59 protein-coding genes and 4 pseudogenes (2 of these 63 only partly in view) are annotated in these 54,634 nt (G+C 68.7%); 46 read left to right on the forward strand and 17 right to left on the reverse strand.

The genetic code is table 11. The features are described 5' to 3' along the window. Nucleotides 1-221, reverse strand: the 5' end (the start) of a protein-coding gene (locus Q9G87_RS50095; protein WP_305923753.1) for a GlxA family transcriptional regulator. 739 nt of this gene lie to the left of the window's left edge; the window shows 221 of its 960 coding nt (coding positions 1-221); the start codon lies at nt 219-221; its stop codon lies beyond the left edge, outside the window. An 87-nt stretch (nt 222-308) separates the two neighbouring features. On the opposite strand from Q9G87_RS50095, the pseudogene Q9G87_RS50100 reads away from it, so the two are divergent. From Q9G87_RS50100 to Q9G87_RS50160, 13 genes and pseudogenes are all read left to right on the forward strand, one after another. Then, nucleotides 309-1,250: pseudogene (locus Q9G87_RS50100) on the forward strand (NADP-dependent oxidoreductase); the annotation flags it as partial. Between the two features lie 27 nt (nt 1,251-1,277). Next, a pseudogene (locus tag Q9G87_RS50105) lies at nt 1,278-2,036 on the forward strand (nuclear transport factor 2 family protein); the annotation flags it as partial. Nucleotides 2,037-2,498: 462 nt separating this feature from the next. Beyond that, nucleotides 2,499-3,680, forward strand: a complete 1,182-nt coding sequence (locus tag Q9G87_RS50110; RefSeq protein WP_138710596.1) for an ABC transporter substrate-binding protein — start codon at nt 2,499-2,501, stop codon at nt 3,678-3,680. A gap of 1 nt (nt 3,681) precedes the next feature. After that, a complete protein-coding gene (locus Q9G87_RS50115; protein WP_305923754.1) occupies nt 3,682-4,539 on the forward strand; it encodes a branched-chain amino acid ABC transporter permease in 858 nt (285 codons plus the stop codon). Beyond that, nucleotides 4,526-6,292, forward strand: a complete 1,767-nt coding sequence (locus Q9G87_RS50120) for a branched-chain amino acid ABC transporter ATP-binding protein/permease (protein WP_305923755.1) — start codon at nt 4,526-4,528, stop codon at nt 6,290-6,292. Before Q9G87_RS50115 ends, Q9G87_RS50120 begins: the two co-directional genes overlap by 14 nt. Beyond that, on the forward strand, nt 6,289-7,032 hold the full coding sequence (locus Q9G87_RS50125) for an ABC transporter ATP-binding protein (RefSeq protein WP_138710599.1): 744 nt from the start codon (nt 6,289-6,291) through the stop codon (nt 7,030-7,032). The genes Q9G87_RS50120 and Q9G87_RS50125 overlap by 4 nt, the downstream gene beginning before the upstream one ends. Beyond that, nucleotides 7,029-7,841 (forward strand): SDR family NAD(P)-dependent oxidoreductase, encoded by an 813-nt coding sequence (locus tag Q9G87_RS50130; protein ID WP_305923756.1) that lies wholly within the window; start codon nt 7,029-7,031, stop codon nt 7,839-7,841. The genes Q9G87_RS50125 and Q9G87_RS50130 overlap by 4 nt, the downstream gene beginning before the upstream one ends. A gap of 29 nt (nt 7,842-7,870) precedes the next feature. Then, nucleotides 7,871-9,610, forward strand: a complete 1,740-nt coding sequence (locus tag Q9G87_RS50135; protein WP_305923757.1) for a PEP-utilizing enzyme — start codon at nt 7,871-7,873, stop codon at nt 9,608-9,610. After that, the gene (locus Q9G87_RS50140) at nt 9,607-10,656 is read left to right on the forward strand and encodes a PEP/pyruvate-binding domain-containing protein (protein WP_305923758.1); all 1,050 of its coding nucleotides are present in this window, start codon (nt 9,607-9,609) and stop codon (nt 10,654-10,656) included. The genes Q9G87_RS50135 and Q9G87_RS50140 overlap by 4 nt, the downstream gene beginning before the upstream one ends. After that, nucleotides 10,653-12,092, forward strand: a complete 1,440-nt coding sequence (locus Q9G87_RS50145) for an aldehyde dehydrogenase family protein (protein WP_305923759.1) — start codon at nt 10,653-10,655, stop codon at nt 12,090-12,092. The genes Q9G87_RS50140 and Q9G87_RS50145 overlap by 4 nt, the downstream gene beginning before the upstream one ends. After that, nucleotides 12,093-12,887: an HAD-IIA family hydrolase gene (locus tag Q9G87_RS50150; protein ID WP_305923760.1), complete on the forward strand. Its 795-nt coding sequence runs from the start codon at nt 12,093-12,095 to the stop codon at nt 12,885-12,887. Further along, nucleotides 12,884-13,537, forward strand: a complete 654-nt coding sequence (locus Q9G87_RS50155) for a helix-turn-helix domain-containing protein (RefSeq protein ID WP_305923761.1) — start codon at nt 12,884-12,886, stop codon at nt 13,535-13,537. Before Q9G87_RS50150 ends, Q9G87_RS50155 begins: the two co-directional genes overlap by 4 nt. Next, nucleotides 13,506-15,095: an alpha/beta hydrolase domain-containing protein gene (locus tag Q9G87_RS50160; RefSeq protein ID WP_305923762.1), complete on the forward strand. Its 1,590-nt coding sequence runs from the start codon at nt 13,506-13,508 to the stop codon at nt 15,093-15,095. Before Q9G87_RS50155 ends, Q9G87_RS50160 begins: the two co-directional genes overlap by 32 nt. Before the next feature lie 97 nt (nt 15,096-15,192). Here Q9G87_RS50160 and Q9G87_RS50165 read toward each other — a convergent pair whose 3' ends face one another. Beyond that, nucleotides 15,193-15,822 carry a CocE/NonD family hydrolase gene (locus tag Q9G87_RS50165; protein ID WP_305923763.1) on the reverse strand — a complete coding sequence of 210 codons (630 nt, stop codon included), beginning with the start codon at nt 15,820-15,822 and terminating at the stop codon, nt 15,193-15,195. 32 nt (nt 15,823-15,854) lie between these two features. After that, a complete protein-coding gene (locus tag Q9G87_RS50170; RefSeq protein ID WP_305923764.1) occupies nt 15,855-16,607 on the reverse strand; it encodes a CocE/NonD family hydrolase in 753 nt (250 codons plus the stop codon). Between the two features lie 118 nt (nt 16,608-16,725). Here Q9G87_RS50170 and Q9G87_RS50175 point away from each other — a divergent pair, with 118 nt between their 5' ends. The 5 genes from Q9G87_RS50175 to Q9G87_RS50195 all read left to right on the forward strand — a co-directional run bounded on the left by Q9G87_RS50175 (nt 16,726) and on the right by Q9G87_RS50195 (nt 20,766). Then, the gene (locus Q9G87_RS50175) at nt 16,726-17,541 is read left to right on the forward strand and encodes a helix-turn-helix domain-containing protein (RefSeq protein WP_305923765.1); all 816 of its coding nucleotides are present in this window, start codon (nt 16,726-16,728) and stop codon (nt 17,539-17,541) included. Between the two features lie 104 nt (nt 17,542-17,645). Continuing rightward, nucleotides 17,646-18,257 (forward strand): helix-turn-helix domain-containing protein, encoded by a 612-nt coding sequence (locus Q9G87_RS50180; RefSeq protein WP_305923766.1) that lies wholly within the window; start codon nt 17,646-17,648, stop codon nt 18,255-18,257. A 149-nt stretch (nt 18,258-18,406) separates the two neighbouring features. Further along, the gene (locus Q9G87_RS50185; protein WP_305923767.1) at nt 18,407-18,940 is read left to right on the forward strand and encodes a 2,4'-dihydroxyacetophenone dioxygenase family protein; all 534 of its coding nucleotides are present in this window, start codon (nt 18,407-18,409) and stop codon (nt 18,938-18,940) included. A 13-nt stretch (nt 18,941-18,953) separates the two neighbouring features. Then, nucleotides 18,954-20,036, forward strand: coding sequence for a 2,3-butanediol dehydrogenase (locus tag Q9G87_RS50190; protein WP_305923768.1), 1,083 nt, complete (start codon nt 18,954-18,956; stop codon nt 20,034-20,036). Then, complete coding sequence (locus Q9G87_RS50195) at nt 20,020-20,766, forward strand: SDR family NAD(P)-dependent oxidoreductase (RefSeq protein WP_305923769.1); 747 nt, start codon at nt 20,020-20,022, stop codon at nt 20,764-20,766. The genes Q9G87_RS50190 and Q9G87_RS50195 overlap by 17 nt, the downstream gene beginning before the upstream one ends. A 20-nt stretch (nt 20,767-20,786) precedes the next feature. Here the strand turns inward: Q9G87_RS50195 and Q9G87_RS50200 are convergent, their stop codons facing one another. Beyond that, complete coding sequence (locus tag Q9G87_RS50200; RefSeq protein WP_305923770.1) at nt 20,787-21,323, reverse strand: MarR family winged helix-turn-helix transcriptional regulator; 537 nt, start codon at nt 21,321-21,323, stop codon at nt 20,787-20,789. Between the two features lie 104 nt (nt 21,324-21,427). On the opposite strand from Q9G87_RS50200, the gene Q9G87_RS50205 reads away from it, so the two are divergent. From Q9G87_RS50205 to Q9G87_RS50220, 4 genes and pseudogenes are all read left to right on the forward strand, one after another. Beyond that, nucleotides 21,428-22,390 (forward strand): MBL fold metallo-hydrolase, encoded by a 963-nt coding sequence (locus Q9G87_RS50205; protein WP_305923771.1) that lies wholly within the window; start codon nt 21,428-21,430, stop codon nt 22,388-22,390. Beyond that, nucleotides 22,390-24,042, forward strand: a complete 1,653-nt coding sequence (locus Q9G87_RS50210) for an FAD-dependent monooxygenase (RefSeq protein WP_305923772.1) — start codon at nt 22,390-22,392, stop codon at nt 24,040-24,042. The genes Q9G87_RS50205 and Q9G87_RS50210 overlap by 1 nt, the downstream gene beginning before the upstream one ends. Beyond that, nucleotides 24,017-24,256 (forward strand): annotated as a pseudogene (locus tag Q9G87_RS50215) (homogentisate 1,2-dioxygenase); the annotation flags it as partial. The gene Q9G87_RS50210 and the pseudogene Q9G87_RS50215, both read left to right, overlap by 26 nt. A gap of 121 nt (nt 24,257-24,377) precedes the next feature. Further along, nucleotides 24,378-24,653, forward strand: a complete 276-nt coding sequence (locus Q9G87_RS50220) for a hypothetical protein (protein WP_371825960.1) — start codon at nt 24,378-24,380, stop codon at nt 24,651-24,653. Here Q9G87_RS50220 and Q9G87_RS50225 read toward each other — a convergent pair. Beyond that, nucleotides 24,558-24,878 carry a hypothetical protein gene (locus Q9G87_RS50225; protein WP_305923773.1) on the reverse strand — a complete coding sequence of 107 codons (321 nt, stop codon included), beginning with the start codon at nt 24,876-24,878 and terminating at the stop codon, nt 24,558-24,560. The two genes, Q9G87_RS50220 and Q9G87_RS50225, sit on opposite strands and share 96 nt — an antisense overlap. Nucleotides 24,879-25,011: 133 nt before the next feature. Here Q9G87_RS50225 and Q9G87_RS50230 point away from each other — a divergent pair, with 133 nt between their 5' ends. After that, nucleotides 25,012-25,806 carry a hypothetical protein gene (locus tag Q9G87_RS50230; RefSeq protein ID WP_305923774.1) on the forward strand — a complete coding sequence of 265 codons (795 nt, stop codon included), beginning with the start codon at nt 25,012-25,014 and terminating at the stop codon, nt 25,804-25,806. A gap of 122 nt (nt 25,807-25,928) precedes the next feature. On the opposite strand, the gene Q9G87_RS50235 is transcribed toward Q9G87_RS50230, so the two are convergent. Continuing rightward, nucleotides 25,929-26,243, reverse strand: coding sequence for an NAD(P)H-binding protein (locus tag Q9G87_RS50235; protein WP_371825955.1), 315 nt, complete (start codon nt 26,241-26,243; stop codon nt 25,929-25,931). Between the two features lie 450 nt (nt 26,244-26,693). Between Q9G87_RS50235 and Q9G87_RS50240 the strand changes: the two genes are divergently transcribed. Further along, complete coding sequence (locus Q9G87_RS50240) at nt 26,694-27,575, forward strand: helix-turn-helix transcriptional regulator (RefSeq protein WP_305923835.1); 882 nt, start codon at nt 26,694-26,696, stop codon at nt 27,573-27,575. A 160-nt stretch (nt 27,576-27,735) separates the two neighbouring features. Here the strand turns inward: Q9G87_RS50240 and Q9G87_RS50245 are convergent, their stop codons facing one another. Then, nucleotides 27,736-27,888, reverse strand: a complete 153-nt coding sequence (locus tag Q9G87_RS50245) for a hypothetical protein (RefSeq protein ID WP_305923775.1) — start codon at nt 27,886-27,888, stop codon at nt 27,736-27,738. A 98-nt stretch (nt 27,889-27,986) separates the two neighbouring features. Here Q9G87_RS50245 and Q9G87_RS50250 point away from each other — a divergent pair. The 5 genes and pseudogenes from Q9G87_RS50250 to Q9G87_RS50270 all read left to right on the forward strand — a co-directional run bounded on the left by Q9G87_RS50250 (nt 27,987) and on the right by Q9G87_RS50270 (nt 31,709). Then, a pseudogene (locus Q9G87_RS50250) lies at nt 27,987-29,017 on the forward strand (zinc-binding dehydrogenase). A 19-nt stretch (nt 29,018-29,036) separates the two neighbouring features. Next, entirely contained in the window at nt 29,037-29,414 is a 378-nt protein-coding gene (locus tag Q9G87_RS50255) for a DUF2255 family protein (protein WP_305923776.1), read from the forward strand. 2 nt (nt 29,415-29,416) lie between these two features. Next, nucleotides 29,417-30,394 (forward strand): aldo/keto reductase, encoded by a 978-nt coding sequence (locus Q9G87_RS50260; RefSeq protein ID WP_305923777.1) that lies wholly within the window; start codon nt 29,417-29,419, stop codon nt 30,392-30,394. 6 nt (nt 30,395-30,400) lie between these two features. Next, entirely contained in the window at nt 30,401-30,676 is a 276-nt protein-coding gene (locus Q9G87_RS50265; RefSeq protein WP_371825956.1) for an aldo/keto reductase, read from the forward strand. Between the two features lie 46 nt (nt 30,677-30,722). After that, a complete protein-coding gene (locus Q9G87_RS50270) occupies nt 30,723-31,709 on the forward strand; it encodes an aldo/keto reductase (protein ID WP_305923779.1) in 987 nt (328 codons plus the stop codon). 222 nt (nt 31,710-31,931) lie between these two features. Here the strand turns inward: Q9G87_RS50270 and Q9G87_RS50275 are convergent, their stop codons facing one another. Next, nucleotides 31,932-32,087, reverse strand: a complete 156-nt coding sequence (locus tag Q9G87_RS50275; RefSeq protein ID WP_305923780.1) for a hypothetical protein — start codon at nt 32,085-32,087, stop codon at nt 31,932-31,934. Nucleotides 32,088-32,395: 308 nt separating this feature from the next. Here Q9G87_RS50275 and Q9G87_RS50280 point away from each other — a divergent pair, with 308 nt between their 5' ends. From Q9G87_RS50280 to Q9G87_RS50300, 5 genes are all read left to right on the forward strand, one after another. Further along, on the forward strand, nt 32,396-32,848 hold the full coding sequence (locus Q9G87_RS50280; RefSeq protein ID WP_305923781.1) for an Lrp/AsnC family transcriptional regulator: 453 nt from the start codon (nt 32,396-32,398) through the stop codon (nt 32,846-32,848). Between the two features lie 305 nt (nt 32,849-33,153). Next, a complete protein-coding gene (locus Q9G87_RS50285; RefSeq protein ID WP_305923782.1) occupies nt 33,154-34,467 on the forward strand; it encodes an MFS transporter in 1,314 nt (437 codons plus the stop codon). Nucleotides 34,468-34,498: 31 nt separating this feature from the next. Next, nucleotides 34,499-35,674 carry a pyridoxal phosphate-dependent aminotransferase gene (locus Q9G87_RS50290; protein ID WP_305923783.1) on the forward strand — a complete coding sequence of 392 codons (1,176 nt, stop codon included), beginning with the start codon at nt 34,499-34,501 and terminating at the stop codon, nt 35,672-35,674. Nucleotides 35,675-35,910: 236 nt separating this feature from the next. After that, on the forward strand, nt 35,911-36,330 hold the full coding sequence (locus Q9G87_RS50295) for a PhzF family phenazine biosynthesis protein (RefSeq protein WP_305923784.1): 420 nt from the start codon (nt 35,911-35,913) through the stop codon (nt 36,328-36,330). 480 nt (nt 36,331-36,810) lie between these two features. Next, entirely contained in the window at nt 36,811-37,347 is a 537-nt protein-coding gene (locus Q9G87_RS50300) for a glycoside hydrolase family protein (protein WP_305923785.1), read from the forward strand. A 609-nt stretch (nt 37,348-37,956) separates the two neighbouring features. Here Q9G87_RS50300 and Q9G87_RS50305 read toward each other — a convergent pair. Further along, entirely contained in the window at nt 37,957-38,979 is a 1,023-nt protein-coding gene (locus Q9G87_RS50305; protein WP_305923786.1) for a LacI family DNA-binding transcriptional regulator, read from the reverse strand. Between the two features lie 170 nt (nt 38,980-39,149). Here Q9G87_RS50305 and Q9G87_RS50310 point away from each other — a divergent pair, with 170 nt between their 5' ends. The 11 genes from Q9G87_RS50310 to Q9G87_RS50360 all read left to right on the forward strand — a co-directional run bounded on the left by Q9G87_RS50310 (nt 39,150) and on the right by Q9G87_RS50360 (nt 47,055). Beyond that, a complete protein-coding gene (locus Q9G87_RS50310; RefSeq protein ID WP_305923787.1) occupies nt 39,150-40,343 on the forward strand; it encodes a Gfo/Idh/MocA family protein in 1,194 nt (397 codons plus the stop codon). Then, the gene (locus Q9G87_RS50315; RefSeq protein ID WP_305923788.1) at nt 40,340-41,332 is read left to right on the forward strand and encodes a sugar phosphate isomerase/epimerase family protein; all 993 of its coding nucleotides are present in this window, start codon (nt 40,340-40,342) and stop codon (nt 41,330-41,332) included. Before Q9G87_RS50310 ends, Q9G87_RS50315 begins: the two co-directional genes overlap by 4 nt. Nucleotides 41,333-41,557: 225 nt before the next feature. After that, the gene (locus tag Q9G87_RS50320) at nt 41,558-42,634 is read left to right on the forward strand and encodes a substrate-binding domain-containing protein (RefSeq protein ID WP_305923789.1); all 1,077 of its coding nucleotides are present in this window, start codon (nt 41,558-41,560) and stop codon (nt 42,632-42,634) included. 76 nt (nt 42,635-42,710) lie between these two features. After that, the gene (locus Q9G87_RS50325) at nt 42,711-43,763 is read left to right on the forward strand and encodes an ABC transporter permease (RefSeq protein WP_305923790.1); all 1,053 of its coding nucleotides are present in this window, start codon (nt 42,711-42,713) and stop codon (nt 43,761-43,763) included. A gap of 3 nt (nt 43,764-43,766) precedes the next feature. Next, nucleotides 43,767-44,558 carry an ATP-binding cassette domain-containing protein gene (locus Q9G87_RS50330; protein WP_305923791.1) on the forward strand — a complete coding sequence of 264 codons (792 nt, stop codon included), beginning with the start codon at nt 43,767-43,769 and terminating at the stop codon, nt 44,556-44,558. After that, nucleotides 44,555-45,421 (forward strand): sugar phosphate isomerase/epimerase family protein, encoded by an 867-nt coding sequence (locus tag Q9G87_RS50335; RefSeq protein ID WP_305923792.1) that lies wholly within the window; start codon nt 44,555-44,557, stop codon nt 45,419-45,421. The genes Q9G87_RS50330 and Q9G87_RS50335 overlap by 4 nt, the downstream gene beginning before the upstream one ends. A gap of 5 nt (nt 45,422-45,426) precedes the next feature. Further along, nucleotides 45,427-45,849 (forward strand): Cgl0159 family (beta/alpha)8-fold protein, encoded by a 423-nt coding sequence (locus tag Q9G87_RS50340; RefSeq protein ID WP_305923793.1) that lies wholly within the window; start codon nt 45,427-45,429, stop codon nt 45,847-45,849. Next, complete coding sequence (locus tag Q9G87_RS50345; RefSeq protein WP_305923794.1) at nt 45,809-46,078, forward strand: Cgl0159 family (beta/alpha)8-fold protein; 270 nt, start codon at nt 45,809-45,811, stop codon at nt 46,076-46,078. The genes Q9G87_RS50340 and Q9G87_RS50345 overlap by 41 nt, the downstream gene beginning before the upstream one ends. 56 nt (nt 46,079-46,134) lie before the next feature. Beyond that, nucleotides 46,135-46,293 (forward strand): hypothetical protein, encoded by a 159-nt coding sequence (locus tag Q9G87_RS50350; protein WP_305923795.1) that lies wholly within the window; start codon nt 46,135-46,137, stop codon nt 46,291-46,293. Between the two features lie 14 nt (nt 46,294-46,307). Further along, complete coding sequence (locus Q9G87_RS50355; RefSeq protein WP_305923796.1) at nt 46,308-46,451, forward strand: hypothetical protein; 144 nt, start codon at nt 46,308-46,310, stop codon at nt 46,449-46,451. 151 nt (nt 46,452-46,602) lie between these two features. Beyond that, nucleotides 46,603-47,055, forward strand: a complete 453-nt coding sequence (locus Q9G87_RS50360; RefSeq protein ID WP_371825954.1) for a TSUP family transporter — start codon at nt 46,603-46,605, stop codon at nt 47,053-47,055. A 267-nt stretch (nt 47,056-47,322) separates the two neighbouring features. Here the strand turns inward: Q9G87_RS50360 and Q9G87_RS50365 are convergent, their stop codons facing one another. The 5 genes from Q9G87_RS50365 to Q9G87_RS50385 all read right to left on the reverse strand — a co-directional run bounded on the left by Q9G87_RS50365 (nt 47,323) and on the right by Q9G87_RS50385 (nt 51,371). Further along, nucleotides 47,323-47,835, reverse strand: a complete 513-nt coding sequence (locus tag Q9G87_RS50365; RefSeq protein ID WP_305923798.1) for an isochorismatase family protein — start codon at nt 47,833-47,835, stop codon at nt 47,323-47,325. A gap of 322 nt (nt 47,836-48,157) precedes the next feature. After that, a complete protein-coding gene (locus tag Q9G87_RS50370; protein ID WP_305923799.1) occupies nt 48,158-49,027 on the reverse strand; it encodes a LysR family transcriptional regulator in 870 nt (289 codons plus the stop codon). After that, nucleotides 49,024-49,719, reverse strand: coding sequence for a CTP synthase C-terminal region-related (seleno)protein (locus Q9G87_RS50375; RefSeq protein WP_305923800.1), 696 nt, complete (start codon nt 49,717-49,719; stop codon nt 49,024-49,026). The genes Q9G87_RS50370 and Q9G87_RS50375 overlap by 4 nt, the downstream gene beginning before the upstream one ends. A gap of 714 nt (nt 49,720-50,433) precedes the next feature. Then, nucleotides 50,434-50,721 carry a DUF6204 family protein gene (locus tag Q9G87_RS50380; RefSeq protein ID WP_305923801.1) on the reverse strand — a complete coding sequence of 96 codons (288 nt, stop codon included), beginning with the start codon at nt 50,719-50,721 and terminating at the stop codon, nt 50,434-50,436. 11 nt (nt 50,722-50,732) lie between these two features. Then, nucleotides 50,733-51,371 (reverse strand): TetR/AcrR family transcriptional regulator, encoded by a 639-nt coding sequence (locus Q9G87_RS50385; protein ID WP_305923802.1) that lies wholly within the window; start codon nt 51,369-51,371, stop codon nt 50,733-50,735. Nucleotides 51,372-51,445: 74 nt separating this feature from the next. Between Q9G87_RS50385 and Q9G87_RS50390 the strand changes: the two genes are divergently transcribed. Beyond that, on the forward strand, nt 51,446-51,973 hold the full coding sequence (locus Q9G87_RS50390; protein ID WP_305923803.1) for a DinB family protein: 528 nt from the start codon (nt 51,446-51,448) through the stop codon (nt 51,971-51,973). 248 nt (nt 51,974-52,221) lie between these two features. Here the strand turns inward: Q9G87_RS50390 and Q9G87_RS50395 are convergent, their stop codons facing one another. The 3 genes in view from Q9G87_RS50395 to Q9G87_RS50405 are tightly spaced (at most 8 nt apart) and all read right to left on the reverse strand, a layout consistent with a single transcriptional unit that may run on beyond the window. After that, complete coding sequence (locus tag Q9G87_RS50395; RefSeq protein WP_305923804.1) at nt 52,222-53,196, reverse strand: hypothetical protein; 975 nt, start codon at nt 53,194-53,196, stop codon at nt 52,222-52,224. Between the two features lie 8 nt (nt 53,197-53,204). Beyond that, nucleotides 53,205-53,963, reverse strand: coding sequence for an ABC transporter permease (locus Q9G87_RS50400; protein WP_305923805.1), 759 nt, complete (start codon nt 53,961-53,963; stop codon nt 53,205-53,207). Continuing rightward, nucleotides 53,960-54,634 carry the 3' portion of an ATP-binding cassette domain-containing protein gene (locus Q9G87_RS50405; RefSeq protein ID WP_305923806.1) on the reverse strand. The gene runs 252 nt beyond the window's last position, so 675 of the gene's 927 nt are visible here — the last part of the coding sequence; its start codon lies beyond the right edge, outside the window; the stop codon is at nt 53,960-53,962. Before Q9G87_RS50405 ends, Q9G87_RS50400 begins: the two co-directional genes overlap by 4 nt.

The following is a 54,634-nucleotide window of genomic DNA, read 5'->3' on the forward strand; positions in this document are numbered from 1 at the left end:
AAGGGCGGGATGATGACGGTGTCGGCGGTACGCAAAACCTCCGGGCCGTGGTCGACGGTGATCGAGAAGTCCGCGTTGGTGCGGACTGGGCGGCCGTCGGCGGTGCAGGTCAGGACTTCGTAGCGGCCGTCGGCGGTGCCGAAGACCCGCCTGGGGATGCCCAGGTCGAAGGGGTACACGCCGTTCGGGGCGAGAACGACGACGCGGTGCACCTGTGCCATGGCAGGATCCCGTCGAAAGTTGGCGACCATGCCATTGTAGCGGGCCGTGACGGCGGACAGGCTGGACCCATGACGAACACCGAGACCATGCGAGCCATCAGCCAGGACACCTACGGAACCCCCGACGTGCTGCAGGAGACCCTGCTACCCAAACCGGCGCCAGGGGTGAGTGAAATCCTTGTAGCCGTCCACGCGGCCGGGGTCAATCCGACCGACTGGTGGAACCGGGCCCAGTCCATGACCGTCGCCCAGATGCCGCTGGTGCTCGGCTGGGACGTCTCCGGCGTCGTCGAGGCCGTCGGCATGGGCGTCACCCTGTTCAAGCCCGGTGACGAAGTCTTCGGGATGCTGCCCTATCCGGGCGGGGTGGGTGCGCACGCCGAGTACGTGACCGCACCGGCCCGCGTCTTCACGCACAAGCCCGCCGGTATCGACCACGTCCAGGCCGGTGCGCTGCCGCTGGCCGCGCTCACCGCCTACCAGGCGCTGGTCGACACCGCCGGCGTCCGGGCCGGGCAGCGGGTCCTGATTCATGCGGCGGCCGGCGGCGTGGGTCACCTCGCTGTGCAGATCGCCAAGTCCCGCGGCGCGTACGTGATCGGCACCGCCAGCGCCGCCAAGCACGACTTCCTGCGGTCGGTGGGCGCCGACGAGGTGATCGACTACCACAGCGTCGATTTCGCCCAGGTGCTCAGCGACATCGACGTGGTCCTCGACCCGATCTCGCTCGACTCCGCCGCCCGGGCCCGCTCCGTGGCCGTGCTGCGCCCGGGTGGCACCCTCGTCTCGATCCTTCCGGTACCCATCGACCCCGCCGAACTAGCGGCGATCGCCGAGCGAGGCATCCGCTACGAGTCGCTGCTGGTCGAGGCTGACCACGGAGGTATGCGGGCCATCGCCGCCCTCGTCGAGACCGGGGCGCTGCGTGCGCACATCGAGGCCACGTTCCCGCTCGCTGAGGCGGCGAAGGCGCACGCGCTCGGCGAGACCGGCCGCACCACCGGCAAGATCGTGCTGACCGTACGAGACGGCGGCCAGGCGCAACTTGCCCAGCAACTCCTGCAGGACCTGTTCACCCGCGGCGACACTGCCATTGTCGACCGGCTCCTGCGGCCCGACTACATCCAGCACAACCCCCTGGCGCCCGACGGCCCCGACGCCCTCAAATACTTCGTCGCCACGACGCGGCAGCAGTTCCCGCAGGTCGCCTTCGAGCCTCGACGGGTCATCTCCGACGGCGACCTGGTGCTGCTGCACTCCCGCAACGTACTCGTGCCGGGCACCCCGGGTATGGCCGTGTTCGACCTCTTCCGTTTCCAGGACGGGAGGATCGCCGAGCACTGGGACGTCCTGCAGGAAGTGCCCGCCACCACCGCCAGCGGCAATGACATGTTCGCCACGCTCAGCGAGCCGCGGAGCGAGGCGCCGGGGCAGCGGTGGCTCACCGCGTACCACAAGAAGCTGGTCAGTGCGTTCGTCGACGAGTTGCTGGTCCGCAAGGACCTGGCCGCCATCGACACCTATGTTGACACCGAGTACCACGAGCACAACCCGAACATCCCCGACGGCGCGGCCGGTCTGAAGGCCGGGCTGGGCTTCTACTTCGAGCAGTTCCCGCAGCTGAGCGTGACACCGAAACGGGTCATCGCGCAGGGTGACCTGGTCGCCGTGCACAGCCACTACATCGACACACCCGGCGACCGCGGCCGGGCGGTCATCGACCTCTTCCGGGTACGCGACGGGAAGATCGTCGAGCACTGGAACGCCGAACAGGACGTACCCGAGACCGCCGCCAACGACAACACGATGTTCTGACACCGGCCAGGGCCGCCGCGAATCGCGTACGGCGTCCTTACGCCTCTTGGGCACATGATCTACATCCGCCGCTTTGTCGCGTCGACGTGGTCGCCCGTCGCGACCACCTGATCTACGGGGAAAGCGACGCCGTCCTTCCATCAGCACGCCCGTGTCGTGCACCGGCAAACCCTTGCGCTCAGCGGGCGCACATTGCAGTATGATCGTAAGTCAACGAGATCATGCACCGGCGATGACTGCGGCCCAAGCCCCTGGCGACGGGTCTCGTGGTGCACGCGCCCAGGCGGGCACCAGCCTTCCTCCTCCCGTGAATCTGATGCTGCCGGAGACCGTCGCTACTTCGACCTGGACCTCAACTGTTCGGCCATTATGAAGTGTCATGAAAGTTTCTCTTGCATGTCGTGAAGGTTGCGCCCTACCTTGTGACTCAGGCCACAGCCGGCCTTGAAGGAAGGGAAACCCATGATCAGTCCTAGGCCCGCGGCGGCAGCAGTGGTTTCCGGCCTCCTGCTGATCGCGATCCCCGGCTGCAGCGATAAGACGGAAAGCTCCAGCACCGCGCCGATCAAGGTCGGGGCCATCAGCTCCATCTCCGGTCCCGTCGTCTTCCCGGAGGCGTCGCAGGCGGTCAAAGCCGTCTTCGACAAGGTCAACGCGGAGGGCGGCATCGGCGGCCGCAAGCTCGAGTACCTGGTCGAGGACGACAAGGTCGACCCGCAGCAGGCCCAGCAGGCGGCCCGCAAGCTCGTCGACTCCGAGCAAGTTGTGGCGATGGTCGGCTCGTCCAGCGCACTGGAGTGCAGCGTCAACGGAGCGCTGTACAAGCAGAAGAAGATCCTCTCGGTGCAGGGCACCGGGGTGGACCCGGCCTGCTTCAGCTCCAGCAACATCTCACCGGTCAACACCGGTCCATTTCAGGGCATCACGGTGTCGCTGCAGTTCGCGTCCGAGACACTGAAGCGGGACAAAGTCTGCGCCGTACTGGTCGACTACGCCGGCTGGGGTGATGCCTACGCCGCCGCGATCGGGCAGTGGGAGAAGTCGACCGGCAAGAAGTTGGCACTGCTTGATGCCACGTACAAGCCCGGCCCGGAAGATCCCACGCCGTTCGTGTTGAAGGTCCGCCAGGCTGGTTGCCAGGCCGTCGTGTTCGACGGGGTGGATGTCGCGGGCGTGGCCTGGATGCAGGCGGTCCAGGCGCAGAAGGTGACCGGCATCGATTGGGTCTTTCTCACCTCGAACTACACCGACAAGGTGGCAAAGACGCTCGGCCCCGTCGGCGAGGGACTGTACGCGAACTCGGAGTTCGAGCCCTACGGCGGATCCGCGCCCGCACTGGCCGACTGGAAGCAGACCATGACGGCGGCCAAGATACCGCTGAACTCGTTCGCTCAGGGCGGGTACCTCTCCGCGACCTACTTCGTCCAGGCACTGAAAAGCATTCAAGGTGAGATCAACCGCGAGTCGGTGACCGCGGCGCTGCAGGGGCTGACCTCGGTGTCCAACCCCTTGGTCGGCACACCGTACTCGTTCGCCCCGGCCGAGAAACACAACTCGAACCGGGCCAGCAAGTTCGTCCAGCTCAAGGGCGGCACGTGGGTCACGGTCACGCCGGAGTGGATTACCCTGCCGGCCGGGTCCTGACATGTTGCAGGCATCGGTCGCGGGCCTGCTCGCCGGGGGCGCCTACGCGATGGTGGGCGTCTGCGTCGTCTTGCTGTTCCAGATGACCGGTGTGCTCAACGTGGCGCAGGCGGCCATCGGGGCCTTCGGCACCATGGTCATGCTCCAGTTGCTGGAGCGCGGGTGGGGGTTCGGCGTGGCGTTGCCGGTGGGCGTGCTCACTGCGGCAGCGCTTGCGGCCATGCTCGGCTGGGCGATCGCGCGTTTCTACGCCGACAGCTCGGCGCAGGTGCGCACGATTGTCACCGTGGCGGTACTCGTGGGCCTGCTCGCCGTCGGCTTCCGGCTGTTCGGCAACGATCCGCGCACCGTTCCCTCACTGGTGCCCGGTGCTGGGTTCCGGCTCGCCGACGTCGTGGTTTCGGGGAACGCGTTGATCGCCCTCGTGCTGGCGGCGGCCATCGCGGTGGGTGCCGGCCTGCTGCTCAATCGCTCGCGGCTCGGCGTGCGGTTGCGGGCAATCAGCGAACGACCGGTGACCGCCGAGATGCTCGGCGTGCCCGTCACGGCTCTGGCGGTCGGCGTGTGGGCGGTCATGGGAGCGGTGACCGCGGTGGCGGTCACCGCCGTCGCGCCCACGCGGCCGAGCAACTTCCTGAGCCTCAGCCTGCTCGTGATGCCGGCGATGGCCGCCGCCTTGTTGGGTGGCCTGCGCAACCTGCCCGGCGCTGCCCTGGGTGGCGTGCTGATCGGCGTCATCGAGGGGGCCGGTACGTCGGTACGGCAGCTCTCGGAGTACCGGCAGGTGCTTCCGTTCCTGGTGGTGGTTGTGGCGCTGGTGTGGTTGCAGCGGCGGGAGGTATGGGATGCGACGCGTTGATCTGATGCGCAGGCCCGCATCGCTGCTAGGCATCGCGGCCGCCGTTCTGGTCCCACTGGTCGTCACGACGGGCATGTCGAGCTATTGGATCTACCTGACCACCAGCGCGACGGTGACCGCGATGCTCTGCCTGTCGGTCGGTGTGGTGTTCGGCCGGGCCGGCATGGCCGCACTGTGTCCCATGGCCTTCGCCGCCATCGGGGCGCTCACGACGGCCCTGGCGAACCATTGGGGAATCGCCCTGCCGTTCCCGGTGCTGCTTGTCGTCTCCGGGCTGGTCGCCCTGCCGGTCGGCATCGCCATCGGCCTGCCGGCGCTGCGCCTGCGCGGGCTGAACCTGGCGATCGTGACGCTCGGCTTCGCCGTCGCGGTCGACGTGGTGACCAACAGCGTCGGGTTCCCCGGAGCGCAGACGCTCGACGTCGTCCCGCGCCCGGACTGGGCCACCGAGGACGCCGACTACTTCCTGTTGTGCTGGGTCGTGTTCGTCGGCGCGTCGGCGGCGTTGTCGTGGTACGGCACCCGGCGCGGCGGCGCGGCCTGGCTTGCCGTGCGGTCGAGCGAACGCGCCACCGCAGCGACCGGCCTCGCGGTCCCACGAGTGAAGCTGACCGCGTTCGCCGTGAGCGCCTTTCTCGCCGGTGTCGCCGGTTCGTTGCTGGCCGGTCAGCTGGGCCAACTCAACGCCACCGGATTCGGATCCCTGCAGTCGTTGACGATCTTCACGCTCGCCGTCATGGTCGGCGCGCGCCATCCGGAGGGAGCGGCGCTGGGTGGCATGCTCGCCGCGTTTCTGCCCGAGGTCCTGCGCCAGGTCGGTCTCCCGCAGGATCTGGCCGCCGTCGTCTTTGCGGTCGGCGCAGTGATCGGGTTGCGCACTGGAGCCGGCGGGGCGGCCGCGGACCTGCGGGCGGCCGGCCGGCGGCTGCTCGGCCAGCGGGCCCGGCCGGCCGGAGCAACCGGGGCGAAGGCACCCGGCCCGGCCCTCGGGACGGTGACGCCTGGACCGAAGCCGACCGGAAGCGACATACCCGCAGCGCTGGACGCGCGGAATCTCCGCGTGGGTTACGGCGCGGTCACCGCGCTGGACGACGTGTCCATCGAGGTTCGCCACGGCGAACTGCACGCTTTGATCGGACCCAACGGGGCCGGCAAGTCCACCTTCGTCGACGTCGTCTCGGGATTCGTGCGGTCGGCCGCCGGCACCGTGACGGTGGCCGGCCGCGTGTCCATCGACGGCCAGGACCACACCTCCGCGCCGGTGCACGTCCGGGCCCGAGCCGGGCTGCGCCGCACCTTCCAGCACGAGCGCACGATCGGCGACCTCACCGTCGCCGGCTACCTCCGGCTCGTCGCGCCCACCGCGACACCCGCCGAGGCTGACACCCTGCTCGATCAGTTCGGCTGCCCGGCCGGTGACGTGCTGCTGTCCACGGTCGACGTCGGCCGACGACGGCTCGTCGAGGTGGCCGGCGCCGTGCTATCGCGGCCGAGCATCCTGCTGCTCGACGAGCCGGCAGCGGGCCTGGACGCCGCGGAGTCGCAGCGACTGGGCCGGCTGCTCGCGGGGCTTCCCGCCGCGTACGGCTTCGGTGTGCTTCTCATCGAGCACGACGTGGAGATGGTCGCCACCATCAGCGACCGGGTGACCGTGCTCGACTTCGGCCGGGTGATCGCGTCCGGGCCGGCGGCGCAGGTGCTGCGCGACCCCGTCGTGCTCGCCGCGTACGTCGGCGAGGAGGTTCCGGCATGAGTGGTCTCGACGTGCGGGGTCTCGAGGTCCAAAGGGCGGGCTTCCCGATCGTCACGGGTGTCGACCTGACCGTCGCGCCGGGCCGGATAACGGTGCTCCTGGGACCCAACGGCGCCGGTAAAACGACGTTGCTGGAAGCACTGAGCGGACGGATCCCGGCGACCGCAGGAGCCGCGCTGCTCGACGGCGTGGATGTACTGCCGCTGTCCCGCCGGGCCCGCGCCAGAAGCGGCCTGGCCCATGTCGAGCAGGGCCGCACGGTCTTCGGTGACCTGACCGTCACGGAAAACCTCCTCGTCGCGGTAGGGAATGACGAGATCGGGCCGGCGTTCGAGATGTTTCCCGAGCTGCGGCGGCGCACCGATGTGCCGGCCCGCGCGCTCAGCGGCGGTGAACAGCAGATGCTCGTGCTCGCCCGCGCGATGCTCGCCCGGCCCCGCGTGCTGCTCATCGACGAGATGAGCCTCGGCCTGGCGCCGGTGATCGTCCGCCGGCTGCTCCCTGCGGTACGCGCGCTCGCCGAGGAAGGCATGGCGGTTCTGCTGGTCGAGCAGTACGCGGCCCTCGCGCTGTCCGTGGGTTCCGAGGCGATGGTGCTGTTCCGCGGCCGGATCGTCCTGCGTGACAGCGCCGCTGAACTCAGCCGGCACAGCGACCGGCTGCACCGTGCCTATCTCGGCGCGAACGAGCGGCAACCGTCCGCGGACGAGTTGCCCATCCACCCGAAGGAGCCGATGTGACAACACGACTACAGGGCCGCCGGGCTCTCCTGACCGGCGGCGCCTCCGGCATCGGCGCCGCGACCGCGGAACTGTTCGCCGCCGAGGGCGCCGCGGTGGTCATCGCCGACCTGCCCTCGCACCGCGCCGCGGCCGACGCCGTAGTCGCGCGTATCGAGAAGGACGGCGGCCGTGCGGTCTTCGCGCCCACCGACGTCACTGACCCGGCCGCGGTGGACGCCGCGGTGGCGCTGTGCGTCGACCGGTTCGGCGGCATCGATGCAGTGGTCGCCTCGGCGGGCGTGAGCGCCCATCCGGACCGCACCGGATCGTTCAACTCGTTGCTCGACCTCGATCCGGCACATTTCCGTTTCGTGCTCGACGTCAACGTGACCGGTGTCTTCCTCACCGCCAGCGCCGCGGCGTCCGCGATGCCGGAGTCGGGCGGCTCGATCGTGGTGCTGGCCAGCATTGCCGCCAAGCGGCCGTCCGCAGGCGCGTACTCGGTGTCCAAGGCCGGCGCGTGGATGCTTACGCGCTGCCTCGCGCACGAATTGGCGCCACGCCATATCCGGGTCAACGCGATCGGGCCGGGTTACGTGGAGACGGGCCTGCTCGACGGCATGGCCCGGCGATCGGGCGGCGACGACCTCGATGCCCAGAGGATGTGGCGGGAAACGCGCGAGAAGCAGGTGCCGTTGCAGCGGCTCGGGCTGCCGGCGGAGATCGCCCGCACCGCACTTTTCCTCACCAGCGACGAGGGTTCGTACTTCACCGGTTCGCTGTTGCATCCCGACGGCGGATTCGCGTCCGAGTACGCCGGCGGCTGAACCCCCTCCAGACGAGAGAGAGATCCCCGATGAGCACCGTGGTTCCGGTTGACGAGTTCATCTCCGACGAGTGGTATCCGGGCTTCAGGCCCGGGCGCACCGACGCCGGGGTCTACACCGAGGCGCTGTCCACCTTCCGGAAGGAGGACGAGGACCGCTTCTGGTTGCTGGACTTCCACTATCCGCGCGGCATGGTGCCGCTCGGGTACGTCTTTCCCGAGGATGGCATCTGCTTCTGCACCCAGCAGGCGGCCGAGGGTCTGCCGCTGCCCACGAGCGGCGGGCTCGGTGTCCGGATGGCCGGACCGCACATCTACACCAGCGAGGTGCCGGTCACCTCGCGGTGGGCTGTCGGCGAGCGGGTCGAGCGCATCCAGCGCGCCCTCCCGGCGACCCTCGAGCGGTTCCAGGCGACGTGGGCCGACCGAGTGACGGAGCTGAACCGCGGACTGGCCTACTTCGAAGGGCAGTCCTTCGACGGTCGCGACCTCGCCGACCTGGCCCGCCTCTACGAGGAGGCGGTCGTCTTCCACCGCCGCGCCTGGACGATCCACTTTGAGATCATGTACCCGCTGCTGGCCACCTATGTGGGCTTCCACGGCACGTGCCTGGAACTGGGCATCGACGCGGCCGAGATCTCGAAGTTCCTGCAAGGCTACGACTCCAAGATCATGGAGACGGATCGCGGCTTGTGGGAGCTCACCCGCAAGGCACGCGCGGCCGGGCTCGCCGACGTTTTCGCCGCCACCGACGCGACAGACCTCAATACGACGCTCCGGGCCGACCCGGCGGCGAAAGGCTGGGTCGCCGACTTCGACGCGTTCCTGCAGACGTACGGGCACCGCACCGAGGGCATCGCGGACGTCGTGCTGACGCCCTGGATCGACGACCCGGTCAGCCCGCTGGGCACGGTCCGGACGTACCTGTCGAAGGGCTCCGATCACGACTTCGCCGGCGCGCGGGCCGCCGCCGTGGCCGAACGGGAACAGGCGATCGACGCCGCCCGCGGCCGGCTCACGGTCGAGGAGCGGCACGTCTTCAATGCCGGGCTGGCCGCGTGCACGTCGGCCAACTTCGCGTGGTGGAACGAGGACCATAACTACTACATCGACCTGCGCGCACACATCCCGATGCGGCGGGCCGGCCTGGCGATCGCCCGCGCGCTGGGCGCCGAGCGGCCCGATGACGGACTGTTCGTGTTCCGTCCCGAGCTGCGTCGACTCGCCGAAGGGCACCGCGACTGGGGCAGCATGCGCAAGTTGGTCGACGAACGGCGGGCCTACTACGAGCATTGGCTCGCCCGCCGGCCGAGAATGCCGAAGGTGCTCGGCACCGTACCCGAGGACATGAGTGACCCGGTGATGCGGGAGATCTTCGGGACCAATGCCGGGTTCTTCGCGGCCATGAAACAGCTCGGCGGTGACACGTCGCAGGTCACCTCGCTGTCCGGCGTCGCGGCGTCGTCGGGCGTGGCCCGCGGCGTCGCGCGGGTGCTGCACGGTGCCGAGGAACTGCACCGGATCGAACCCGGCGAGATCCTGGTGTGCGAGGCGACCTCACCCAACTGGACGCCGGCCTTCGCGAAGATCGCCGCCTGCGTCTGCGACAGCGGTGGCACGCTGACGCACGCGTCGATCGTCAGCCGCGAGTACCGCATCCCCTGCGTGTGCGGGGTGGGCATCGCGACGTCGACGATCCGCACCGGCGACGAGATCGAGGTGGACGGCACCCGAGGTACCGTGCGCATCCGGAAGCGGGCCGAGCGATGACCTACATCCGCCACCTCCCGGACATCGCGACCGATGATCCGGCGGCCGGAGGCAAGATGACCCGGCTGGCTGATCTGGCCCGGGCCGGTCTCACCGTGCCGCACGCGTTCGTCGTTACCACCGACGCGTTTCAAGCGGTGGCGGCGGCGTGCGATCTGCCCTCCGCGCTCGATCGGGAACTGGCCGGTCTTGGTGCCGACGACTCGGCCGGACTGGCCCGTGCCGAGCAGCGACTACGGGAACGCCTGGCCGGCGCACCGCTGCCGCCGGATCTCACCGAAGCCGTTGCCGGCGCCTACGAGCAACTGTGCGCGGCGTCGCGGGATGCGCTACTGCCGGTTGCGGTGCGCAGTTCGGCGACGACCGAGGACGCCGTCGCGTCGAGCAGCGCCGGACAGTACGACACCTACCTCGGTCTGACCGGCGCGCCAGCCGTCCTCGACGGCATACTGCGGTGCTGGGGCAGCCTGTTCGGAGCCCGAGCGCTCAGCTACCGGATCCGCAACGGTCTATCCCATGTGGAATCGACGATGGCCGTCGGCATCGTGGAGTTGGTGCACGCCCGGGCGAGCGGTGTGGCGTTCTCCCTCAACCCGGTCACCGGACGGCGGGACCGTATTGTCGTGGAGGCGACGTTCGGCTTCGGCGAGGCGCTGGTGCAAGGCGTGGTCACCCCGGATCACCTGGAGGTTGGCCGCGCCGACCGGCGGATACTCAGCTACGCGGTGGGCGACAAGCAGACCGTGTCCGCGATGGACCATCGGGCCGGCCAGGTCGTCGAGGTCGCCATGCCGGAGCCGATGCGAACCCTCCGCGTGCTCGCCGAAGACGAGATCGGCGCCCTCGTCGATGCCGTGCTCGCCGCCGAGGAGATGCTCGGCGCACCGGCCGACGTGGAGTGGGTCATCCCCCGCGCCTACCGGTCAGGTGACCCGGTGACACTCGTGCAGGTCCGGCCCGTCACCACCGCCGTGGCGCAGCCCGCGCAGACCTGGAACGCCGCCGCCATGGCGCTCAAATACGCGTTCAAGGGAATACCGCAATGACCGCCACGACGTATGTCGACGGCCGCTGGTGGGACCGTCCCGAACGCCGGATCGTGCCCGACCCCGCCGACAACCGTGAAGTGGTCGCCGAGGTCTCGTTGTCCTCCGCTGCGGATGTCGACGCGGCCTACGCGGCCGCCGACCGGGCCGCGCGGGCCTGGGCGCGCACTGCCCCCCAACGCCGGCACGACGTACTCCTGGCCGCCGCCGCGGTCCTCGACCGGGACCGGGAGGCGATGGCGCGCGACCTCGTCCGTGAGGAGGGAAAGATCTGGAAGGACGCCAGCGGCGAGGTGGCCCGCTCGGCGGACACGCTGCGATATTTCGCCATGGCGGCGCTGCAGCCGGCCGGCGACGTACTGCCGGCGCCCGCCGGATCGTTCATTCTGAGCCGCCGCGTGCCGCTGGGTGTGGTGACCGTCATTACCCCGTTCAACTACCCGATGCTGCTGCCGGCCTGGAAGATCGGGCCGGCGCTCGCGCACGGCAACACCGTGGTGTGGAAGTGCAGTGAACTGGTGCCGCTGTCCGCCGTCCACTTCACCCGGGCGCTCGCCGAGGCGGGTCTGCCGGACGGCGTGCTGAACCTGCTGTGCGGCACCGCCGCAACGCTGGCCGGTCCGCTACTGGCGGATTCCCGCACCAGAGCGGTCACCTTCACCGGGTCCACCGCAGCGGGCCGGGCGGTGCAACGAGCTGTCACCGGGCGCGACGTCGCCGTGCAGTTGGAGATGGGCGGGAGCAACGTCGCCGTCGTCCTCGCCGATGCCGACCTCGACGCGGTCACCGCACACCTCGCCGCCGGGGCGTTCTCCGGCAGCGGGCAGAAGTGCACCGCGATCGGCCGGATCGTCGCCGAGGCGCCGGTGGCTGACGAACTTGCTGAGCGGTTGGCCGCCGCGGCGGCCGACTTGACGATGGGCAGCGGACTCGAGCCGGCCACGAAGCTCGGCCCGCTCATGACACCGGCGGCCCGCGACGCGGTGATCCGCGCGACGCGGGAAGGGGTGTCAGCCGGCGGCACGGTGCTGCACGGCGGTGACCCGCCGGCCGAGGAACGACTCGCGTACGGCAACTTCCTTCCGGCCACGGTGCTCGCCGGAGTGCAACCGGGCACCGCCACGGCCCGGCACGAGGTCTTCGGACCGTTTGCCGCCGTCATATCGGTTCCGGACGCCGGGCGCGCGATGGAGGTCGCCAACGACACCCCGTACGGGCTGAACGCCGGCGTCTTCACCCGCGACCTGGCGCTGGCGCTGCGCTTGGTGCAGAGCCTCGACGCCGGGATGGTTCATCTCAACGCGGTCACCGGCTTTCCGCCGTACGTCCCGTTCGGCGGGATGAAGGACTCCGGCTCCGGCCCTTTGGAGCAAGGGCCGCGCACCTATGAGTTCTTCACCCGCGGTCAGGTCGTCCACCTTCACCCGGAGGCGTGAGTGCACCCCGATCTGGCGTCCTACGACACGGTGGTGAGCGACCTCGATGGGACGCTGTGGATAGACGACACCCCCCTGCCCGGCGCCGTCGGCCTGCTGGACTCGTTTCGTCGCCGGGGAGCCAGGATCTGCCTGGCCACCAACGCCAGCGTCGCCACGTCGGCGCAACTCCGCGCCGGACTCACCCGGGCCGGCCTGGCAGCTCCGGGTGACGTGCTGGTCACGGCCGCGGACGCGCTCGGGGCGCAGGCCCGCGAACTAGGCATTCACGAGGTGGCAGCGATCGGTGAGGCAGGCCTGTTCGACGCGTTGGCCCGGCACGGGGTGCGCGCCGTGCCGGGCGACGAGGTCTGGCGGTCGTGGTCATCCACACCGTCGGGCCGCGCCGTCGCCATGGGTCTGGCCCCGGACACCGATATCAGGACGCTCGGACGTGTTGCCATGCTGCTGGAGCGTGGCCTGCCCTTGCTGGTCACCACCACCGAGGTGGCATATCCGACGCGGGAAGGGTTGTCCGGCGGCACCGGCATGGCGCTGGCCGCACTCGCCGCCCGGGTCGCCGTCGATCCGATCATCTGTGGTAAACCGTCGTCGCCGTTCTTGACCGCGCTCCGGCCGCACGTGGCGGGCAGGGTGCTGATGATCGGTGACACCGTCGCAGCCGACGTCGAGTTGGCCGCCGCCGCAGGCTGGGACAGTCTGCTCGTGCTCACCGGAACCAGCGCCGACCAGCACACCGACTGGCCCCGGGCAACATTCGTGACGCCGGATCTCCTGACGATCGGCGCGCGATGACCACCGCACGGACGAGGCCCGGCGAAGGAATACAGGCGCTGCCCACCGCTCCCCCGCCGACCGGTGCCGAGTTCGACGACGCCGCCATCCTGGGCCGCCGGATCCGGCAACTGCGCAAGAACGCCGGGCTGACACTGGACCGCGTCGCCGACGCCGCGCAGATCTCGGCCAGCCTGCTCTCCCGGATCGAGCGGGGCGCCGCACAGCCGTCACTACCGACGCTGCGCACCATCTCCCAGGCGCTCGGCATTCCCATCGCGGCGCTGTTCGAGGGCGAGGACCGATCAACCGCGAGCGAGCATGACGCGGCTGGGCGGCGACTCGTCGTGCGGCACGCCGACCGGCGCCGGCTCAAGGTGCCGGATTCCCGCATCCAGTACGAACTCATGATCCCCGACCTGGACGGCGCGGTCGAGGTGATCTGGGGAGCGATACCACCGGGTGGTGGGACGACACATCCCTCCTCCCACCCGGGCGAGGAGGTCATCGTCGCGCTCGCCGGGCACGTCGCGGTCGTGGTCGACGACCAGGAGTTCCTCCTGGCAGTAGGGGACACCATCCGCTTCGACCGCAGCCGTCCGCACCGCCTCTTCAACCCCCGCCCGACGGTCGCGGAGTTTGTCCTGGTCGTCACGCCACCGTCGCGCTGACAACAGCCCTCGCGTTCGCTTTCTCGCCTGGGCCGAGTTTCACGCCAGCCCAGGCGTCTCCCACAAACAGGAGGAAGATCAGATGTTGACATCGCGCAAGACGCGGTCCGGGCAGAAGGCCCGCCGGGCCGTCCTACTGTTGCTCCCGGCGGCTCTCGCCGGGGCACTGGTCTCGGCATCTCCGCTGACCGCGAACGCGGCCGCTGTCGTCGCGGTGCCTGCCGCGACACTGACGAAGGTCAACGTTCCCGGCACATCACCGATGTCGGCCACCGCCGTCGACCTGAAGGCTGCCGGCTACACCGCCAAGGAGTTCTACGCGGAAGGCCTCGCCCACCGGTACACCGGAGCGAACGCCAACACCTTCACGACCGCCACCGTTCTCGACGGCGGCAATCCGTATCGCACGCGGGTGATGGTGCGATACCCCAAGCCGCACAAGTTCAACGGGACGCTGGCCGTCGAGTGGACCAACGTCACAACCGGGGTCGACTTCGAGTTCGCCACGGCCGAGGCCTCGGAATACCTCCTGCGTGAGGGCTATGCGGTCGCCATCGTTTCGGCACAGCGTGTCGGTGTCGAGCGGCTCAAGACATGGAGCCCGCAGCGATACCCCGGGCTCTCGGTGGACGTGAACAAATGCCTTCCCGACGGCACGTCCCTCTGCACCGGGGACCCGATCTCCTACGACATCTTCGCGCAGATCACCCGGGCACTCATGAACAACGCCGGGGGCGCGACCGCGCCGATGCCAGGCCTGCACGTGCAGGACGCGATCGCCATCGGCCAGTCCCAGTCGGCCGCTCGGCTGGCCATCTACTACAACACGATCCAGCCGCTCCACAACGTCTTCGACGGCTTCGCGTTCTGGGACCGGTCGGGCCAGCTCCGAGATGACCTGACCGTTCCGGCGATCAGTGTCGACTCCGAAGGGCTGGGGGGCTCGTTCGGGGGCGCTGGATGGACGACGTCGACGTACACCCGCAAGTGGGACGTCGCAGGCGCGACGCACGCTTCGCTGTACGGCGCCCAGTACATCGAGGCGATCGCGCAGCGCGATCAATCGATTTTGCTGCCCGACGGACAGCCGAAAACGTTCTTTGAGTGGATCGACTTCAACCACGTCTGTGTCAAGCTTCCGCCCTTCACCACGGTGGACGTCGGCCTGGTCTACAACAAGGCAATCGATTCTGTCCGCAACTGGTTCAAGAGAGGGACGCCCGCCGCCCCTTCGCGAAGCTTCGTGATATCCCCATCCCCGCCGGGTCTTCCTGTTCGTGATGCAGACGGCAAGGTGGAGGGCGGGATCCGTCTCCCGCAGTTCGTTGTGCCGACCGCGGAGCAGGGTGCGCTCAACGGGACCGCCTTCCCCTGCAACGTGTCAGGCTGGCACCGCTACTACACCAAGGACGAGCTCAAGGCGATGTACGGCACTCACGGCCGCTACGTCGCGAAGGTGCAAAGGGTCATGTATCCGCTGGTCGCAGAAGGCTATGTGTTGAGGACCGACGCGTTGGCTGCCGTTCGCGACGCCGCGCTGTCCGACGTCGCGAAGTAGTCGCCGAGGACAGGGCTCGCGCGCACCCGTGAATGCCCGATAGTAAGCAGTCGGGATCGCAGTCCGGCGGTCCCGACTGCTTCGCGGCTTACCACGGTCACCCGTCGGCGGCGAGCCCCTTCCGGCCGGTCGACAGTCGCACGGGCAGGATCACTGCCGACGGGTGCTCCGGGTCGTGGTAGACCTCCTGGTGGGCGGTGAGCAGCGTGGCCGCGGTCGCCCGTGGCCGTCCGGTGCCGGGGTTGCGGGCGAACCGGGGAAAGGCGCCGCTGGAGACCTGTATCCGAATGCGATGACCCCGCTTGAACAGGTACGCGGTCGGCCACAGCCGCACCTGAGCGGCGCGGATCTGGTCGGCGCTCGTCAGGCTCAGCAGGCCGTCGCAGATGTTGTACGAGCGGCCGCGCGGGTCCACGTCGCAGAGGCGGACGAAGACGTCCGCGTAGGGCCGGCTCGAGCGGAAGTAGATCTCGGCGCTGACCTCGCCGATCACCTCGAGGTCGTGCTCCAGGGCGGAGGTGGTGTAGGTGAGCACGTCCAGGCGGGTCTCCAGGGCGGTGTTGTCGACGCGGCCCGTCGTGCCGGTCATCCGGACCCCGCCGACAGCGGGGGTGGGGTCGACCGGGTCGTACTGGTACCGGTCGGGCCCGGACACGCCGGGTGGTTGCTCCCCCTTGGCGTGGGCAAGCCCGAAGTCGGTGGCCTCGCGAACCGCTGTCCCGATCACGTCTGGAGCGGTGTGGGTCCACTGACCGACGGTCAGGCGTGCGTCGCGCCCCGGTGACTGTGGTCGATGCCGGCCCACCGGTCGGCGTCTCGGTCGTGGGCGAGAATGTCCTGGATGTACTCGGATCGGTGACCGAGAGCGGCGATGTCCGAGCCGGTGAGCGGAATGGTGCGCAACGCCCGCTGCAGTCGCCTGGCACCCAGGCGGTGACGCAACATCGCCCAGCGCCGCTCCTGAGTGGCGACCAGGACGCCCCAGTCGAAAGGCGTCTCGAGGGAGATCCCGTCGGCGCGCAGGAATTCCATGGTCAGGGCAGACTCACTCACCTGCGGAATCATCGCCTTGACCGAGGGTGGCAGCCGGTCCGTCATCGCCCATTGCGCGTAGCCGAGGTAGCTCAGCCCGAACAGCACCATCGTGTCGGCGAACCACGGCTGGTTCCCCACCCATTCCAGCGTGGCCAATCCGTCCTCACGCTCGCAGCGCAGCGGGTCGAGGGTGCCACCGGAGCCGAACGTGCCGCGGGTGCTCTGGATCAGGACCTGGAAGCCCCGCTCGGCCAGCGGCCGGGTCAGGACCGTGCCCAAGGTGCCGCGCCGGCCGTACGGGGTGCGGATGACGACCGTCGGCAGGGCGTCGCCTCCGGCTCGAGGCGCCCAGCGGTCGGCGAGGAGATCGACACCGTCGGGCATCGGCACTCGAAGGTCGCGGTCGACGATCAACTGTCGGGTGGACGGTGTGGCCAAACGCAACATGCGTTGGATGAGATGGCTGGTCAGGTTCATGGTGCGACCTTCCGGACGCGGGACGGACGACGTGTGGGACGGCGTGTGGGACGGCGTCAGCGCACAATTTGCCCGTGAGTGATCCCGCTACCGGGCACAACCCAGGAGGGCGGACATCATGACGCTGAACATCCCGGCGGGTGCAGGCGCCGATCAATCGCCCGGGAGTGATCGGTGTGACCCTCGCCGGCACCGGCACGCTCGTTCAGGAGGACGAACGGCTGTCGTGCGCGCCGGCGACTTCGCGATGTACGACAGCACCCGCCCGTGCGTTCTGCAGGTCGAGGGCGACCTCGAGATGCTCACCCTGCACATTCCGCACATGACGATGTTGGCAGTACTGCCCGGGGCTTCTGCCTCCACCGCCACCGCGATCAACGGACGGGATGGCAGCGCCGCCCTGATCTATCCGCTGCTCAAGAACCTCTCGGCCACGGCGGACACCGCCTCACCAGTGGTCCAGCGGCATTACGCGACCGCCGCTGTTGAGCTCATCGCGGCGTCGCTCGCGGAGATCGCCTCGCTGCCCACAGGCGCTCCGCTGCGCGCGGCTACCCTCGCGCGGGCACAACAGTACATCGAACAAAATCTGTGGGATCCCGATTTGTCCCCGGCGGCTGTCGCCCGCGCCGTCTTCGTCTCGCCGCGCCACCTGCAAGCCCTCTTTCACGAGCAGCAGACATCCGTTGCCCGATACGTGATGAAGCGGCGTCTCGACCGCGCTCACCACGACCTCGCCGACCCTCGCCTGGCACACCTGTCGGTCGCTGACATCGCCACACAGCTCGGATTCCGGCGTCCATCTCATTTCGCCTACGTGTTCAGGACGCGGTTCGGCCTCAGCCCGCGCGAACATCGATACAGCGGCCGGGAGAAACCCAGGCGCCTGACTCCGGTCGGCGACACCGCCGAACGAGACATCCCGACAACGTGACCATGGCAGGGCGTGGTAGCTCTTCGTCGCCGTATCGAGGCCCAAGTGGCAGGTAGGGTCCTAGTGTTCGGCGGCGACGCGCTGCCGGGAAAGGAGTGGGCTGGATGACCAGCGCCGCCACGTCGGCAGATCCGGACGCCGCCGACGCCGCCGCCCTTGGCGGTCGGATCCGGGAATTGCGCAAGAGGGCGGGACTGACCCTGGACAGCGTCGCCGACGCCGCGCAGATCTCGGCCAGCCTGCTCTCCCGGGTTGAGCGCGGTGTCGCGCAGCCGTCGCTGCCCACGCTGCGCACCATCGCCCGTGCCCTCGGTGTGCCGATCGCGGCGCTGTTCGAGGGCGAGGACCGGTCAACCGCGAGCGAGCATGACGCGGCCGGGCGGCGGCTCGTCGTGCGGCACGCCGACCGGCGCCGGCTCAAGGTGCCCGACTCGCGTATCCAGTACGAACTCATGATTCCCGACCTGGACGGCGCGGTCGAGGTGATTTGGGGGTCGATACCACCGGGCGGCGGGGCCACCCTTCCCTCCTCGCACCCCGGCGAGGAGGTCGTCGTCGCGTTCACCGGGCACGTCGCCGTCGTGGTCGACGACGAGGAGTTCCTGTTGGCGGCGGGCGACACGATCCGTTTCGACCGGAGTCGCCCGCATCGTCTGCACAACCCCCGGGCGACAGTCGCGGAGTTCATGCTCATTGTGGCGCCACCATCACGTTAGATTGCGTCCGAGCAGGTACTGAAGCGTCATGCAATGCTCCCTTGCATGTCATGCATGTCGGCCCTAGCCTGTGACCATGCGGCTTCCGGCCCTCATGTGTGGTCGAGGGCTCCGCGTCAACGTCGCGAGCTAGCAAAGGAGCTGGCAGCATGCCTGAAACGCCCAATTCGGAGTTTTGGAAAACCCTCAAGCCGATCGAGAATTCGCAGAAGCCGGATGCGCTGCCGGAGGTCTACCTCTCCAAGGTCGCCACCGATGACGACCGCTACTACGTGCCTTTCACCGAGACCGTCGGGTCCCGGCCGCTGTGGATCAACGTCAAGGACAACAGCTGGGCTGACATCCTGCGCGCGAAGGAGGCTGGGCTGGTCAACCGGCATTACCACCCGCATGAGGTGTTCGCCTACACCATCTCCGGCAAGTGGGGCTACCTGGAGCGGCCCTGGACGGCGAGCGCCGGCGACTTCGTCTACGAAGCCCCGGGCGAGGGTCACACGCTGGTTGCCTACGACAGCGGCGAGCCGATGAAAACCTTCTTCATCGTCAAGGGTCCGCTCGCCTGGCTGGACGAGAACGGCGACGTCACCGGGATCTTCGACGTCCACGACTACATCGCGATGTGCCGGGAGCACTACGACAAGGTGGGCATCGGCGCCGACTACGTCAACTCGCTCTTCCGCTGATGGGAAAGGCCGCGTGACGAGGGCCGCCGTCTGGTACGGAGCGCGCGATGTCCGCGTCGTCGATGTGGAGTCCCGGGCCACCGGCCCCGGGGAGGTCGCGATCGCGGTGGCATACTGCGGCATCTGCGGTAGCGACCTGCATGAGTACGCTGACGGACCGCATGCCATCCCGGTGCACGAACCGCATCCCGAGTCGCGGACGACCGCGCCGATCATCGTCGGCCACGAATTTTGCGGCACGGTGGTCGAAGTCGGGTCCGGCGTGTCCGGGTTCGCGCCGGGCGACCGGGTCGCGGTGGAGCCACACTACCGCTGCGGCGCGTGTCCCCGATGCCGGAACGGTGAGTACAACATCTGCCGGCACTTCGGCTTCGCCGGTCTCATGGGCGACGGCGGGATGGCCGAACGGGCCGTCGTTCCCGCCTACATGCTGCACCGCCTACCCGACACGGTCTCACTGGAGCAGGCGGCAGTGTTCGAGCCGGCTGCCGTGGCCCTGCACGCCTGGCGGCGGGCGGGCTTCCGCCCGGGCGAGACACTCGCCGTGATCGGCCTCGGCCCGATCGGGCTTCTCATCGTGATGCTGGCCGTGCGGCACGGCGCGGGCCGCATCATCGCGGCCGACCTCTCCCCGGCCCGGCTCGAGGTCGCCCACGCCCTGGGTGCAACGGACCTCGTGCCCGCCGAAGATCGGGCTGCCGTGGCTGACCTGATCAGGCAGGCCGCCGACGCTGAAGGCGTGGACGTGGCTTTCGAAGTCGTCGGCTCCGAGGAGACGCTGCGCACCTGCATGCACGCGACGCGGAGCGGCGGCCGGGTCATGCTGGTCGGCCTGGCCGGGACGGTCAGCATCGATGCGTTCGCGATGGTCAACAAGGAGCAGTCGATCATCACCAGCGTGGGTTATCGCGACGTCTACCCCGACCTGATCCGGTTGGTGGAGAAGGGGATGGACCTCACCGCGATCGTCACCGCCATCATCGCCTTGGAGGACGTCGTGCACGACGGGTTCGAAGCCCTGCTGCGCGGCAGCGACCAGATCAAGATCCTTGTTCGACCAAGTGGAGGAAGGCAAGCACATGACCACGGCGGATAGGGCAGGGTTCAACAGCGACCAGTTCGCCGGGCACCCGGTGTTCGTCACCGGCGGCACGTCGGGGATCGGCGCCGCGACGGCGATGCTGTTCGCCGAACTCGGCGCCGACGTCACGGCTCTCGGCCTCGCCCCCCGGGTCGCCGGCGAGCGACCGGTGCATCCGCGGGTACGGGTGATCAAGCACGACGTCCGCGACCACGACGGCCTGGCGCGGCTGATCTCGGCCGAACCGCAGATCGGTGTCCTGGTCAACTGCGCGGGCGTCAGCCACGACCGCAGGGAGTACGACCTGGACCCCTGGCGCGTGGTGCTGGACGTCAACCTCACCGCCACCATGGTCGCCAGCGAAGCGGCGCGCCCGGGTCTCGCGAGGGCCGGCGGCTGCGTCGTCAACGTGTCCTCGATGTTCGCCTTCTTCGGCAGCAGGGATCGGCCGGCGTACAGCGCGAGCAAGGGGGGCGTCTCGCAACTGACCCGGTCCCTCGCCGCGGAGTACGCCCCGGAAGGCATCCGGGTGAATGCCGTTGCGCCGGGGTTCGTGGAGACACAGCTGGCCCGCGGCTTGCTCGACGATCCGCAGGCCGCCGCGGAACTGCTGCTGCGCATCCCGCTGGGACGGTACGGAAAGCCCCGGGATGTCGCTCAGGTGATCGCGTTTCTGTGCTCGCCTGCCGCGTCGTACATCTGCGGGGCGGTCTTGCCCGTGGATGGGGGCTATCTCTGCGTTTGATTGCGGCCATCAAGTTGCGGTCAGTGCCTGCGTTTCGTGGTCGCCGTGGTCGCTCCGGCCATGAGCTTTTCCAGCAGGCCCACCAACGTGACGTGTTCAGCCTCGGTGAGGGTGGCGGCCCAGGTCTGCTCCCGCTGGTTGTGTGCCCGGAAGGCATCGGTGATGGCGTCACGTCCGGCCGGGGTCAGGGTCAGCGTGATGGCGCGCCCGTCGTGATCGGCCCGTCGGCGGGATGCCAGACCGGCTCGTTCGAGGGTGTTGACCAGCGCCGAGACGGCAGCACGGCTCATGCCGGACAATTCGGCGACGCGCTTGGCCTCCATCGGCCCGGCGAGCCAGAGCACGAACAGCACCCGGAAGCCGGCCCAGCTGAACCCGCGCGGCCGGTGTACCGACGACTCCAGGTCGTAGATGAGGGCGTTGGTCACCCTGTGCAGGGTGAGCACGAGACGCATCGCATCCGGGTCGATCTCGGGCAGTTCCCGCCTGGTGTGGTCGATCGCGAAGTCGATGAACCCCAAGTAGTCCAGTTCTTCCGGCAGGGCGGCGCCATTCATGTGGCCAAGACTATGGCCTGTCTTCTCCAGGGCTTCCCTGCCAACGCGGTTTGGCGTAGCGTCCAGGAAATAGTAAAACCTTTGACTAGACTAGGAGCTGTGTCATGGCGCAGAAGCCCTTCGCCTCGTCCGCCGATCTCGCCGACAAACAGCAGACCCTCGAGGTGTTGGCCGACGGGGTCTATGCGCTGACGGCGGAGGGCGATCCGAACGTCGGGGCGATCGAAGGCGAGGATTTTCTGGTCTGCTTCGAGGCGCTCGCCACTCCGGTGGCCGCCCGGGAATGGCTCGCCTTGCTCCGTCAGCACACTGACAAACCGGTCAAGTTTCTCGTGTTGTCGCACTACCATGCGGTGCGGGTGCTCGGTGCCAGCGCCTTCGACGCCGAGGTGATCGTGGCGCACGAGCGGACACGCGAGTTGATCGCCGAACGCGGCAAGCAGGACTGGGAGTCGGAATACGGCCGGATGCCCCGACTGTTCAAGGAGCCCGCCTCGATTCCGGGATTGACTTGGCCCACTGCCACGTTCGCGGATCGGTTCACCATCGATCTCGGCGGCGATCGGGGTGATCTGGTGCTGCAGTACTGCGGGCGCGGGCACACCGAGGGCGACATCGTGGCGTGGCTGCCCCGACAGCGGATCCTCTTCGCCGGTGACCTGGTGGAGGCGCACGCGGCGTTGTACACCGGCGACGCGTTCCACCGGGACTGGTCGACCGGGACGCTGGACGCGGTCGCCGCCTTCGGCGCCGAGACACTCGTCGGCGGGCGCGGCGCGGTGGCGTCCGGGCGAGACGCGGTGGACGCGGCGATCGGGCAGACCCGGCACTTCCTGCAGGTGATGCTGCGTGAAGTCGGCGCCGTGCGGCAGCGAGGTGGCACGGTGAAGGAGGCGTTCGAGGCGACTCACGCCGCCCTCGTCGATCAGTACGGCGGCTGGCCCATCTTCGAACACTGCCTGCCGTTCGACGTGTCCCGGCTCTGGGACGAGATGTCCGGCATCGAACGGCCGCGCATCTGGACCGGGGAACGCGACCGCGCCGTGTGGCAGGAATTGCAGGACTGATGAACGGCCACACGCCTGACGCCCGCGACGGACGCGGCCCGTCGCCGGTGGTGGTACTCGGCAACGGGCCGGTGGGCCAGACTGCCGCGCTGCTGCTGGCGCGGTGGGCTGTCCCGGTTATCCTGCTCGATCAGCGGCCGCACCGCGACCCGGTCGGTTCCAAGGCGATCGTGCAGCAGCGCGACGTCCTCGACGTGTGGGACGCCGTTGGCGCCGGCCGCCGCATCGCCGACGAGGGGCTCACCTGGACCGTGGCGCGCACCTTCTACCGCGACCAGGAACTGTTCAACTACACCTTCGCTGACCCGGGCCGATCTGTGTTTCCGCCGTTTGTGAACATCTCACAGACGCGTACCGAGGAAGTCCTTGACCAGCGGATCGCGGCCGAACCGCTCATCGACGTGCGCTGGGACCACCACGTGACCGGCATCGCCCAAGACGAGCAGGGCGTCACGCTGCACTGTGGGAACCGTGCGGTGCAGGCGTCTTACGTGGTCGCATGCGCCGGAGCCCGCGGCGACGACATACGGCGCATGCTCGGCGTCAGGTTCGACGGGCGCTCCTTCGACGACCGGTTCCTGATCTGCGACATCCGCACCGACCTGCCCGGCTGGGCCAACGAGCGCCGGTTCTATTTCGACCCGCCGTGGAACCCCGGACGGCAGGTCCTCATCCACCCCTGTCCGGACAGTACGTTCCGCATCGACTGGCAGGTCCCGGCCGGCGAGGACCGTGCCGTCGGCGTGGACCCAGGCGGCCGGGACGCGCGGATCCGAGCCATCATCGGTGATCGGCCCTACGAGCTGGTGTGGAGCTCGGTGTACCGCTTCCACTCCAGGGTCGTGGACCGGATGCGGGTCGGGCGGGTGCTGCTCGCCGGCGATCTGGCCCACCTGGTCTCCCCGTTCGGCGCCCGCGGACTCAACTCCGGCGTACAGGACGCGGAGAACGCCGCCTGGAAGCTGGCGTTCGTCCTCAACGGCTGGGCCGACGAGTCGCTGCTCGACAGCTACCACGCCGAACGGCACGCCGCCGCCCGCGAGAACCTGGACGTCACCGACGCCACCATGCGCTTCCTCGTACCCGGCACCGAGGCCGAGCACCAGCACCGCCTGGCCGTCCTGGAGGCGGCCGGCACCGACGCGGGCGCCCGCGCTGCCGTCGACTCCGGCCGGCTCGCGGAACCCTTCTGGTACGTCGACTCGCCGCTGACCACGCCGAATCCGAACCATCCGTTCACCGGACGCCCACCGCGCGGCGCCGTGCCGCCGGCCGGCCCTGGCATCCTCGTGCCCGACGCGCCGATCGCGATCGGCGGGCGTCCCACCCGGATACGGCAGATCGCCCGCGACGGATTCCTGCTGCTGGCCGGCGAGCGGGTGGACGCCGACGCCGTCCACGCCGCCGCGCAGCGCGCAACCTCGGCACCGGTGCGGGTCGAGCGCATCACCGACATCGACCACGACAGCGCGCTCGCCACCGTCCTGGCGGCCCATCCCGAGGAGCTGTGGATCATCCGGCCGGACGCACATGTCGCCGCGGTACTCACTGATCCGGGCCCGGCCGCTGCCGGCACGGCGCTGCGGCGTGCGACCGCCGCTCCCACCACGACAGAGGAGCGTGACCATGGCGTACTACCGGCTGATCGGTGACGTCCCACCGAAGCGCCACACCCAGCACCGTCGTCCCGATGGTGGCCTCTACTACGAGGAACTGATGGGCGAGGAGGGCTTCTCCAGCGACTCGTCGCTGCTCTACCACCGGCACCTGCCCTCGGCCATCGTCGACGCGACGCCGTGGGAGCTGCCCGAGCTGGCCACCGACGCAAACCATCCGCTGCGACCGCGGCACCTGCGCGCACGCGAAGCTGCGTACCGGCGGCACCACGGCAGACGCCTTTCCCACGGAGTCGGAACTCGCCGCCGCGATCGCCGGATGCCTCGACCGCGATCTGGCGTTCAAATGCACTGCCGGGCTTCACCACGCCGTGCGCCACTCTGCCGCCGACACCGGCTTCGAGCACCACGGTTTCCTCAACGTCCTCCTCGCCACGGCCGCACTACTTGACGGCGCGGACACCACACGAGCCGCTGAGGTACTCGCCGAGCGCTCCGCCGACGCCCTCGCCGCAGCGGCCCGGCAGCTCAGCGACCTCCACATCGCGCGGCTACGGAACCGTTTCCGGTCGTTCGGCACCTGTAGCGTCACCGAGCCGCTCACCGACCTCACCGGGCTCGGCCTGCTCGACCCCACGGAAAGGTGAACCTCGCGTGAGCCTGCTGGACCTGGCCCCGAACACCCCCTCGGCCTGGCGAACCTGCCGTACGGCATATTCGGCCATCCCCTCGGCGGCCGGCACGTGAGCGTGCCGATCGGCGATCAGGTGCTCGACCTGACCACCGCGGCCGCGCGGCTCGACCTGCCGTATGCCGGGCTGGTAGCCGGGCCGGTACTCAACCCGCAGCGTACCTGCCCGCCTCAAGGCCATGGTCGAAGGGCGGGTGTCGCCGTGCCGACTCCGGCCACGGCGGGATCTTCCAGTTCCACGACAAGTTCGCCCCCATCGCCGCGAAGTTCCTCGCGCGATGACCGGCACGCCACGAAATCCAGGGAGACGGGCAATGACTCAGACACCGACCTATGTCAAGAAACCCTTCGCTTCGTCGATTCTGCTGTGGATGCGCACCGATCAGCCCCGTCAGCAAGGGTTGGACCACTGGAAGGGCCCACACTCCAAGATCATCAGTGTGACACCGGGATTCGAGGAGTACCGGCAGATTCACCTGGCCGAGACCAATCCGGGGCTGTGGCCGGCCATCAGCGGAGTGGAGACGGCCATCCCCGCCGATCGCAGGATCGACGGCCTCGCCGAGGTCACCTTCCAGTCGGTCCTCTCTCCGCTCTGGGGCCGGAAGCAGACGAAGCTCGCCTACAAAGATGAGGTGAATGTGTTCCGGCGCACCCTGCTCTATGCGGGGCCGCCGAACTCCGCTCGTTGGTACGACGTCGCGGATCCCGGTGAGCGGGCGGAAGCCCGGGCCCTGATCTACCTCAGGAGAAGGCAGGGGGTCGGCACCGGTGCTTTCCGCCGGTTCGTCACCGAGGTGATGGTCGCCGGCCTCGCGAACGCCGGCATGTTGAAGGAACTGCGTACGCAGGTGTTCATGCCCTGGAGCCAAAGGCTCTGGGACACGCCGAACGTGGCCCACGACAACCCCACCGACCAGCGCTTCCACGCCTCAATGATGCTGGGCTTCACTGATGCCGACGCGCTTCGGGCAAGCTTCGCCAGCGATGCTGTCACGAAGTTGTCGCCCGTGCTTCCCGCGTTCGTCTCAGCCGTGCACGCCTACGAAGTGTCTGCGGCGCTCACCTATGTACAGAACGGAGAGATTCTGCCGACCTACCAGAAGTGATCGACCATGCGCGTCGATGTATCCGAACGTCACAAGTCAAGAACGCCCCGAATCAGGCTCGTGACCCCCGGCTGTGCAGCTCCTTGCCCACGCCGTGCGCTGGTTCGCTGACGAGTCGGTGGTCAGCGGCTCGTGGCGAGCACAGCGGGGCGCCGTGACCAGGAGGAGCCTTCGACGGCGCGGACGTTGTTTGTGGCCGGCTTGTTGGTCAGCAACACCGGGTAGACCAGTGTCCAGTCCAGGGCGGAGGCAGTGAGGATCTGTTCGCCGGCGGCCTTGTCGGCGAAGATCGCCTTGCCACCCCTGTAGAGGAACCGGAGGATCGCGGAGGCCTTGCTCAGAGACTCGCCGACTCCGAAAGCCGACATGATCACCAGTCGTTTGGTGTCGCCGTCCTCGGCGGCCCGAACGAGCGCGCGGGTGCTGTCGGCGATCAGGTTGGCCGGGTCCTTGGCTCAGCAGCGAGGCGGCGCCGAAGATCGCCAGGCCGGCGACGAACAGCCGCCGGCCGACGAGGTCACCGGCGCGGGCGCTGAGCAGCAGCAGACCGCCGACGACGAGGGTGTAGGCGTCCTGCCCCCCAGGACAGGACACTTGGGCTCAGGTCCAGATCGGCGCGGATGCTCGGCAGCCCGGTAAAGATGACCGAGTTGTCGAGCAGGATCATGAAGTAGCCGATCAGGATGATCGCCAGGATGGCGGTCGGGCGTGCCGCAGACCGCTCTGCGGTGCCGCCGGCGGGGTTGGATCATGCTGCTCCTCGTGTGCGGGTCGGGATGCTTCCAATCAACGACGATCCAGGCGGGCCAGGGAGGGACGCTCGTTCGGGGTAGTGGCCTTACCTCCTTCACGACCGTCACCGTGCTTACCCTGGGGTTATGGGCCATATCGACCACCGCGCCGAGGTCCGCGAGTTTCTCAGCTCGCGGCGGGCGCGCATCACTCCGGACCAGGCGGGACTGCCCGCCTACGGCGGCAACCGTCGCGTCAAAGGACTGCGGCGCGAAGAGGTCGCAATGCTCGCCGGCGTCTCCATCGACTACTACGTCCGCATGGAGCGCGGGAACCTGTCCGGTGCCTCCGACAGCGTGCTGGACGCCCTGGCCCGCGCACTGCAACTGGACGAGGCCGAGCGCGAGCACCTGTTCGCGCTGGCCCGGGCCGCCGGTCCGGGCCAGCGCCGCCGCCGCACGTCGCCCACCACGATCCGGCCGATGATCCAGCAGGTGCTCGATGCCATCACCGACGCACCGGCCTGGGTGCGCAACGGCCGTCACGATATCCTCGCCATGAACCGCCTGGCCCGCGCCCTGTACTCCCCGGTCCTGGCCGACCCGCGCCGCCCGGCGAACACCGCCCGGTTCCTCTACCTCGATGAGGCCGCGAGGGAGTTCTTCGTCGACTGGGACCGGATCGCCAACGACGCCGCCGCCATGCTCCGGCTGGAGGCGGGCCGCAACTCGCACGACCGGGCGCTGATCGAGCTGGTCGGCGAACTCTCGACGCGCAGTGAGGTCTTCCGGCAGCGGTGGGCCTCCCACGACGTGCAGTTCCACCGCAGCGGCATGAAGCGGCTGTGCCATCCGGTGGTCGGCCGGCTCGACCTGAACTTCGAATCGATGGAGCTGCCGTCCGAGCCCGGCCTGGCCCTCAACGTCTACACCGCCACCCCCGGCAGCGCCACCGCTGACGGCCTGAAGATGCTCGCCAGCTGGGCGGCCACCCAGGACCTCGCCGAGGCGCGGCAGCCAGCCCCGGACCAGAGCTGAGCCACGCCCTCACATCACGAAGCCTCCGGAGGGCGCGCTACACGGCGTGAAGCCCTCACTGCACCGAAGCCAGTCCGGCCTGCGATAAGGCCGCGCGACCGGCGCGTAAACCCCGCTGGGAGGCCCTGTCATTACCTGTAACAGCAGACCCTGCCGCATGTCAGAGCGAGCCGGTTTCATAGAGCTTGACCAGGCCATTCACGCAGAGAAGGGGCGCATGCGGCGAACCGACCGACACGGTGGTGCGGAGCAGCAGCAGCCTGCGGCCCTCCAGCCGAAGCCGCCGCAGCCGCACACCGGCAGGGTCGGCCACGAGCTCCCCGGCAGCCGCTCCGGGACCTGAGGTGGCACTGCGCGTACAGGCGGACGACGAAGACAAGAAAACGGAAACCTCCGATGCGAGCTACTTTCATGTACGGCACCGGTGACGTGCGCGTGGAGAACGCGCCCGACCCGGTCCTGCAGCAGCCCACCGACGCGCTCGTGCGCATCGTGCACTCGTGCATCTGCGGCAGCGACCTACACCCCTACCACGACCTGCCGGCCTCACAGCAGGGCACGCCGATGGGGCACGAGTTCCTCGGCGTGATCGAGGACCTCGGCACGGAGGTGTGCGGGCTCAAGCGCGGTGACCTGGTGGTGGCGCCGTTCGCCTACGCCGACAACACCTGCGACCTGTGCCGGGAGGGCCTGCACACCTCCTGCCCCAACGGCGGCTTCTGGGCGGCCTGCGACGTCGGCGGGGCCCAGGCGGAGGCGATCCGCGTCCCGCAGGCGACCGGCACCCTGGTCAAGCTGCCGGTCGGCGAGGACAGCGAGCTGCTGCCGTCGCTGCTGACCCTGGCCGATGTGTACGGCACCGGCTACCACACCGCCAAGCAGGCCCGTGTCGACGCGCGCACCACGGTCGCGGTGATCGGCGACGGCGCGGTCGGGCTAATGGCGGTGCTGTCGGCCCGGCGGCTCGGCGGCTCGGCGCGGAGCGGATCATTCTGATGGGCCGGCACGACGACCGCACCAAGCTGGGCATCGACTTCGGGGCGACCGACATCGTGCCCGAGCGCGGCGCCGAGTGTATCGAGAAGGTGCGCGAGCTGACCCGCGGTCAGGGCGTGCACGCGGTGCTGGAGGCCGTCGGCTACCGGAACGCCTACGACACGGCGGTCGGCCTCGTCCGCCCCGGCGGGGTGATCAGCCGCGTCGGCGTGCCGCAGTACGAGGACGCGCCGATCGGGTTCGGCAGCCTGTTCGGCCCGAACATCACGCTGACCGGTGGCCCCGCCCCGGTACGCGCCTACATCGACGAGCTGCTGCCCGGCGTGCTGGACGGCACGGTCGAGCCGGGCCGGGTGTTCGACCGGGCGATCGGCCTGGAGCAGGTGCCCGACGGCTACCACGCGATGAACGACCGCACCGCGCTGAAGGTCCTCATCCAACCCTGATACCAAGGAGACGCTCGCGATGGCCACCTGGACCAGCGACGAACTCGCCGCCATCGGCGAGGCCGAAGACCTGGACCTCGCCTCCCGCCGCGCGGACGGCAGTCTGCGCCATCCCGTGACGATGTGGGTCGTCCGCGTCGGCGACGACCTGTACGTGCGCTGCATGAACGGCCGCGCCGGCGCCTGGTACCGCGGCACCCGAACCCGCCACCAGGGCCGCATCTCGGCCGGCGGCATCCAGACCGATGTCACCTTCACCGACGCCGACCCCGCTGTCTACGAGCGGATCGACGAGGTCTACCGCACCAAATACCGCCGCTACGGCGACAACATCATCGGCGGCGTCGTCAACCCCGAGTCGCGAGCCGCGACGATCAAACTCATCCCCGAGAGGTGATCATGAAGCACATCGCGCTGGGCGATCTGGACGTCTCCCGCATTGGCCTGGGCTGCATGGGCATGTCCCACGGCTACACCGGCGCCGGCACCGACGACGCCGAGTCCATCCGCACCATCCACCGCGCGCTCGACCTGGGCGTCACCTTCCTGGACACCGCCGAGATCTACGGCCCGTACATCAACGAGGAACTCCTCGGCAAGGCGCTCAAGGGCCGCCGCGACCAGGTGGTGATCGCCACCAAGTTCGGTCTGGTCTCCCACGCCGGCGACGGCCCATGGAACCTCGACAGCAGCCCGGCCAACATCCGCACCGCGGTCGAGGGCTCGCTCAAGCGCCTGGGCACCGACCACATCGATCTGTACTACCAGCACCGGGTCGACCCGAAGGTGCCGATCGAGGACACCATCGGCGCGGTGGCCGCGCTTGTCGAGCAGGGCAAGGTCCGCCACATCGGCCTGTCTGAGGCGTGGCTGGACACCATCCGCCGTGCGCACGCGGTCCACCCGATCACCGCGCTGCAGTCGGAGTACTCGCTGTGGACCCGAGACCAGGAAGGCCAGGTGCTGCCGCTGCTGCGCGAGCTGGGCATCGGCTTCGTCGCCTACTCCCCGCTCGGCCACGGCTTCCTGACCGGGAAGATCCGGTCGGAAAGCGACTTCGGCCCCGACGACTTCCGGGCGACCAACCCCCGTTTCACCGGTGAGAACTTCCAGCGCAACCTCGCTCTCGCCGACGAGGTGCAGGCGATCGCCACCGAGATCGGTGCCACGCCCGCGCAGGTCGCGATCGCCTGGCTGCTGAGCAAGGGCGACGACATCGCCCCCATCCCGGGCACCAAGCGGGTCTCGCGCCTGGAGGAGAACGTCGCCGCCAACGACCTCGAACTGTCTGCTGAGCAGATCGCGAAGCTCGACAACCTGCCCTCGGCCGCCGGTGGGCACCACAACGAAGCGCAGATGCAGATGATCGAACGCTGACCGGCCATCCCCTTCTGCACCCACCAGAGAAAGGCCTCCCAGGCGCACGGCAAGTCGGTGGCGCAGGTGGTGCTGCGCTGGCTCGTCCAGCGCGACGTCGTCGTGATCCCCAAGTCGGTCCGCGCCGACCGGATGGCCGAGAACTTCGACGTCTTCGACTTCGAGCTCACCGACGACCAGATGAGCCGCATCGCCGCCCTGGATGCGGGCAGCTCGCTGTTCTTCGACCACCGCGACCCTGGCGTGGTCAGCCGGCTCGGCAACCTGCGCCTCACGAACTGATCGGGCGGGCAGGCGACACCTGTTCGCCGATACACAGGAGGTAGTAGTGCACATCAGGACGCTGGGACAAGGCCTGCAGGTGTCGGCCGTAGGGCTGGGCTGCATGGGCATGTCGCAGAGCTACGGCCCGAACCCGGGCACCCGCGAGGACATGATCGGCGTGATCCGATCCGCCCTGGATGCCGGGGTGACCTTTCTCGACACCGCAGAGGTCTACGGCCCCTATCACAACGAGCAGCTCGTGGGCGAGGCCATCGGCCCGATCCGCGACCAGGTACAGATCGCCACGAAGTTCGGCTGGGACATCCGCGACGGCAAACCCGTCGGCCTGAACTCCCGGCCCGAGCAGATCCGCAAGGTCGCCGACGCCTCCTTGCGGCGCCTGGGCACCGACCACATCGACCTGTTCTACCAGCACCGGGTGGACCCGGAGGTGCCGATCGAGGACGTCGCCGGCGCAGTGGGTGAGCTGGTGCAGGCGGGCAAGGTCAAGCACTTCGGCCTGTCAGAGGCGGCGGCCGCCACAATCCGCAAGGCCCACGCCGTGCACCCGGTCACCGCCGTGCAGTCGGAGTACTCGCTGTGGACCCGTGATCCCGAGCCCGAGGTGCTGCCCACCTGCGCGGAGCTGGGTATCGGCTTCGTGCCGTTCAGCCCGCTGGGCAAGGGCTTCCTGACCGGCACGGTCAATGCGAGCACCGCCTTTCAGGAAGGGGACATCCGAGCGACGATCCCGCGCTTCGACGCCGAGCATCTACCCGCCAACCAGGCCCTGGTCGATCACGTGCGGACGCTTGCCGAGGCCAAGGGCGCCACGCCAGGGCAGATCGCCCTGGCATGGCTGCTGGCCCAGCAGCCATGGATCGTCCCGATCCCGGGAACCCGCCGCCTGTCTCGCCTGCAGGAGAACGCCGGCGCGACCTCGGTGGCCCTGACCGCGGATGAACGGGCCGAGCTGGACGCCCTCGCGGCCCGCGTCGGCGTGGCGGGAGACCGGTACAGCGAGGCGCACATGAAGATGGTCGGGCGCTGAAGCCGGACGTCCTGTCTCGGCCGCGCACCATCGATGAGGCGTGCGGCGATCCACACCGGTCACCCGCTGTGCCGGCGCGCGCCATGGCCCCAGCCTCGGATCGTCCGGCTGCCCCTGGCGATGCACAGCGCCGCTGGTCCGGGGGTGTGTGGCAAACCGTACGGTCCCCTGGTGCGTGATCGGCTGAGGACGGCCCCAGCCCCAGAGTCGGGCCCGGGCCCCTTAGACGCTGAAGCTCGCGGAGTGGTGGGCCACCCACTCGGCGTAGGTGCGGGCAGGATGCCCGGTGACCTGCTCGACCGTCGGCAGAACCGGCGCCGGGGTGTCCTGTGCTGCTGCGAGCTGATCGAGGAGGAGGTCGGCGGCAGGGGGCGGCATGTGGCCGAGGAGCTGCCGGCGGACGTCGTCCCGGTATGTGGCCAGGCCGGTGCGACTCGCACCCGCGAGCAGGCGGCCTGCTCCGCACCGGCCTGCGGGACCGAAGGGCGAGCCAGCGTGCCGATCCCCAGCCAGACCAGATATGCCGCGCCCGCCACGGTCAGAACGCGGCGACGGCATCGACGGGCATGACTCTGCTTCTCCCTTGTACTCGTCCGAGGATTCGGGAAGGAAGTTTATGCGCGAATGGGTGAAACGTGTTTCCAATCCTTCCCCCGACAAGGTTGCTTTGGGGGAGAATCTTCCCCATGGACGACGTAGACCGGAGAATTCTTGCCGAACTCCAGCAAGACGGGCGGCTCACCATCACTGAACTCGCTGAGCGCGTCCGCCTCAGCGTCTCGCCCTGCCACCGGCGCCTGCGCGCCCTGGAACACTCCGGCGCGATCAGCGGCTACCGGGCCCATCTCGACGCCCACACCTTGGGCCTGACGTTCGAGGCCCTCGTCTTCGTCACCATGCGCGCCGCGGACCGCGACACCGTCGATGCCTTCGAACAGGCGGTCGCCGCCGTACCCCACGTCCTGCAGGCCCAACGACTCTTCGGCGACCCCGACTACCTGCTGCGCGTCATCGCCCGCGACCTGCCCGCCTTTCAGGAGATCTACGACGACCGTCTCGCCACCCTCCCCGGCGTCCAGCGCCTCAGCTCCACCCTCATCATGAAGAGCGTCGTCGAGAACCGGCCTCTGCCGTTGTGAGCTCGCCCGGCCTCGGTTCGCAGAACGAGGCACGGCCGTCGGTTCGCCGGACAGGTCCTGGGCTTGCATCGGGTGCGGGAGTACCGCTTGGCAAGAATCTTCCGAACAGGTCGCCTGCCGCACAAGATGATCCCTTGAACGCCGTGAAAGAGGGGGAAAGTTAGTAACATTTTCTCGCAGAATGTGCCTAAGCTTCCCTCCCATGACAATGAACGGAGGAAAGGGCAATTCGGCATGACCGCAGACACAGTGGTCGCCGTCGCGACAGTGGCCCTTCTGCTGGTGCGCACCCTCGGCCCGACCGCGTGACCGGCACCGTCCCGCAAACTTCCGCCAAGTCCCGGCCGCGCCTGCACCGTGCCTGGCTGGTGGCCGCCGTCACGCTGCTGGCCCTGGTCGCGGCGGCGGCGTTCCGCTCCACTACCGGCGCTCTGTTCGAGCCCCTTGAGGAGGAGTTCGCCTGGAGCCGTACCCAGCTGTCCGGGGCGGTGACGGCCAATCTCATCGTCTACGGGCTGGTGGCGCCGTTCGCCGCCGTGTTGCTGGAGCGCTTCCCGCCGCGAGCGGTGGTCGCCGTGGCCCTGGCCCTGGTGGCCGCCGGAAGCGGGCTGACCGTGGTGATGACCGAGGTCTGGCAGTTGTGGGTGTTGTGGGGTGGCTTTGTCGGGGTGGGCACCGGGGTCATGGCCCTGGTCTTCGGCGCGATGGTCGCCAACCGCTGGTTCACCCGCCATCGCGGGCTCGTCATGGGGATCTTCTCCGCCGCCAACGCCTGCGGTCAGCTGGCCTTCCTGCCCGCCATCGTGCACCTGGCCGGTCACCACGGCTGGCGTACCGCGTCGCTGCTGGTGGCGGTTTTCGCCGTGGCGATCGTTCCGCTGCTGTTCTGGCCGTTCGCCAACGGCCCCGCCGAGGTGGGGCTGACCTCCTACGGGGCCGGCGACGCCACCCTCGTTGCGCCGTCCGATCCGCGTCGGCGCGGCGCCGTGGTGGAGACCCTGGTGGTGCTGCGCGAGGCGATGCGGGCGCGGGCGTTCTGGATCCTGGCGCTGACCTTCTGGGTCTGTGGATGGTCCACCAACGGGCTGATCCAGACGCACTTCATCCCCGCCGCGCACGACCATGGCATGCCCGCCACCACCGCCGCCGAACTGCTGGCGCTGATCGGGATCTTCGACGTGATCGGCACCGTCGCCTCCGGGTGGCTGACCGACCGGGTACGCCCCTGGATCCTGCTGGTCGCCTACTACGGGCTGCGCGGGCTGTCCCTGCTGACCGTGCACACCCTGCTCGGACCATCGGTGGAGCCGTCCCTGTGGATCTTCATCGTCTTCTACGGCCTGGACTGGGTGGCCACCGTCCCGCCCACCGTCGCGCTGTGCCGGGAGCACTTCGGCCCGCAACGTGCCACCGCCGTTTTCGGCTGGGTCTTCGCCGCACACATGGTCGGCGCCGGAGTGGGCGCCCTGGCCGCGGGCCTGGCCCGGGAGAGCTCCGGCAGCTACCTGGCAGCCTGGATCACCGCGGCGGCTCTGTGCTTCGTGGCCGCCGCCAGCCTGTTCCTGCTCCCGGCCGCACAACCCGTAGAGCAACCTTCACCCAGGGAGAAGTCCACATGAATGCACGCGCAAGCGAGCCGGAGGTCGTGGCGTGAGGATTTCGCAACGTGCGCAGGCCGTCGCCCCGTTCTACGCGATGGAGTTCGGCAAACACGCCGCCACGCTGGAGTCGCAGGGACACCACGTCATCAAGCTCAGCATCGGCGAACCGGACTTCGGCGCGCCCCCGGCCGTCCTGAGCGCACTGCGCGAGGCCATGGACGGAAGACCGATGCCCTACACGGCGGCACTCGGCCTGCCCGAGTTGCGGCAGGCGATCGCCCAGTTCTACCGGGACGAGCATGACGTCGATGTCGACCCTGCCCGGGTCGTCGTGACCGCGGGCGCCTCGGCCGCCCTGGTGCTGGCCACCGCGGCACTCGTCGACCCGGGCGACGAGGTGATCATCGGAGACCCGTCGTACCCCTGCAACCGGCAGATTGTCGAAAGCTTCGGCGCCCACGTCACGCTCGTCCCCGCCACCGCCGAGACCCGCTTCCAGCTGGACGCGGCATCGGTGAAGTGGAGCTGGACGGACGACACGCGCGGGGTCATGATCGCCACCCCGTCGAACCCGACCGGCACCTTGATCCCGGCCGACGAGCTCGCGGCGATCTGCGACCTCGCCCGCGAACGGGACGCCTGGCGCATGGTCGATGAGATCTACCTCAACCTGAGCGACCACGACGACCAGGGCCGGCCACCGCGCAGCGTGCTGTCGTCCGATCCCGGCGCCATCGTCATCAACAGCTTCTCGAAATACTTCGGCATGACCGGCTGGAGACTCGGATGGTGCGTCGTCCCGGAGATCCTCGTGCCGGCGATGGAGCGCCTGGCCCAGAACTACTTCCTCTGCGCGTCCGCTCCCGCCCAGCACGCCGCGCTGGCCTGCTTCACCCCCGAGTCCCTTGCCGTCTGTGAGGCACGCCGCGTCGAGTTGGCCGAGCGGCGCGCGCTCGTCCTGGAGGGCCTGGCGCGGATCGGATTGCCGGTGCCCGTCCCGCCGGACGGCGCGTTCTACGTGTACTTCGACGTCAGTCACACCGGGCTCACCTCCTGGCAGTTCTGTGAGCGAGCGCTGCAGGAGGCGCACGTCGCCCTCACCCCGGGCAGGGACTTCGGCCTCCACACCGCGGAGACACACGTCCGGCTCTCGTACGCGGCCTCAACGGATGATCTCCGCGAAGGGATCGACCGGCTCGGGAGGTTAGTGACCGCCCTTCGATGAAGCTCCGCGGCGGGCTTGCCTCCGGGGCGAACGCCGAACGGGCGGGCCTGCCAGAGCACAGATGTGCCCGGCCGGGAGACGCCGTTCACGGTCCGCGTGCTCCCTCAAGCCCTGCGGATCAGTCCAATTTGTCGTGAGTGGCCCTGTCTTGCCAGACGGGCATCCGTTGGGATGGGCATGCTCCCGCCGGCATATGGGTGCCTGATAACCGCTTCCGTTGATATCGAAAGGCCTTGATGACTATGCCGCGCTCGCGCTCGTTCGCGCAGGTCGATGTGTTCTCCACCATCTCGTCTCTCGGCAATCCGGTTGCCGTCGTCCTCGACGGAACGGACCTGACCGACGAGGAGATGCAGCGCCTGGCGCGCTGGACGAATCTGTCCGAGACCACGTTCGTTCTGCCCCCCACCACTGCGGAGGCGGACTACCGGCTGCGAACCTTCACCCCTGGAGGCGAACTGCCGTTCGCCGGGCACCCCACCCGCGGGTCTGCACGTGCGTGGTTGGACAACGGCGGCACACCGCAGCACGCCGACTGTATCGTGCAGGAGTGCGCCGCCGGCCTGATCAGCGTACGCCGCGGCGACGGACCGCGACGGCGCCGGAACCGGCCGTCCCACGCTGCGGTCGCGTCCGGCGCGGTGCTGCGCGCCTAGACCGATCGCCCCGTCACCTCAGCCGACCGATCCGTTCAGGTCGGGGTCAGGGGCACCGGGTGTGCAGCTCGGTTTCGGCAGCGCCCGCCCGCTCACGGAGGAGCGGTTCGACGCGGACCCGGCGGTCCTGCGATGGCCGTGGCCTTGCTGGCCGGCCACCGCGAACCGGGCAGGCCATTAAATGATCGTCGCGATTGTCATTGATAGCCGCACGTGAAACGCCTGGTCGACGTGATGCCGACTAGGTGTTGGTGGGGAAAGGCAGGGCGTCGCGCCGCCGTCGGGGTGCCGAAGCCGTACGTCTTCGGCTGTTCGGGGGTCCACTGTGGCCAGCGTTGGGTACCTCGGGCACACCGTCGCGGGCGAAGGTCGCCCAGGCATGCATCATCTCTCGGGTGACTGCTTCGCGGCCGGGTGCCCGTCCGGTGATCGGCAGGCGGTCGATGGTGCCGAACACGTAGGGCACCTCGAGTCCGTGGCATGCTCCAAGGAGCCGATGTCTCCGGCGAGTACAGTTCGCACTCCCCCCACCCCGGCCCGTCGTTTACCCGTGAGGCGCCCGCGCACTTCAAGCGGGGCGGCATCCACTACCTCGTCACCTCGGGCACGACGGAGTACTTCCCGAACTTCTCAGAGTTCGCCAGGGGGCCGGGCTATCACGGGCCGTTCACCGTTCTCGGCGATGCGCATCCCGGGGATGCGTCGCGCACGTCGTACCGGTCGCAGATCAGCTCGGTGTTCAAGCACCCGCATAAGAAGGATCTGTACATCGCGCTGGCAGACCGGTGGATCCCACAACTGCCGGCGGACATGCCGAACGTCTACGACATCATGGCGGCGATGTCCCGCGGCGAGACGCCGCCGATCCCCGTCGACACGGCCGAGGCGTCACTGAGGTCCATATCCGGTGAGGATAACACCGGCACCGCCGACTACGTGTGGCTCCCGATTCGCTTCGACGGCGACCGCCCGTACATCGAGTGGCTCAACGAGTGGAAGCCCGATGACTTCGCGTGAGCGCGGGCTGCGCCTCTTCTCCCGTGGCGGGAGCGTGGACGTCATCGGCGTTCTCGCGGCCCGGCAGAAAGGCCCACCACGATCACGGTCAACCTGATGCTGAACCTCCCGTCCGTCCACGGCGTCTCCATGTTCGAGCGTGAGGAGTTCACTGGTGGAAAGGAACCGAATAAGACGTCCGCTGCGACCAGCGCTGTGGCGAACATGATCACCGCGAAGCTGGGCCGCATCTGCGGTGCTCGTATCGCGGCTTCCTGCGGCCGACAGGGCCAGTCGTGATGTCTTCGCCGCAGTCGACGTCGCCGGGTACAACTACGCGTTCGGCCGCGGCAAAACGGACCGCAGACGATACCCACATCGGGTCAGGGTGGACAGTGAACCCATGCCCGGCGACCCTGCCGGCGATCTGGGAGCGTGTCACGTCGATGCCGGGCGTCATCGGGGACTTCATGTGGACCGGGAGGGACTACCTCGGCGAGCCGACATCGGCCTGTGGAGTTTTGGCCATGGGATCGGCGGGATAATCGGGCTACATCACCGGCGCGACCTACGACGTCAATGGCGGTTTCCACATCCACTGAACACCCACGGAGTCCATTCGGCGCAGCATCAGCGTGCGGGGCCAGTGCTGCCCCGAACAACGAGACGCGTGGGAAGCACGATCTCGCGGCGTCCCTCGATGTCGCCGTTCAGCCGGTCGATGGCCGCTTGGACGGCGAGCCGGGCTTGCTCGATCGGTGATTGGCTGACGGTCGTGAGGGCCATGCGCGGGTGTCGTGCCATGAGGCTGTCGTCGAAGCCGGTCACGGACATGTCGTCCGGTACCCGGATGCCCCTGCTTTCCAGTGCTTCGAGCAGCCCCAGCGCCGTACGGTCGTTGAACGCGACGATGGCCGTGATGCCCGCGCCGGATGGGAGGTGTTCGAGAGCCGCCGCCCCCTGCCGCTCAGTGAGGCCTCCAGGAAGGACGACGGCCTCGAGCCCGTGCCGTCGCATGGCCGCCCGGTAGGCGCGCCGCCGGACGGCGGCGATGTGTCCCGTTCCTCCGTCGACGTGCGCGATGTGCTGGTGGCCGAGTGAGACCAGATGGTCGACCACCTCGGCGATGCCCTGCTTGTCGTCGGCCCGGACGACGTCCACGCCGGGCAGGTCGAGCGGCCGCCCCACGCAGACGGTCGGGACGCCCTCGACGAGCGGCGCCAGCTCGACTTCCGGCATCGTCGGCCCCAGCAGCAGGAGCGCCTCGCAGCGGAAGTCGATGAGGGTCTCGATGGAGCGCCGCTCGTCGTGAGTGGCGGTGATGGCGCCCAGAACCGTCTCGTACCCCGCGGCGTCCACCATCGCCTGGATTTCTTCAGCGAGTTCCCCGTGATAGACGTTGCTCGGGAGAATCGTCACGCCGATGAGCCGCGTCCTTCGCTGGGCGAGGAGCGTGGCGGTCCTGTCCTTCCGATATCCCATGCGCTCGGCGACCGCCAGCACGCGCTGGGTCGTGGCCGCGCTCGGCCCCGCCGCGCCGCTGAGCACCTTGGAGACCAGGCCCTTGGACACGCCGGCAGCGGCGGCGACGTCGAGGATCGTCGGCCGGCGGCGTCCTGGCGGAGGCGATGCCGGGGCGGTGAGGTCGGGCATGCGAGCACGATAAGCCCCGAGCCTTTGTCAGCACAAACCCTTGACATATGTCCGTAACACGTCGCATGCTCGGCGCAACCTTTTAAACCGGTTTCCAAGCCGAGTGTGAGGGCGATCTACGCAGCGCGGACGCCCTTATTCAATAATGCCCATGAATTGAAGGAGCCAGCATGTCCGACGACCACATCGGCGTCGCCGTCATCGGTGCCGGCATGGCCGGCAGGTCGCACGCCGCCGGTTATCGCAGCGCGACGACGACGTACGACTCAGGTCTGCCCGACGTGCGGCTGGTGGCGATCGCCGACGTGAACGAGCACTTCGCCCAGGAGACCGCCCGCAGGTTCGGGTACGAGCGAGCCGAGACGTCCTGGCAGGCCGTGGCGGACGCCCCCGACATCGACGTCGTGAGCGTCGTGGTCGCGAACCACCTGCACCAGGAAATCGTCGAGGGACTCCTGGCGGCGGGCAAGCACGTTTTGTGCGAGAAGCCTTTCGCGCCGACCATCGCGGAGGCCGAGGCCATGGTGGCCGCGGCCCGGGCCAGGCCGGACCTGCAGGCGGGAGTTGGCTTCACCTTCCGCCGATCGCCCGCCATCGCGGCCGTGAAGCGACTCGTCGACGACGGCTCGATGGGACGGCCGATCCACTTCAACGGCCACTACTGGTGCGACTACGGCGCCGACGCGTCGGGGCCGATGAGCTGGCGCTACAAGGGCGGCCCTGGATCGGGTGCGCTCGCCGACATCGGCAGCCACCTCGTGGACCTCGCCGAGTTCCTCTGCGGTCCGATCCGGTCCGTTCGCGGGGCGGTGCTGTCGACGTTCGTCACCGAGCGCGCGCTGCCGCTGGGCGCGGCAGTCGGGCACGCCGCGGCGGCGCTGAGCGACGAGCGTGAGCCAGTCGAGAACGAAGACCTGGCCACCTTCACCGCGACCTTCGAGTCCGGCGCCACAGCGACCATGTCCGCCTCCCGCGTCGCGATCGGCCTGGCGAACTCCCTCGGCTTCGAGTTGTTCGCCGAGAACGCCGCAGCGACCTTCGACCTGCTGCGGGCGGGCGAGTTCGGCTACATGGACCGCGCGGTGCAAGGGCCCACGAAGGGCTATCGGCAGGTGGCCGTCGGCCCGGAGCACCCGTACCTCACCGGGGGCCTGCCCATGGACTTCCCCGGGGTCGGATACGGCCAGAACGACCTGTTCGTCTTCCAGGCCCGCGCGTTCCTCGAGCAGGTGGCCGGTCTCGATCGGCTGCCCCGGGTTCCCTCATTCGAGCACGGGCTGGACAACCTTCGGATGCTCGACGCCATCACCGAGTCCGCCGACCTCGGCGGTGCCGAGGTCTCGATCAAGAAAGAAGTCTCATGAAGCTCGGCGCTTACACCGCCTGCCTGCACGACAAGCCGCTGCCCGAGGCCCTGGCCGTTCTCAAAGGGATGGGATTGGAGAGCGCGGAGATCAACTCCGGCGGATTCATCCCTGAGCCGCACCTGCCGATCGACGACATCCTTACGAGTGCGCAGGCTCGCCAGGACTACCTCGGGCTCTTCGACGAGCACGGAATCACGCTGACCGCGCTCAACTGCAACGGCAACCCCCTGCACCCGAACCCCGTGGTCCGGGGGAAGCACTCGGGCGACCTCCTGCGCTCGCTGGAGCTGGCCGCCGTCCTGGGTGTCAAGCGCGTCGTCACGATGTCGGGCACGCCGGCCGCGAGCGCCGCCGGGAGCAATCCGGCATGGAACGTCCTGCCCTGGGACAGCGCCTACCTCGATGTCCAGGACTACCAGTGGAACGAGGTCGCGATCCCGTTCTGGAAGGCGGTCCAGGAGCGTGCGGCCCACTTCGACGTCAAGGTGGCGATCGAGATGCACCCGCACAACGTCGTCTACAACCCGGCGACGCTGGAGCGGCTCGTCGACAAGATCAATGCGACGCACGTCGGTGCCGAGATGGACCCCAGTCATCTGTTCTGGCAGGGCATCGATCCGGTGGAGGCGATCGGGCACCTCGGCTCCCTGGTGTACAACGCCGCCGCCAAGGACACCCGGATCAATCCCGCGGCGCGGGTAAACGGCGTCCTCGACGACCGCTTCGGCCGCGTTCACCCCGACGAGCCCGGCGCCGTCCGTCTCGGCGGGCCGTACACCCTGTCGCGCTGGCCGCAGAACTCCTCCTGGGATTTCGTTGCCGTGGGCCGCGGCCACGACGTCGCCTGGTGGACCGCCTTCCTCCAGGCGCTCGAGAAGGTGGACCCGGACATGGCCGTGAACATCGAGCACGAAGACCAGGAACTCGACCAGCTCGAAGGCCTGGCCGCCGCGGCCAGGACCCTGCTCCAGGCCGCCGGTCGCTGACCGCCCGGACCACCCGTGGGCACCCCGGGCGACCTCGGGGTCCCTCTCCGACCGCTTCGCGTGAATCGGCGCAATCCGCTGTGACGCGTGAGTGCGCACCAGGCTCGTGACCGACCCTGCTGACTGACCGGGGCCGGGCGACCGCCGACACACCCCCCGATCCACCGCGCGCTCCCACCCAGAGATCTGTCGCGCCGGCCCATCACACGAAGGAGTACCGCAGAAATGGAAGTCACACGAACCCGGCGGCGTCCACTCGGCCGCCTCTACCTGACGGCGATCAGCATCCTCGCCGCCGCCGCCACCCTGACCGCCTGCGCGAGCGGCAAGGCCACCACCGGCACCGCGAGCCAGGCCGCCGCGGCCCCCAGCGCATCCGCGACCACCGGCGGATCCGGCGGCGGGAAGGTCTCCATCTTCGTCATCGGCGGCAAGTCCGACGACCCGTTCTGGTCCGCGGTCAAGCGAGGCGTGGACGACGCTGCCAAGGTCGTGGAGGCAGGCAGCGGCAAGGTGACGTGGCTGGGTCCGCAGAACTACGACAACCTCGGCCCGGACGCTGCCAAACTCATTCTCAGCGCCAAAAGCCAGGGCTCCACCGCCATCATCGGCGCCGACTGGGTGCCAGAGGCGCAGAACGACGCCTTCAAAACCGCCTCCAGTGGGGGCGTCCCGGTTTTCCTGTTCAACGCCGGTGGCCCTGAGCAGGCCAAGAACGTGGGCGCGCTGTCCTACACCGGCTCTGAGGAGCTGCTGGCGGGCAAGGCCGGCGGCGAGTTCTTCGCTAAGAACGGCGCGAGGAACGTCCTGTGCGTCAACACCGTTCCCGGCGCGGTGAACACCGAGGCGCGGTGCAAGGGCGTCGCCCAGGGCATGAGCACCGGCGGCACGTCCACCCAGCTGCCGCTACCCTCGTCCAGCTTCGGCAACCCGACGGCCGTGACTCAGGCGATCAAGGCTGCCCTGCTCAAGGACAGCACCATCGACGGCCTGATCACCATCAGCACCCAGGATGCCGACAGCGCGGCCGCCGCCATCGACCAGGCCGGCGCCGCGGCCAAGGTCAAGCTGGGCACGTTCGACATGAGCGACACCCAGCTGCAGCGCATCAAGGCCGGCAAGCAGCTCTTCTGCATCGACCAGCAGCCCTACCTGCAGGGTTACCTCGCCGTATCCCAGGCCTACGCCTACAACGCCTTCGGACTCCGCGTCGCGCAGGAGTCACTGCTGACGGGGCCCGCCATCGTCGACGCCCGCAACGTCGACGCCGCGATCGCCGGTGTCAAGGCAGGCGTCCGCTGATCCCGCCGAAGGCGCCGGGTCCGGGGTCTCGTACGCCGGGCCCGGCACTCCGATCAGACTCGAGGTGGTACGAACAATGACCGTCCAGATCTCCGACACGGCCCGCCCCGCAGCGGCCGGGACGTCGTCGGCCCGTTCCCTACGCAACTTGACCTACCGGCCCGAGGCCGGGGCCCTCATCGGGACCTTGGGCGTCTTCGTCTTCTTCGCCGTCTTCGGCGGCGCCAACTTCCTCGCGCCCTCCGGCACCGCGGCCTGGCTGAACGTCGCCGCGGAGCTCGGCATCATCGCCGTCCCGGTCGGCCTCCTCATGATCGCCGGCGAGCTCGACCTGTCCGTCGGCTCCGTGCTCGCGGCCAGCTCGATGACCCTGGCCATCGTCTCGGGCTACTGGGGCGGACCGGTGATCCTCGGCATCGTGCTCGCCCTCGGCGTCGGCGTGGCGGTAGGGCTGCTCAACGGACTCATCGTGACGCGCACCAACGTGCCCTCCTTCGTCGTCACCTTGGCGACCCTCTTCGGGACCGCCGGACTGACCCTGGGGCTCTCCCGTGTGATCACCGGCACCACCAGCGTCGCCATCAACCCCGACCCGGCCTCGAAGGCAGTCCTCGGCACGCTCGTCGCCGGCCAGTTCGAGGTGGCGATCTTCTGGTGGCTCGCGGTCGCGCTCGGCGTCGGCTGGATGCTGCAGATGACCAAGTACGGCAACTGGATCATGGCCGTGGGCGGCGACAAGGACAGCGCCCGCGCAGCCGGCATCCCGACCGACCGGCTCAAGATCGCCCTGTACGTCGGGAGCGGGTTCGGCGCCTCCCTGGTCGGAGTGATCCAGACCATCCTCTACAACGGCGCCCAGGTCGCCAACGGGCAGTCGTTCGTCTTCAACTCCATCATCGCGGTGGTCGTCGGAGGCGTCCTGCTGACCGGTGGCTACGGATCCGTCGTCGGGGTCGTCCTCGGCACGCTCACCTTCGCGATCGTGAACCAGGGCATCTACTACACGGGCTGGAACTCGGACTGGGCGAGTTTCATCCTCGGTGTCCTCATCCTCGCCGCCGTCCTTATGAACAACACGTTCCGCCGGTTGGCGCTGTCGTACGCGCCTCGCCCCGGAAAGAAGGCCTGAACCATGCCCGAGCCACTCCTCCGGCTCACAGACGTGAGCAAGTCGTTCGTCGGCACGAACGCGTTGCAGGACATCTCCCTGGAGGTGCACCCGGGAAGGGTGCTGTGCCTGCTCGGCGACAACGGCGCTGGCAAGTCGACCCTGATCAAGATTCTTTCCGGCGTCCACACCCCCACGAGCGGCGCCATCGAGGTGAACGGGCAGCCCGTCGTCTTCAGGAGCCCGCGGGACGCGAGCGCGTACGGAATCGCCACCGTTCACCAGTTCGGCGGCACCTTCCCGCTGATGAGCGTCGGTCGGTCGTTCTTCGTGGGGGTCGAGCCCACCAAGGGCTGGGGGCCCTTCAAGCGCTTCGACAAGAGTCTCGCTGGCGAGATCGCCGTCCGCGAGATGCAGTCCCTCGGCATCACCCGGGTGACCGACGGCAAGCGGCTGGTCGGCAGCCTGTCCGGCGGCGAGCGTCAGGCCTTGGCCATCGCGCGTGCCGTCTACTTCGGCGCCAACGTCCTCATCCTTGACGAGCCGACCGCCGCGCTCGGTGTCAAGGAGGCCTCGCACGTCCTGCGGATCATCATGCAGGCACGCGCCAAGGGCGTAGCCGTCATCTTTGTCACCCACAACGTCCTGCACGCCATGATGGTCGGCGACCACTTCGCGGTCCTGATCCACGGCCGGAAGGCCGACGACTTCCGCAAGGGCGAGCGGACCCGTGAGCAGATCACGGACCTGATGGCGGGCGGCGAGGCCATGGCGGACCTCGAGGCGGAGCTCGCGGAACTGGAGGCGTCGGCATGAAGGTCGCCCTCGACCCGTACATGCTGCGGTCCACCCCGCTGCTGGAGCTCCCCGGCGTGGTCGCCGAGCTCGGCTACGAGTACATCGAGCTGTCACCGCGCGAGGACTTCATGCCGTTCTTCCTGCATCCGCGGGCGGACGACGCGAAGGTCAAGGCCTTCAAGAAGGCCCTCGACGGTGCCGGCGTGAAGATCTCCTCGGTCCTGCCGCTCTACCGGTGGTCCGGCCCGGACGAGGACGAGCGCGAGGCCGCCGTCCGGTACTGGAAGCGCGCCATCCAGATCACCGTCGACCTCGGCTGCACCATCATGAACAGCGAGTTCAACGGCCGCCCCGAGCAGGCGAGCCTGTCGGAGGCCAAGTTCTGGAAGTCTATGGAGGAGCTGCTGCCGATCTTCGAGCGGGAGGGTGTGCGGCTGCGCCTCGAACCGCACCCCGACGACTTCGTCGAGGACGGCAAGGTCGCCGTCGACATGGTCCGCGGGATCAACTCCCCGCTCGTGTCGTTCCTGTACTGCGCCCCGCACACCTTCCACATGGGCGGCAACATGGCCGGGATCATGGAGTACGCCGGTCCGCTGATGACCCACCTGCACCTGGCTGACGCCTTCGACCACACCGCCTCCTCCGGGCTGCGCTACATCGTCAACCCGCCGGGCTCCACGGCCCGGGTGCACCAGCACCTGGACATCGGGCAGGGAGAGGTCGACTGGGAGGCGTTCTTCGCGACCCTGAACCGGCTCGGCTTCGCGGACGGCGCGGACACCATCATGACCTCGTGCGTGTTCGCCTGGGAGGACCGCGCGCGCGAGTCCGCGACCTTCATGCGCCAGACCATCGACAAGTACATCGGGTCCTGGTGACCGCAATGCTCGGTGACGACCAGTGGCATCGGCTGCTCGCCACCCGCGCCACCGACCCACACGCCGTCCGCCAGGCGTACGCCGCCCGCGCACGCCCCGGCCGCCTGCTCAACGATCGCGGGACCATCTTCCTGATCGCCGCCGACCACGCCGCCCACGGTGCCCTGGCCTGCGGCACCGACCTCATGACGATGGCCGACCGGCGCTCGCTGCTCGGCCGCCTGGTGGAGGCGCTGGAGCACCCCGACGTGGACGGGGTGCTGGGCAGCCCCGACATCGTCGAGGAGCTGCCGCTGCTCGGGGCACTGGAGGGCAAGGTCGTCATCGACTCCATGAACCGCAACGGTTTCGACGGCGCCACCTGGACCATGGAGCAGCGTGCTGGGCATGACCAGCGCACACACGTACCTGAAGATGCCGTCGTGTGAGGACCCGCGGGCGGTCTTCGGCGCCACCACGCTGCCCTGCCTGGTGCTCGGCAGGGTACCCAACCCCGACCCGGCCAAGGATCTGGAGTCCTCGGCCTTGACCCAGCCCGTCGTACGCGGCCTGGTGGTCGTTCGTGCGCTGCTCTACCCGCCCCACGGTGACGTCCGTGCCGCGGTGGACGCCGCCGCGAAGGTGCTGTGGGCGGCGCACACGGAGGCCGCCGTATGAGTATCCACTACCCCCGGCTCCCGGCACCCCGGCGGGCCTGCAGTACCTTCTGCTGCATGAGCTTCAGGCCGATCGCGGGTGCCGGACGTGCCCATTCGACCGCCTGGTCCGAGACCGGCGTGTGGTGCGAGACGGGCGTGCCCGAATTCCTTACCTTCCTCACCCGACGCGCGGCTCACCCGGATGCCCGGCAGCGTCAGCCGCACCGGCTCTGAGGCGAGCAACCGTATTGACCGTCCTCGACTGGGTGCTGCTCGCGATCGCGGCCTGTCTGATCGGCTTCGCGAAGACCGCCGTCGGCGGGGTGGCCAGTCTCGCGATCGCGGTCTTCGCCGTCGTCTCCCTGCGCGCGAGTCGACCGGGGCCGTGCTGACGCTGCTCCTGGTGGGCGACCTCATCGCGGTCCGGCTCTACCGGCACCATGCCGACTGGTCGATGCTGCTCCGGCTCCTTCCGTCCGTAATCCCGGGGTTGGCGCTGGGGGCCTGGTTCGTGGCCACGGCCGACCAGTTGCTCATGCAGAGGTGCATCGGGCGGCCCTGTTGGCGATGGCGCTGCTGCAGCTGGGCGGACGCCGTCATGACGGCAAGCCCGAACGGCCGCCGGGCCGGCTCTACGCCTTGGCAGGGAGGGCCGCCCCGTTCACCGTGGGCGTCATCGCGGGGTTCGCGACGATGACGGCCAACGCCGCGGGCCCGGTCATGACGATGTACCTGCTCATGGCGGGCCTACCGGTGCTCGGACTGCTGGGCACGGGCGCGTGGTTCTTCTTCCTAGTGAACCTGGCCAAGGTGCCGTTCAGCGCGGGCCTTGAGCTGATCGACGGTGCCACGGTGCTGCTCGACCTCGCGCTCGTGCCGCCGCTGCTCGTCGGTGCCGCGGTCGGCGCTCGCCTGGCGAACAAGATCCCGCGACGACGATTCGAGGACATCACCATGGTACTGACCGTGATGTCCGCCGCCACGCTACTCCTCTGAGCGGCGACCGAGGCCGGCAGGAGGGGGTCGGCAGATCCGCGGGCCCGCCTCCATCTATATGGATGAGACCCGAGGAGCCTTTGAACCCCGACCAGCAGCGAGATTTCACCGAGTTCGTCGCCGGCCGCTCCGACAGCCTGATCAGGCTCGCCTACGTGCTGAACAACGACTAGCACGCCGCCGAGGACCTGCTCTAGACGGCGCTGGCCAAAGCCGCCAGACACTGGCGGCGGATCCCTGACAATCCGGAAGCGTACGTGCGCCGGATCATGTGCCACGAACCGGTCGGCCGCTGGCAAAGCCGGCGCTGGGATCGCGAAAGCGTGGTCCGGGGGCCGCCTGCGTGAACTCGAAGACGCCGCGCACGAGCCGATGCAGCAGCTGATCCTCCTGGAACAGCAGCACGAGAAGATCCTCGCCCGGCGGCGCCGACTCGAGCGCGACGCCGAGCAGGAACTCATCAGCTCGGCCCAGGTGGTGGCGACGACGCACGCCATGCTCCGGATGCGCCCGGGGCGCGATGCGCGGGTGCACGAGCGTCTCGGGGGATTCTTCGTGAAACAGCGTCCCCGCCCCGTGCAGGCCGCTGATCAACAGGTTTCCCGCTGCCACATCAAGGCCTGAGGCCCGGAGCCCGAAACGGATGAAGATCACCGGGATTCCGGAGGCTCTGGCCGCGGGGAGAACCTTCTCCACGACCGGGAGCACGCCGGCGGCGAAGGGGTAGTTGTCCACGATGCCCGCCTGCAGGTCGCCGACGATGAGCGCGGTGGTGGTCATACGGCTCCTTGTCTGTCCGGCGCGCCATCGGCCATCCCCCACGGTCGTATCCTTGGCGCTGTTGTTGTCGATCTAGTACGACGATAGTGGGACAGATTCGCATAAGGGCCATCGGCCGCGGCGCAGGCGGCTTGGGCGCAGGCCGCACTCTCGGGCGCTATGTTCACCACCACCAGCCCCCTAATCCGCTCAAACCACGATGGCACGAGCTCAAGGTCCGATGTCACAGGACATCTCCTGCGATAGCGATCGTTCCCGGTGGCAGACGATGTCGCTGAGAAGCGACATCGCTGGGGGCTTGCGGTCAGAGCGCCGGCGTGCTTCAGAAACTTTCGAGCGCATGTTCGAGGAGCGCGGTGGCCGCAGGGAGCGGGTCGGCCGGGAGGGCCAGCAGGATGGTGCGCACGGAGGCCGGTTCGAGGGGGATGGCGTGAACGCCAGCGTGGTGAGCGGGTAGGGAGAGCTCGGGCAGGATGCTCACGCCGAGCCCTTCGGCGACCATGGCGAGGATGCTGTTGGTGTCGCGGACTCGATAGTGGCAGCGCAGGCTCGCGCCTGCTTCCCGCGCGAGCGCCGTGATGAGCGGCTCGCATCCGCCCGTCGACATGATGAACGGCTGCCGGGCCAGGTCCGCGACCGGCACGGAGTGGCGTACGGCCAGGTCGTGACCGCTGGGTAGGGCGGCCAGCATCTGGTCGGTGGCCAGCGGGCGCATGACCAGATCGGGCACGCTGGCGGAGACGGCCCCGGCCGTCAGGGTGCCGATGTCGGCGGCCCCGGTCTGCAGCCAGTCGAGTACCTCCCCGTCCGACCCCTCGATCACGGTGAGCCGCACGTGTGGATGCGCCTCGCCGAACGTCCGCAGGATCCGCGGCAGCAGGCGGGCGTTGGCGCTGGGGATGGCGCCGACGCGCAGGCTGCCGCGGTCCTGCCCGCGCGCCGCGGCCACCTCCTGCTCCAAGGCTTCGAGCTGGGTGAGGATGAGCGTGGCGCGGCGGCAGACGGCTCGCCCTGCGGCGGTCAGGCTCACCCCGTGGCTGCCCCTGACGAGCAGGGCCAGGCCGAGTTCGCTCTCCAGGCCGCGCAGCGCATGGCTGACCGCGGACTGCGTGGTGTTCAGCTCCTCGGCCGCGCGGGTCATGTTGCCGGTACGCGCGACCGCCTGCAGGATCCTCAGCTGCGTGAACGTCATAGCGCCGCACGCAGCAGTCCCACGACCAGCGGGTGCGGGCGCCCGGGCCACGAGCTCGTCTGTGGCACGAACAGTGTGGCTAGGTAGTACGGGTGGTCGGGGATCTCCAGCACTCGGGCCTCGCCGGTGTCATCCACGCCCGTCACCCGCAGTCCGCCCTCGTGCAGGGCACTCTGGTAAGCCGGATTGAGGCCGAAGTTGCAGTAGTACTGCTCCTTGGCCTCGTCGCGCCCGTACACGTCGGCCACTTGGGAGCCGGGCGTGAGCGTGACGGGCATGGTCCGGCCGGCGAGCGAGCAGGCGAGCTCGGTGACGAACAGGCTGGAGGCGTAGGGGTCGTACTCGGCGTGCTGCGCGTCCTCGAACCGGAGTACGTGGCGGGCGTACTCGATGATGATGTGCTGGCAGCCGCCGCACGTCCCCAGGGTGGGGACGCCGTGCTCGCGGCCGTGCCGAAGCGCGGCCAGCGCGCCGCACAGGCTGCGGTACGGGCTTCCCGGGGCGCACCACAGCACGTCCGCGGCGTGCACGGCGGACAGGTCCGCTTCGAGCGGCTCGGTGGCCAGCCAGCGGACCTCGATCTCGACCCTGAGGTGGTCGGCGGCGTGGCGCAGCGCATCGTCAGTGGCCACGTGCGGGGTGTATGTCTTGTCGTAGTCGCCGATGACCGCGACCTGCAAGGAAGGCTTCATGCGGCCACTATGCGGGGACGCCGGTATGAGTTCCAATACCTGATCGCGCAGACGTCATGAGCTCACGCTCATGACAACGGCCGGGGGGCGGCGTTGTGATGCGAGTGACCGCGATGTCCGTGACACGCACGCTACCGACGCCAGTGACCTTGCAACCTGGCTCTCCTCAGCCACCGGTCGCAGCCCCTGCATATCGATGCTTTCCTGATGTCCTTGGACAGCGAAGGCGGCCCGATGTTCGGCCGTGGACCTGGGCGGGCCTGATTCGATGGCACAGGGCCGACTTCGCTGGCAACGGACACCTGATGGTGGAGGGGAGGGCCTTTCCCCCTGGGTGCCGCTATCTCACCCGACATTCCGCGCCCGGCCAGCCCTCGAGTGCTGTCCAAATGTCCTCTGTCACTGAAGGCTGATCATTGTCACCGAAGGTTGATGACCACTGGTTTCGTGACACCGAAGATTGAGTGACGCGTCGCCAGTCGTCAGGAGTGACGGTGGAGGAACTCGCGGTTGAGCACGGGGATCCGGCTCTTAGTTCGTTTGAGCTGGACAATTGGATCGACGAGTGGCGTGGGCTGGCCCTCCACTACGACAAGACCCGGGAAGCTGCGCCGGACTCCACCTGCGAGGCCCCATCTTATGGACCTGAAGTCTCGAACCTGCCTAAAGATCCGGCCTCAGAACAGGCCCTACCAGGCTCGAAGGTTCGCTCAGCTAGTCGTCGCGCCCTTTTCGGCGGATTTTGATCGTACGCATGTCCGTCACCGCGACCTGCAAGATCTCGTGCGCGTACCCGTGCGCCTCCAGTGCGGCCAACGCATGTAGGGCGGCGTCGTCCTCGTCGTCGTCTGGCCCGGCGGGCACCTGGCAGCGGAAGGTGAAGGCCGATACGCTCGCGTCGTGAGTGAACGCGCCCACTTCGGTGTAGGCGGCGCCGCTTCCCGCTATCACGGCGGCCCGGCCGGCATCGTCGAGCCCCTTGAACTTGCCTCTGATCGTCACTCTGAACACGGTCATTCCTCTCGTACGGCATAGCCCAGGACTCGCTCACCGAGCAGGCTCTCCACGATGTCCAGCAGTTCGAGGACGGCCTCGGCGATCGTGTCGGGAAGCTCGCCCGCCGCCGTTCGCCTTCCGATCTCGGTCATGACCAGTGCGTGCAGGCAGCCGATGTGCCAGGCGACCGCGCGCGGCAGCGGATCGTACTCGGATGCGTCAGTCTCCTCGGCGAGCACAACTGTCAGCGCGTCCGTCATCTGGCGGCCGAGGTCCTCCAGTCGGGCGGACAGCGTGGGCGCGGCTCGCATCATCTCCAGTACGCTTCCGAATCCGGCGCTCAGCCCGACGCGGCGATCGCGGCCGCGCACCTCCTCCCGAAGGCGCGCCAGCACCGCGCCCGCCGCGGACTCCCCAGGCCGACGCTGCCGCACGATGTCGGCCAGCCGCTGCGGGGAGGCCTCCTCCTGCGGCAGGGCAAGATCCTCCTTGGATTCGAAGTAGTTGTAGACGGTGTTGACCGACACCTCGGCGGCCGACGCGACCTCGGCGATCGTCACGTTCTCGAAGCCGCGCTCCACGAACAGACCGATGGCCACCTCGGAGATACGCTGCCGAGTTTGCCGCTTCTTGCGCTCCCGCAGTCCTTCCTGCATAAGAGGAATCTACTGCAAAACCTAAGCCGACTGCATCTTTGCAATGGGCTGCAGGTTTCTGTCATGATCAACCAATGCATGTATCCCGATGTGAGCTGCTGCGCTGGCAGTTCGACTTGACCTGGTCGCTGTTCGATTACCACCTGGAGCGGCTGGAGCCTGCGGACTTCCTGTGGGAGCCCGCTTCCCGCTGCTGGACTGTGCGTCCGGACGTCGCGGGGACCTGGGTGCCTGACTGGGCGGAGATCGAGCCCGACCCCGTCCCGGTTCCCACGATCGGTTGGGTGAGCTGGCATATCGGCTGGTGGTGGAGCGTGACTATCGATCACGCTCAGGGCCGGACACCGCGGGAGAGGGCCGAGATCGCTTGGCCAGGTGATGGAAGGACCGCCATCGAGTGGTTGCGCAGCCTCCGTGAGGACTGGTTGGCGGTGCTGGATCGCCTCACCGACGCCGACTTGGACGCCACGGCCCCCGCCTTCCCATGGCCAAGGGACTCCAAGCACACCGTCGCCCATATGGTCGCCTGGGTGAATTCCGAGCTGATGAAGAACGTCACTGAGATTGGTCAGCTTCGGCTGTTGCGGGCCGCTTCGGGGTGAGGTGAGCGATTCGGGACCGAGACAGGCGAGAGTCTGGTCGGCGACTCTCGTCAGGACTGCACAAGTGATCATTAGGTGGCCCGCCTCAGCGCGCAGGGCAGGTGGGCGTAGAGGTGTTCGATCTCGACGTCGCGGCCGTTGTCGACTAGGACGACGTTCTCGTTGGCTCACTGGTTGTACAGGGTTGGTCAGGCCGCTGCTTGTTCTTAAGAAATCTGGAGCGATCTCGCAAGCGCCAAGGTTAAAGATCAAGTTGGCGGAGCGGTGCGGCGGAGCCGTACCACCACAAAGGCGAGCAGCCCGAGGGCGGCCAGCGCGAAGACCGCGTTGCCGATGAGGTCCACATTCGCAGGCGCTGGGAAACTCGGCGGCTGAGGGAAGCCGTGCCACGCGTAGGTGACCAGGCCGGCAGCGCCCAGGGAGAACCTGTGCCAGGGTCCCCAGCCCATGCGCCGGGACCAGCGCAGGATGAGCAGCGTCATCGTGGCGTAGAGCGCGAGGTAGAAGCCGACCGTGATCCACGCGGGCACGATGGACTGCAGCTTGCCCGCCATGGTGGGGAGCCAGAACGCCAGCCCGGCCGCGATGGTGATAGCGAAGACGGTCCACGGGCTGGCCGGCGTGGCCGGGAGGAGGGGGCGGCGGAATCGAACGGACAGGAACGCGGCGATGATCAGGGCGACGGCAGTGATCAGTGTCCAGGTGATCTGAGCGGCCGACAACGGGTAGATGGCCGCACTTGCCAGGGCGATGGGCACCGCGCCGCCCAGCAGGAACAGGACGGCTGACACGGTGAGGCCGACCTTGCCGAGCCAGGGCGTGTCCGACCGGCGTGAGCCCGCCTCTACTATCGAGATCGGCACCGCGATGCTCCACACCCCATGGATGGCCAGAACGAACACGGTCCAGTGCGCGCCGATGCCCAGTGCCGGAATGAACCCATAGTCGAGCAACCGCAACCCGACATAGTCGGGATTGAACAGTGACTGGGTGAGCAGGCCCTCCTCGATCACGGCATAGGCGAGCCCGAGCAGGATGATCCCCGGCCACCCCAGCCGCCATCGGCGGGCGACCTCACGGATCAGTAGCGCGCCACCGCCATAGAGCGGAATCAGCCCGATGATCATCGGTAGGGCGTTGAAGGCGATGTTGCCGAGCAGGTACTCGCCGACCAGCGGCGCGAGAACCAGCAGGCCAAGTGCTGGAAGAATGCGTTTGAACACGTCTGTCCTCACCGGTTGTAGAGCCTGCGTGCCCACAGGTATCCGCCCAGCGCGATGGCCGCGCTCCAGAGTGCCGCCGCCGCGAAGCTGGATCCCGCGGGCTCCCCGGCCAGTAGCGCGCGCAGGGTTTCGATGACCGGTGTGAACGGCTGGTGTTCGGCGAACCAGCGCAGCGGGCCCGGCATCGACTCCGGCGGGACTACGCCGCTGCCCAGGAACGGCAGCAGCATCAGCGGCATCGGCAGGTTGCTGGCCGTGGCCACGTTCTTGGTGACCATGCCCAGCGCGGCCGACAGCCAGGTGATGGCGAAGGTGACCATCGCCAGGACCCCCACCACCCCGAGCCAGTCCAGCGCGGAGGCAGCGGGGCGGAAGCCGATCAGCAGGGCCGTCAGCGTCACCGCCGTGATGGCGATGAAGTTCTGGACCAGCGCGCCGAGCACGTGCCCGGTCAGGACCGAGACGCGGGCGATGGCCATGGTCTTGAATCTGGCGACGATGCCCTCGGTCATGTCCACGGCCACCGAGATCGCTGTCCCCTGCGCGGCGCTCGCGATCGTCGTGATCATGATGCCGGGGGTGATGTAAGCGGCGTAGGCGGCGCGGTCGCCGCCGATCCCGGCGCCCATGATGCCGCCGAGGACGTAGACGAACAGCAGCAGGAGCACCACTGGCACGCCCGCGTAGGTGAGGATCAGTGTGGGGTAACGCCACATGTGCCTGATCTGGCGGCGCAGCATCGTCGCGGAGTCGGTGATCGCTCTCATCGGGAGGACTCCTCGGTCAGGGTGAGGAAGACGTCGTCCAGGTCGGGTGTGTGCACCGACAGCTCGGCGACGTCGATGGCCTGTGCGTCGAGCCATTCCAGGAGTTTGCGCAGCGTGCTGACGCCGGTGTCGGGGATCTGCACCGTGAGGGACTCCTCGTCGCGCGAGGTGGCCCTCAGGTGGGAGGCCGCCCTGAGGTAACCGTCGGGGTCGGCGAAGCGTACGACGATGTGGCCGCCGGGGACCATTCGCTTGAGCTCCTCAGGGGTGCCTTCGGCCACCAGCCGGCCCTGGCTGAGCAGCGCGATGCGGTCGGCGAGTTCGTCGGCCTCCTCCAGGTATTGGGTGGTCAGGAAGATGGTCACGCCGTCCTGCTGGACGAGGTCGCGGACGATCTGCCACATGGTGCGGCGGCTGCGCGGGTCCAGGCCTGTGGTCGGTTCGTCGAGGAAGATGAGCTTGGGCGTGCCGACCATGGTCATGGCGAGGTCGAGCCGGCGGCGCATGCCGCCGGAGTAGGTGACCGCGGCCTTGCGCGCGGCGTCGGTGAGGTCGAAGCGCTCCAGCAGTTCGCGGACGCGCCTACGGCCCTTGGCGCGGCCGAGGTGGAGCAGGTCGGCCATGAGTCGCAGGTTCTCCTCGCCGGTGAGGAAGCTGTCGACCGCGGAGAA

Source organism: Nonomuraea turcica, from assembly GCF_030718205.1.
In the GTDB taxonomy this organism is placed as follows: Bacteria; Actinomycetota; Actinomycetes; order Streptosporangiales; family Streptosporangiaceae; genus Nonomuraea.

What these genes read in the sequence shown, in the direction of transcription:
- Q9G87_RS50110 (WP_138710596.1), top strand. Translation starts at nt 2,499, where the DNA reads ATGATCAGTCCTAGGCCCGCGGCGGCAGCAGTGGTTTCCGGCCTCCTG.
- Q9G87_RS50115 (WP_305923754.1), top strand. Translation starts at nt 3,682, where the DNA reads ATGTTGCAGGCATCGGTCGCGGGCCTGCTCGCCGGGGGCGCCTACGCG.
- Q9G87_RS50120 (WP_305923755.1), top strand. Translation starts at nt 4,526, where the DNA reads ATGCGACGCGTTGATCTGATGCGCAGGCCCGCATCGCTGCTAGGCATC.
- Q9G87_RS50125 (WP_138710599.1), top strand. Translation starts at nt 6,289, where the DNA reads ATGAGTGGTCTCGACGTGCGGGGTCTCGAGGTCCAAAGGGCGGGCTTC.
- Q9G87_RS50135 (WP_305923757.1), top strand. Translation starts at nt 7,871, where the DNA reads ATGAGCACCGTGGTTCCGGTTGACGAGTTCATCTCCGACGAGTGGTAT.
- Q9G87_RS50140 (WP_305923758.1), top strand. Translation starts at nt 9,607, where the DNA reads ATGACCTACATCCGCCACCTCCCGGACATCGCGACCGATGATCCGGCG.
- Q9G87_RS50145 (WP_305923759.1), top strand. Translation starts at nt 10,653, where the DNA reads ATGACCGCCACGACGTATGTCGACGGCCGCTGGTGGGACCGTCCCGAA.
- Q9G87_RS50155 (WP_305923761.1), top strand. Translation starts at nt 12,884, where the DNA reads ATGACCACCGCACGGACGAGGCCCGGCGAAGGAATACAGGCGCTGCCC.
- Q9G87_RS50170 (WP_305923764.1), bottom strand. Translation starts at nt 16,607, where the DNA reads ATGAACCTGACCAGCCATCTCATCCAACGCATGTTGCGTTTGGCCACA.
- Q9G87_RS50175 (WP_305923765.1), top strand. Translation starts at nt 16,726, where the DNA reads ATGACGCTGAACATCCCGGCGGGTGCAGGCGCCGATCAATCGCCCGGG.
- Q9G87_RS50180 (WP_305923766.1), top strand. Translation starts at nt 17,646, where the DNA reads ATGACCAGCGCCGCCACGTCGGCAGATCCGGACGCCGCCGACGCCGCC.
- Q9G87_RS50185 (WP_305923767.1), top strand. Translation starts at nt 18,407, where the DNA reads ATGCCTGAAACGCCCAATTCGGAGTTTTGGAAAACCCTCAAGCCGATC.
- Q9G87_RS50195 (WP_305923769.1), top strand. Translation starts at nt 20,020, where the DNA reads ATGACCACGGCGGATAGGGCAGGGTTCAACAGCGACCAGTTCGCCGGG.
- Q9G87_RS50200 (WP_305923770.1), bottom strand. Translation starts at nt 21,323, where the DNA reads ATGAATGGCGCCGCCCTGCCGGAAGAACTGGACTACTTGGGGTTCATC.
- Q9G87_RS50205 (WP_305923771.1), top strand. Translation starts at nt 21,428, where the DNA reads ATGGCGCAGAAGCCCTTCGCCTCGTCCGCCGATCTCGCCGACAAACAG.
- Q9G87_RS50210 (WP_305923772.1), top strand. Translation starts at nt 22,390, where the DNA reads ATGAACGGCCACACGCCTGACGCCCGCGACGGACGCGGCCCGTCGCCG.
- Q9G87_RS50225 (WP_305923773.1), bottom strand. Translation starts at nt 24,878, where the DNA reads ATGGCCTTGAGGCGGGCAGGTACGCTGCGGGTTGAGTACCGGCCCGGC.
- Q9G87_RS50230 (WP_305923774.1), top strand. Translation starts at nt 25,012, where the DNA reads ATGACTCAGACACCGACCTATGTCAAGAAACCCTTCGCTTCGTCGATT.
- Q9G87_RS50255 (WP_305923776.1), top strand. Translation starts at nt 29,037, where the DNA reads ATGGCCACCTGGACCAGCGACGAACTCGCCGCCATCGGCGAGGCCGAA.
- Q9G87_RS50260 (WP_305923777.1), top strand. Translation starts at nt 29,417, where the DNA reads ATGAAGCACATCGCGCTGGGCGATCTGGACGTCTCCCGCATTGGCCTG.
- Q9G87_RS50275 (WP_305923780.1), bottom strand. Translation starts at nt 32,087, where the DNA reads ATGCCGCCCCCTGCCGCCGACCTCCTCCTCGATCAGCTCGCAGCAGCA.
- Q9G87_RS50280 (WP_305923781.1), top strand. Translation starts at nt 32,396, where the DNA reads ATGGACGACGTAGACCGGAGAATTCTTGCCGAACTCCAGCAAGACGGG.
- Q9G87_RS50295 (WP_305923784.1), top strand. Translation starts at nt 35,911, where the DNA reads ATGACTATGCCGCGCTCGCGCTCGTTCGCGCAGGTCGATGTGTTCTCC.
- Q9G87_RS50300 (WP_305923785.1), top strand. Translation starts at nt 36,811, where the DNA reads ATGCTCCAAGGAGCCGATGTCTCCGGCGAGTACAGTTCGCACTCCCCC.
- Q9G87_RS50305 (WP_305923786.1), bottom strand. Translation starts at nt 38,979, where the DNA reads ATGCCCGACCTCACCGCCCCGGCATCGCCTCCGCCAGGACGCCGCCGG.
- Q9G87_RS50310 (WP_305923787.1), top strand. Translation starts at nt 39,150, where the DNA reads ATGTCCGACGACCACATCGGCGTCGCCGTCATCGGTGCCGGCATGGCC.
- Q9G87_RS50315 (WP_305923788.1), top strand. Translation starts at nt 40,340, where the DNA reads ATGAAGCTCGGCGCTTACACCGCCTGCCTGCACGACAAGCCGCTGCCC.
- Q9G87_RS50320 (WP_305923789.1), top strand. Translation starts at nt 41,558, where the DNA reads ATGGAAGTCACACGAACCCGGCGGCGTCCACTCGGCCGCCTCTACCTG.
- Q9G87_RS50325 (WP_305923790.1), top strand. Translation starts at nt 42,711, where the DNA reads ATGACCGTCCAGATCTCCGACACGGCCCGCCCCGCAGCGGCCGGGACG.
- Q9G87_RS50330 (WP_305923791.1), top strand. Translation starts at nt 43,767, where the DNA reads ATGCCCGAGCCACTCCTCCGGCTCACAGACGTGAGCAAGTCGTTCGTC.
- Q9G87_RS50335 (WP_305923792.1), top strand. Translation starts at nt 44,555, where the DNA reads ATGAAGGTCGCCCTCGACCCGTACATGCTGCGGTCCACCCCGCTGCTG.
- Q9G87_RS50340 (WP_305923793.1), top strand. Translation starts at nt 45,427, where the DNA reads ATGCTCGGTGACGACCAGTGGCATCGGCTGCTCGCCACCCGCGCCACC.
- Q9G87_RS50345 (WP_305923794.1), top strand. Translation starts at nt 45,809, where the DNA reads ATGACCAGCGCACACACGTACCTGAAGATGCCGTCGTGTGAGGACCCG.
- Q9G87_RS50350 (WP_305923795.1), top strand. Translation starts at nt 46,135, where the DNA reads ATGAGCTTCAGGCCGATCGCGGGTGCCGGACGTGCCCATTCGACCGCC.
- Q9G87_RS50365 (WP_305923798.1), bottom strand. Translation starts at nt 47,835, where the DNA reads ATGACCACCACCGCGCTCATCGTCGGCGACCTGCAGGCGGGCATCGTG.
- Q9G87_RS50370 (WP_305923799.1), bottom strand. Translation starts at nt 49,027, where the DNA reads ATGACGTTCACGCAGCTGAGGATCCTGCAGGCGGTCGCGCGTACCGGC.
- Q9G87_RS50375 (WP_305923800.1), bottom strand. Translation starts at nt 49,719, where the DNA reads ATGAAGCCTTCCTTGCAGGTCGCGGTCATCGGCGACTACGACAAGACA.
- Q9G87_RS50385 (WP_305923802.1), bottom strand. Translation starts at nt 51,371, where the DNA reads ATGCAGGAAGGACTGCGGGAGCGCAAGAAGCGGCAAACTCGGCAGCGT.
- Q9G87_RS50390 (WP_305923803.1), top strand. Translation starts at nt 51,446, where the DNA reads ATGCATGTATCCCGATGTGAGCTGCTGCGCTGGCAGTTCGACTTGACC.
- Q9G87_RS50400 (WP_305923805.1), bottom strand. Translation starts at nt 53,963, where the DNA reads ATGAGAGCGATCACCGACTCCGCGACGATGCTGCGCCGCCAGATCAGG.